Here is a 45,757-nt window from a genome sequence, read left to right as displayed (position 1 = left end):
TCTTGGTACGACGGTCTTCGCGTTCATGTTCGGCAAACAGGCTGATCCGGGGCTTCATCATTGTGGTATTCATTGGTCGCGGGCTGATGCCAGAATTTTACCGAACCTGCGAACGGCAGGATAGGTTTCTAGAGGTACCCTAAATTTGCTCAAAAGAAAGGCCGCTTTTATTCTTGGTAAGAATTTCTAAAATTTGCTCTTTTGAATTACGTATTGCGGACCGCTCTATTATTTCTTGATAGGCCTGGAAGATACCAAGCAGTACAAGAAGAGAAAGCGCGGCGACGGTGAGTGTCCAAAATTTAACCCGGATCGCTGGAACGAGTGCTGGAACAAGCGCGGCGATGGCTAGTGCGAGTGATATGATAGCGATATAGCTGTCCATAATTATGGTAATCACTTTCAATAAAATTTATTAATTATTACTTGAAAATTGCGGCCGGGTCCACCGATGGCGATTATTGGCAGACAAAGGATAGAATTTCCGGCTGGCACCGGCCCGACCTCCTGCGCGTAGCTAGAATAGCATTTTTGCCTAAACGAAAATACACGGATTGTCACTTTCAAAGGCATGGCATGGGCGCGCGCCCTGCTCTCCCCGCCATCGAAAACTTCCGATTTTTCGCATTTGCCATTGACCTTGCACGGCACGGCCGGTATGATACGCCCCGTTGCAACGTTGCAGACTTGTTCTGTAACCCGCAGTGCCCACGTGGCGGAATTGGTAGACGCGCATGGTTCAGGTCCATGTGCCGCAAGGTGTGGGGGTTCGAGTCCCTCCGTGGGCACCACTACCGGATGAGCTGGAAAGAAAAAGCCGCAAACTTTCACGAGTTTGCGGCTTTTTCCGTTTGACACGGCGGCGGCGCGGCGGCACTTTTCAACATTTACTTTCCTAAAAGCAGAAAATGGCCCTTGACGGCGCGCGACCGCCCCCGTAAGATTCGGCCTCTGTTGCAGAACATGCAGCAGTGAGTAGCAAGCAGTTCAGTGCCCACGTGGCGGAATTGGTAGACGCGCATGGTTCAGGTCCATGTGCCGCAAGGTGTGGGGGTTCGAGTCCCTCCGTGGGCACCACTCTACCGAATACGCAAAAAAGCCGCAGACTTTCACGAGTCTGCGGCTTTTTTCATTGCCGTGCGTCTTCTTGTACTACACTGGCTCATCTCCTCCCACGCGCCGCCGCCCATGAAGCAGTCGCCGTCCTCCGCACCGCCGTCGACCGTGCTGATCGCGTCCAGCGCGCACTACGACGTGCAGCCCCTGCAGCAATTGCTGTCGCGTTACAGCTTGCAGATCCGTAGCGTCGACACCGGCGCCGCCGCGCTCGAGGCGGCCGGCGCCGGCGCGGTGGCGCTGATCCTGCTCGACGTCACGCTGGCCGGCAGCGCCAGCTTCGAGCTGTGCGCGCATTTGGCCCACGCCGGTCCGCACGCGCTGCCGGTGCTGCTCGTTTCCGCCCAGCCCAGCGCCGACGAGCAGCAACGCGCGCTGGCGGCCGGCGCCGTCGCCTATTTCGCCATCCCCTTCCAGGCCGAGGAGGTGGCCGAGCGCATCTTGCTGCAACTGGGCGTGCTCAGCGCCGATCCCGGCGGCCAGCAGCTGGCGCGGCCGCAACTGCCCCGGCTCGACGTCAACTACCGCACGCTGATGGCCGGTTCGCCCGACTGCGTGCTGTTGCTCGACCTCGACCAGCGCCACCTGGTCGAAGCCAACCGCAACGCCCGCAAGCTGTTCGGCCGGCCCGAAGCGCAGCTGTTGCAGCACGACCTGGCCGCACTGTGCCCGCCGCAGCAACCCGACGGCCGCGATTCGGCCGAGCTCATCGCCCACTGCATCGCCCAGGTGCTGGCCGGCGCCATCCGCGTGTTCGAGGCCAGTTTCCTGCACGCGGACGGCCAGGTGCTCGACTGCGAAATGCGCCTGGTGCTGCTCGACATGCCGCAGCAGCGCCTGCTGCACGTGCGCCTGACCGACGTCAGCGCGCGGCGCCGCGACGAGGCGCTGCGCAACGGCCAGAACCAGCTGCTGGAAATGATCGCGCGCGGCGACCCGCTGCGCGCCACGCTGGACCGGCTGACGCGGCTGATCGAGGCCCAGTCGGACGGCGTGCACTGTTCCGTGATGCTGGTCGACGCCGACAACCGCATCCGCGTCGGCGCCGCGCCCAGCCTGCCGGCCGCCTATCTGGACGCCATCGACGGCCTGGCCGTCGGCCCCGGCGTCGGCTCCTGCGGCACGTGCATAGACCGCAAGGAACAGGTGATCGTGTCCGACATCGAGCGCGACCCGCTGTGGACGCCCTACCGCCAACTGGCCGCCGGCCATGGCTTGCGGGCCTGCTGGTCGGCGCCCATCCTGCTCGACCAGGATACCGTGCTCGGCGCCTTCGCCATGTATTACCGCGACGTGCGCAGCCCGACCGCCGAGGCCCAGCGCCTGATCTCGGTGGCCGCCCACCTGGCCGGCATCGCCATCGCCCGCACCCGCCGCGAGGAGGAGTTGGGGCGCCACCGCGACCACCTCGAAGAACTGGTCGCGGCCCGCACCGTCGAGCTGACCCTGGCCAAGGAGCAGGCCGAGATGGCCAGCGAGGAACTGGCCACGGCGCTCGACAACCTCAGCCTGACGCAGGAGGAGCTGGTGCGGCGCGACAAGCTGGCCGCGCTCGGCGCCCTGGTGGCCGGCGTGGCCCACGAGCTGAACACGCCGATCGGCAACAGCATGATGGTCGCCAGCACCATGACCGACCACACGGCCGAACTGCGGCGCCAGTTCGCCACCGGCATCCGGCGCTCGGCGCTCGACGCCTACCTGGCCCACGCGGCCGAGGCGGAGGACATCATCACCCGCAATCTGCACCGCGCCGCCGAGCTGGTGTCCAGCTTCAAGCGCATCGCCGTCGACGCCGCCGGCTCGCAGCGCAGCACCTTCGAGCTCGACACCCTGGTCGCCGAACTGATCCTGCCGCTCCACGCCACCGTCAAGCACACCGCGCTGACGGTCGAGCAGGACATCGCGCCCGGCCTGACGATGGACAGCTATCCCGGCCCGCTGGGCCTGGCGCTCACCCATTTGTTCGACAACAGCGTCGTGCACGGCTTCGCCGGCCGCGGCGGCGGCACCATCGTGATCCGCGCCCGCCGCACCGACCAGGGCGAGATCGCGCTGTCGCTGGCCGACGACGGCGCCGGCATCGCCGCCGCCCACCAAAGCCGCGTCTACGATCCCTTCTTCACCACCCGGCTCGGCGCCGGCGGTTCCGGCCTCGGCCTGCACATCACGCACAACATCGTCACCGGCGTGCTGGGCGGGCGCATCACGCTCGCCAACGCGGCCGGCGCCGGCGTCGTCTTCACCTTGCTGCTGCCGGCGGTGGCGCCGCGATGACGTGGGATTTTCATGTGAAAAATATATTTCTCTTGCCACAAATTCAATATGGACGCGCCGTATAATCAAGACGCCAGTCTCACCCCGGGACCAGCCTACGCCTTAGAACGCGCCCCAGCGGCGCCATCAAAATCCGCCGTGGACCTCGCCGCCGCCCACTCGCCCCAATTCGCGCTTGCGCCACTGCGTTGCGAGTTTTGCTGCGCCGCCACCGAAGACGCCTTCCTGCGCCAGCACCTGGCGACCATGCAGGCCCAGCTGCGCATGACCTTTATCTGCTGCGCCGTGTTCTTCGTCGGCTTCGCCGTCTGCGACGCCGCCTGGCTGGGCCTGGTGCCAGCGCTGCTGGTGCTGCTGGCCGCGCGCCTGGCCGTGGCCGCCATCGCCCTCATCGGCATCGCGGTGGTGCGCCGCCATCCACTGTCGATCCGGCTGGCGCGGGCCGTCGCCAGCGTCGGCGAACTGGCCGGCTGCGCCGGTTTCCTGCTGATCGTCCTGCTGCGCCCGCAGCCGATGGCGCTGCACGCCATCACCATGTCCATCGTCCTCATCGTGCTGTATATGTACATCCCGAACCGGCTGATCCACGCCGCCGCCATCGCCGCCGCCACCACCGCCCTGTTCCTGGTGCTGGCGCGAGGCGTCGGCCGGCTGCCGGGCGCCGAGCTGGGCACGATGACGCTGCTGCTGACGCTGGCCAACCTGTTCGGCTATATCGCCGCGCGCCGCCACCAGCTGCTGTGGCGCGAGCAATTCAGCGCGCAAACGGTGCTCAAGAATTTGTCGATCCGCGACCATCTGACCGGCTGCTACAACCGCCGCCACTTGCACGCCCAGCTGCTGGAAACGGAAATCGCGCGCGCCCAGCGCTACAGCCAGAGCCTGACCGTCATCATGTGCGACCTCGACCATTTCAAGGACGTCAACGACCGCTACGGCCACTACGGCGGCGACGCCGTGCTGCAAGTGTTCGCCGGCCTGCTGCAATCGATGACGCGCGACAGCGTCGACAGCGTGGTGCGCTACGGCGGCGAGGAATTCCTGCTGATCTTGCCGGAGACGGATTTGGGCGGCGGCGTGCTGCTGGCCGAGCGCCTGCGGCTGGCCTTCGCCGCCGCGCCCATCGAGCACGAGCGCCAGGCCATCGACGCCACCGCCAGCTTCGGCGTGGTCAGCGTCGACTTCAGCGGCGTGGTCAGCGCCGCCGCCCAGCAGCGCATGATCGCCTGCGCCGACGAGTTGCTGTACGCCGCCAAAAAAGCCGGCCGCAACCGGGTCTGTTCGCGCCAGCTGCGCTGACGCCGGCGCACGGCGCGGCCCGTTACCAGATAGCCGTTGCGGAAACCGGGTTCTTGCGAAATAATGGGGCCACAACAACAGGGCCCAGCCCGACCCCGCAAGGCCAGCAGTCGCAGGACGCTCGAGACTAAGCAGTATCCATCATAACGAGGAGACCCCATGTTTACGAATCCGGAACAATTTGCCAACGCCACCAAAGCCCTGTTTGAATTCCAGCTTGAAACCTTCAACACCCTGACCAGCAAGGCGGTCCAGGGCGTGCAGCAAGTGGTGGAGCTGAATATGGCCACCGCCAAGTCGCGCGTCGAAGAAAGCCTGGCCCATGGCAAGGAATTGAGCCAGACCAAAGATCCGCAAGCGGCGCTGAAACTGGCCGCCGCCAAGACCCAGCCCGGCATGGCCGGCGCCGCCGCCTACAACCAGCAGCTCGGCCTCATCATCGCCGACATCCGCGAAGAATTCACGCGCGCGGCCGACGCCCACATGACGGAAGCGAAAAGCACGCTCAGCGCGCTCATTTACGACGTCACCAAAAACGTGCGGCCCGGTTCCGAAAACGCCGTGCAGATCGTCAAGGCCGCCATCGACAACGCCTTCAACGGCTATGAACAGGTGACCAAGGCCACCAAGCAAGCCGTCGAAGCGGTCGAAACGCAGGTCGCCAAGGCGGCCGCGATGGTCGAGCCGGCCGCCGACAAGGCGGCCAAGCAGTAAGGCCGCCGAGATCCGACGACCTCACCCGGGGTCGGAGCGGAGCACCAGGCTAGCTAATTCGGGGGCAGACCACGGTCCTGCCCCCGGTCCAGACCCCGACGTCACGCCGCTGGCGCCCCACGCGCTCACATCCTCACTCCCCCATCCCGCCACGAATTCGCTGTGCATCCAGCCCTCGACACGATATACTGTACATAAACACAGTTAGCGCGCCGCCTACAATGATGACAGTTCTGGAAAACGAGTTTTATTACCTGGATAACTTCCATCGGGTCCTGACGTGGATCGCCGAGCGCTACAGCGACCTGCTGAGCGCCGACGAATCGGCCTTCCTCGCCGACTTCCCCACCCTGCCGCAAGCGGCGCGCGCGCTGTTCGTGCGCATGGTCATGCGCAAGGGCGAGCTGTTCCGCGCCAGCAAACTGGTTTATGCCGAAATCGGCAATCCCCACGACGCCGCCCTGCCGCTGGCCGCGCGCGGCCTGGTGGAAAACGATCCCGTCCTCACACTGGAGCAGTTGTTCGAGCTGCTGCAAAAGCCGGAAATCGGCCAGCTATTCCATTTGTCGGCCCACCAAAAAAGCCTGCGCAAGACCGAGCAGCTGGCGGCGCTGCGCGCCCGCTACGACGGCGAGCACCGCTATTCCACCTGGCATCCGCAGTCGGGCGACCACGTCTACCGCATCGCCTCGCAAGCGCTGTGCGACCGCCTGCGCCTTATCTTCTTCGGCAACCACCACCAGACCTGGACCGAGTTCGTGCTGTCCGACCTCGGCATCCACCAGTATGAAAAAGTCGAATTCTCGCCGGCCGCGCGCGGTTTCCGCAGCCGGCGCGACATCGACGACTATCTGGCCCTGCACGCATGCCGCGAACGCTACAACAACGGCGAGGCCGTCGCCGACGTGCTGCGCGACCTGCCGCCGGCCGCGCCCGACAACGACTGGCTGCGCAGCCGCCGCGACAAGCTGCTGTTCCAGCTGGCCCAGCATCTGGAAAAGCTGCGCGACTGGCCCGCCGCCCACGACGCCTACGCCGCCTGCGCCTATCCCGGCGCGCGCGCCCGCGCCATCCGCGTGCTGGAAAAAGACGGCCGCCACGCCTACGCCTACGCGCTGCTGTGCGCCGCCCGCGAGGCGCCCGAAAGCGCCGCCGAATCGCAGCAGCTGCTGCGCATGGCGCCGCGCCTGGCGCGCCGGCTGGGCCACGCCAGGCCGGCGCGCGCCGTGCCGGCCACGGTGAGCCGGCTCGACGTCAGCCTGGCGCAGCCGGCGCAGGCGGCCTACGTCGAACTGCTGGTGCGCGACCACCTGACGCGCGCCGACGCGCCGGTCTACTACGTGGAAAACTCGCTCATCAACTCCCTGTTCGGCCTGCTGTGCTGGGACGCGATTTTCAGCGCCATTCCCGGCGCCTTCTTCCACCCCTTCCACCGCGGCCCGGCCGATTTGCACAGCGCCGATTTCCAGCGCCGCCGCGCGCAACAGTTCGCCGCCTGCCTGGCGCAGCTCGATGGCGAGCTGTATCGCGCCACGATACAGGCCAACTACGCCGCCAAGGCCGGCATCCAGTCGCCGTTCGTGTACTGGGAAGCGCTCGACGCGCAACTGATCGCGCTGGCGCTGTCGTGCATCCCGGCCGCGCACCTGAAAAAATCGTTCGAGCGCATCCTGCTCGACATCAAGTCCAACCGCAGCGGCTTCCCCGACCTGATCCAGTTCTGGCCGGCCGAACGGCGCTACCACATGATCGAAGTCAAAGGCCCCGGCGACTGCCTGCAGGACAACCAGCTGCGCTGGATAGACTATTGCGCCGAACATCAGATGCCGATCTCGGTCTGCTACCTGCAATGGGCCGATTGAAGTGAGCGACGGCGCGCGTCCGGCCTCGGCCACGGCGGCCGGCTACACCGTCGCCGTGCGCGCGCTGTGCGAATTCACGGCCAAGGCGGGCGACCTCGACCTGCGCTTCACGCCCTCGCCCACCGCGCAGGAAGGCATCGCCGGCCACGGCGTGGTCGCGGCGCGGCGCGGCGAAGCCTATGAAAGCGAGATCGCGCTGAGCGGCGACTTCGGCCCGCTGCACGTGCGCGGCCGCGCCCACGGCTACGACCCGCGCCGCAACCGCCTCGAAGAAATCAAGACCTATCGCGGCGACCTGGGCAAGATGCCGGCCAACCACCGCGCCCTGCACTGGGCGCAGGTGAAAATCTACGGCTACCTGCTGTGCGCCGCGCGCGGCCTGACGGAAGTGAAGCTGGCCCTGGTCTACTTCGACATCGGCACGCAAAAGGAAACCGTGCTGCAAGACGATTTCGAGGCCGTCGATTTGCAGGACTACTTCAGGCAGCAGTGCGGCCTGTTCCTGCAATGGGCCGAGCAGGAGATGCGGCACCGCAGCCGGCGCGACGCGGCGCTCAAGGCCATGCCCTTCCCCCACGCCGACTTCCGTCCCGGCCAGCGCCAGCTGGCCGAAGCGATGTACAAAGCCAGCGCGCGCGCCTGCTGCCTGCTGGCGCAAGCGCCGACCGGCATCGGCAAGACCGTCGGCAGCCTGTTCCCGCTGCTCAAGGCGAGCGCCGAACATGGGCTCGACAAAGTATTCTTCCTGGCCGCGAAAACTTCGGGCCGGCAAATGGCGCTCGACGCGATCCGCATGATCCGCGACGGCGCGGCGGCGGCCAACACCGATGACGAAATCGGCACAATCGACACCATCGACACCATCGACGCCATCGATGCGGCGGACGACGCATCGACCACTTATCCGCTGCTGCCATTGCGCACACTGGAACTGGCCGCCAAGAGCAGCGCCTGCGAACATCCCGAGCTGGCCTGCCACGGCGAATCATGCCCGCTGGCGCGGGGCTTCTACGACAAGCTGCCCGCCGCGCGCCAAGCCGCTTTGAACGCGCCCATATTGGATAAGGCTTCCCTGCGCACGATCGCGCTCGAACACCAGGTCTGCCCCTACTATCTGAGCAGCGAAATGGCGCGCTGGTGCGACGTCGTCATCGGCGACTACAACTACTACTTCGACGTCAGCGCCATGCTGCACAGCCTCACCGTGATGAACGACTGGAAGGTCAGCGTGCTGGTCGACGAAGCGCACAACATGGTCTCCCGTGCGCGCAAGATGTACTCGGCCGAACTCGATCACGCCAGCCTGCGCCTGCTGCGCAAGGTGGTGCCCGAGGCGCTGAAAAAATCGCTGGACCGCTTGCACCGCCAGTGGAGCGCGCTGGAAAATGAACAGCAGGACGATTACGCCTGCCACGCCACGCTGCCCGAAAAATTCATGATCGCGCTGCAGGGCGCCACCACCGCCATCTCCGACTACCAGGCCGACCATCCCGGCTACGCCGACGCCGACCTGCAAAATTTTTACTTCACCGCCCTGCTGTTCGCGCGGCTGGCCGAGAGCTTCGGCAAGCACTCGCTGTTCGACATCGCCAGCAGCGCGTCGGCGGCGGGGCGCGCCAACTCGCTGCTCTGCATCCGCAACATCGTGCCGGCGCCGTTCTTGCAGCAGCGCTTCGACAGCACCCACAGCAGCGCGCTGTTCTCGGCCACGCTCAGCCCCTGGAACTATTACAGCGACATGCTGGGCATGCCGGCGACGACGGCCTGGGTCGACGTCGAATCGCCGTTCATCGCGCAGCAGTTGTCGGTGCAGATCGCCGGGCATATTTCGACGCGCTACCAGCACCGCCAAAAGTCGCTGCAACCGATCGCCGATCTGATGGGCGCCCAGTACGCCCGCGATCCCGGCAACTACCTGGCTTTTTTCAGCAGCTTCGATTACATGGAAAAAGCGGCGGCGCTGTTCGCCGAGCGCCATCCGCAGGTGCCGCAGTGGCGCCAGTCGCGCCGCATGGACGAAGCGGAACGGGCGCAATTCCTGGCGCGCTTCACGGCGACCGGCAGCGGCATCGGCTTCGCGGTGCTGGGCGGCTCCTTCGGCGAAGGCATCGACCTGCCGGGCGCGCGCCTGATCGGCGCCTTCATCGCCACGCTCGGCCTGCCGCAACTGAACCCGGTCAATGAACAGATCCGGCTGCGCATGGACGCCATCTTCGGCGCCGGCTACGACTACACCTATCTGTATCCCGGCTTGCAGAAGGCGGTGCAGGCGGCCGGACGCGTGATCCGCACCACCTCCGATCGCGGCACCGTGTTCCTGATCGACGACCGCTACGCCCGGCCCGAAGTGCGGCAGCTGCTGCCGTCGTGGTGGCATGTAGAAGACTGCGTGCGCCCCGCGCCGCCGAGTTAGCGTCGATTCGAGGTCGCGTAACTCGGGGTCGGACCACAACGACCACGCCTATTGAATCACACTGCGGATTTTCTGATACCCGCTGCGGCTGATCGGCAGCCTGCTGCCATCGTTGAGAATCGCGACGTGGCTATCCTTGGTGGCCTGCTCGATGCGGCTCACGCACTCGATGTTGACGATGTAGGAGCGGTGTATGCGCAGGAACTGCCGCGCGTCGAGCTGCGCCTCCAGCTCCGACAGCGTCTGATGCTTCAGATACGATTTGCCTTCCGAGCGGATCTGCACATAATCGTCCTGCGCCTCGATGCAGGCGATCTTCTCGCTGGCGATCACGTGGACCCTGGCGCCGTCGCGTATCAGCACGCGGCTCAAGGGCCGCTTGCGCGTCGCCGCCTCGCGCACCAGCGCGCCGACCGCGCCATCATCGGCGGCGCCGCCGCGCGCGTGGGCCAGCGCCTGGTCGAAGCGCTGCTGGCTGAATGGCTTGAGCAGATAATCGAGCGCGTGAAACTCGAAGGCCTTGACCGCGTACTGGTCGAAGGCGGTGGCGAAGATGTAGCGCGCCTTGCCGCCGGCCAGCTCCGCCACTTCAAAACCGTCCAGCTTGGGCATCCGTATATCCAAAAACACCAGGTCCGGTTCCAGCTCCACGATCGCCTTCACGGCCTCGTAACCGTTGGCGCATTCGGCCACGATGTCCACGTCCGGATGTTCGGCCAGATACTCGCGCACCACGCCGCGCGCCAGGGCTTCATCGTCCACGATTATGATGCGCATGCTGCTAGTCTCCTTCCTTCAATACGGCCGGCATCGCGATCGCCACGCTGAAACTGGCCTCCTGGCGCGACCAGTGGATGCTGGCCTCGTGCTTGTAGGCGCCGCTCAGGCGCTGGCGCACATTGTTCAAGCCGATGCCGTGGCCGCGCGCCGCCGACGTCATCCCGGGATCGATGGCGTTGACGACGGCGATGTGCAGCACCGACCCCGCGCGCCGCGCCGACACGCGAATCGCGCCGCCCTCGGGCAGGTTGCAGATGCCGTGCTTGACGGCGTTTTCCACCAGCGGCTGGATGATCATCGGCGGCACCATGCAGGCGGCCGCGCCCTCCTCGATCTCCTCCTCGACGATCAGACGCGCGCCGAAGCGCACCTGTTCGATCGCCAGGAAATGGCGTATCAAGGCCATCTCCTCGCGCAGGCTGACTTTTTTATGCGCTTCCATGCCCAGGCTCTGGCGAAAAAAACTGGCCAGTTCCAGCGTCATGCGGCGCGCGCCCTTCGGGTCTTGCGAGGTCAGCGCGCTGATCGAATTGAGGCTGTTGAACAAAAAGTGCGGATCGATCTGCGTGCGCAGCATGCGCAGCTCGGCCTCCTGCGCCAGCAGCTGCGCTTCCAGCCCGCGCCGTTCGGCCGCCTGCGCGCGCACGAATTCGATCACCAGATAATGCAGCGCCGCCGCGAAGCCGTACAGCAGCACGCCGAGGCCGACGATCAGCGCCGACAGCTGCGGCGTGAGCGCGATGCCGGCCCAGTCGGCGCCCGGCAAGCGGCACAATGCGTTCCACGCGGCGCCCAGCGCCAGCAACAGCACGCCGGCCACCAGCGCCGCCACCGCGAACACCAGCGCGATGGAACGCGCCTTGCCGCCGCCCAGCGGAAAGGCGCGGCACAGATAATAGGCCGAGTAGCCGGCCGCGAACGCGTACACCAGGTTCACGGGCACGGCGAACAGCAGCGCGTTGCGCAGCGGCGCCACGCCGGCCAGCGCGATCACGCCGCCCTGCGCCGCGCCCAGGCACAGCCAGACCAGCAGGTAGATGGCCACGCCGCGCCGGCTGGCGAACAATCCCTGCATCAGTTGCGCACTTCCAGGCCGCCCATGACGACGCTGCCGGTCACGCGCAAGCGCTGGCTGGTGTTCGGCGGATTGGCGGTTTTTTCCTCGAAGCCGCCGAGGATGGGCATGCCGTGCAGGCTCACGCTCCAATCGGGCGGCACGCGGATTTCTATGCCGCCGAACAGCGCGAAGACGTGCAGTTCGGCGTCGCCGTTGATGGTGCAGTCGCGCAGGTCGAGCTGGCAGCCGGCCATGACGACGGTGATTTCGCCGCCACGAAAATCGGGCGCCGCGACGCGCCGCGAGAAGCCGCCCATCACCGCCGTCACGCGGATCACCGAGTCGTCGTCGCTGGCCTGCATGCGCGGCGACTGCGGCGGCATCGACGACGGCTCGAACACGCGCCGCCCGGTGACGGAGCGGAACACCACCGACAGGCCGACCAGGATCAGCGCCAGCGGCCACAGGGTGTTCCAGCCGACGTAGAAGAAGCCCAGTTCGTGCAGCGTCATCAGGCCGCCGACCAGTATCATGCCACCGCCGACGACGGCGCCGGCGACGCTGCGCGTTTGCAGTATCTTGACGATGCCGAAGAAGATGAAGGCGGTCGGCCAGAAGTGGATGGTGTAGCGGATGTCGAGCAGGCCCAGATTATCGAGCAGGCACAGCAGGCCGATGCCGATGACGCAAAAGCCGATGACGATCTGGGTCGGCGCGCTGTATTCGCGGTGGCGGTGTCGCATGATGTCAGTGCTCCCTTTGCGAGATGAATTGTTTTTCCACGGCGGGCCGCAGCACGATGCCGACGCCCCAGGCGATCAGCAGCGCCGGCCAGGTGTCGGCGAAGTTCACGCCCCACAGATGCTCGAAGGAGATGTACCACCAGGCGGCGAAGAAGACCTCCCACAAGCCTTTGAGGAAGCGGCGCGGCGTGGTCGGCGCGATCAGCTTGTTGATGCCGAAGGCCGCCATCAGCCAGGGCCAATAGTGCCAGATGTGGGCGAAGTCGAGGTCGACGTCGAGATCCAGCATGTCGAAGCGGTCGAGCAGGTAGACGACGCCGACGACGATCAGGACGATGCCCCAGACCAGCTGATGGCGCCAGTGTTGTTCCGGATTACGGTTCATGTGTGTCTCCGTTGAGTGGATGAGCACACGATACGCGGGAATGGGCGGCGGCGAAACCGCTTTTCGGCCAATGGCGGGGAAGTGCCGGTGAACGGCGAAAGGAGCGAAAGGGGAGAAAGGGGACGCGAGGGAGAGCAAGCGGCGGCTTGGACTCGCTCCATGCGCGCGCGCCGCCAAAAACAAAAAAAACTCACGCCGTCGCCGGGGTGAGTTTTTTGGGGGGCCTCTCAGGAGCGGCCGCCGTTGCTGATCTTTTGCTCGAACATGACCATGCCCCAGCCCAGCTGGCGCCGGATTTCTTCCGGCGTAGGCGGTGGCTTGACTTCGTGCGAGCGGCGCTCCAGATACGCCCGGACCAGATACTTGGATGGATGATTAGCCTGTGCCATGATGACCTCGCAGCGTAAATAATCAAACGAGCCAGTCGAGACGCCAGACACTGGCTGGAAATTGGTGCCGGTACTTGAGGCTACCGGCTTACCTGCTGATGAGCGCTATCGCCGTTACCGCCGGCGATGTGCATCAATCACACGTAGCCATCTTACGTTCGGCAGCGCCGCGTCACCGTTCGCTGCCGCACATAAGCGGATTTTTGATAGCGAGCCGCAAGCTACAATTTCTGCTGGAGGAAGTCGAGGAAGCAGCTGATGCGCTGCGCCAGCTGCGTGTTGCGGTAATAGACGGCGTGGATCTGCTGCCGGTAGCCGGTGTAATACGGTTCCAGCACCTTGACCAGGCGTCCCGCCTCGAGGTCGGCGCGCGTCATGAAGTCGGCCAGCCGCGCGATGCCCTGGCCGGCGATGGCCAGCTGGCGCAGCGTCTCGCCGCTCGACGCGCTCAGCGTCGGCGTGATCTGCAGCGCGTCGCCGCTGGCCAGGCGCAGCGGCCAGCTGTTGCCCTGCTCGTACTGGGCGAAGCCGAGCAGCGAGTGACCGTCGAGTTGCTCCGGCGTGGCCGGCGCGCCGTGCCGGGCGATGTAATCGGGACTGGCCAGCAGGTAGAGCGGGCTGGAAGTGAGCGGCCGCGCGTGCAGCGTCGAATCGTTCAACGCGCCGATGCGGATGGCGACGTCGGTGCGATGCTCGATCAGGTCCGCGATCTGGTCGTTGCTGGTCAGCTCCAGCCGGATCTCCGGATACATGGCGCGGAATTCGGCCACATGCGGCACCACGCAGTGCAGCATGAAGGGCGACGCCGCGTCGACGCACAAACGGCCGGCCGGCTTCTGGCGCCGGATCCGTATCGTTTCCTCGGCCTCCTCCATCGCCGCCAGAATCGCGCGCGCCTGTTGCAGGAACAGCTGGCCCTCCTCGGTCAGCTCCATGCGCCGCGTGGTGCGCGTGAGCAGCGACGTCGCCAGCTTTTCCTCCAGCCGCGACAGGCCGCGGCTGACGCCCGAGGTGGTCTGGCCCAGGTGCACTGAGGCCGCGCTGAGGGAGCCGCTGTCGACGACGGCGACAAAAATTTTCAGGTCATCGGAATGGATATCCACGCGCCATCCCCGCCGTCACGCCACGTACAGCAGCACCGCGCCGAAATGGCAGATGCTGCCGCCGAGCACGAACAAATGCCAGACTCCGTGGCCGTGCCGCACCTTGTGGTCGGTAGCGTAGAACACGATGCCGCCGGTATAGAGCACGCCGCCGGCGGCCAGCCACAGGAAACCGTCCCAGCTCAGCGCCGCGATCAGCGGCCGCGCGCCGATCACGCCCAGCCATCCCATCAGCACGTAGATCACCAGCGACAGCACGCGCGCGCCCTTGGCGAACCAGACTTCCTGCACGATGCCGACCAGCGCCAGCGACCAGACGATGCCGAACAGCCACCAGCCCCACGGGCCGCGCAGGCTCACCAGCGTGAACGGCGTGTAGCTGCCGGCGATCAGCAGGTAGATGGCGCAGTAGTCGAGCGTGCGCCAGACATCCTTGGCCGGGCCGCGGATGCTGTGGTAGAGCGCCGACGTCAGGTACAGCGCCAGCAGTGTGAACGCGTAAATGCTGAAGCTGACCACCTTCCAGGGATCGCCGCTGTGGGCCGCCATCACGATCAGCAGCGTGCCGCCGACGGCGGCCAGCGCGGCGCCGACGGTGTGGGTGATGCTGTTGAAGCGTTCTCCGTAATACATGCGTTTCCATTTCGGTCAGTGCCCACGGCGCGGCGCGCGGTCGGCTGTGGCATTGTATAGCGCAAAACCGGTTGACCGCCATGCGACACATGTCGCATAATCACCCCATTGGTCACATCACCGTCACTGGAGTTCTCATGTCCGCTACCCAAGCCATCCCCTCACCCGGCGAATTAAGCCTGCTCAAAGCGCTGTGGAAGCAGCAGCCGCTGAGCGCGCGCGAAATCCACGAACAGGCCGCCGACGAAGTGGCGTGGTCGTTTTCCTCGACCCGCAAGACGCTGGAACGCATGCGCGACAAGCAGATGGTGGCGCAAGAAGTGCTGCACGGTGTGCAGGTGTATCGGCCGCAGCTCGACAAGGTCGCCACGCTGGCCGCCTTCGCGCACGACTTCGGCCGCCGCGTGATGGAAATGGACAACCCGCTACCCGTCACCATGTTCACCGGCAGCAAACTGGTCGACCGCCACGAGCTGGAGGAACTCGAACAACTGCTGCAAGACTGGCCCGCCGACGAGGAGTAAGACCATGACCGACATCATCATCCTGAGCGGCCACGCCTGGCCGCTGCGTTTTTTACAGGCCAGTGTCAGCTGCGTGCTGCTCGGCCTCATCGTCTGGGCCGCGCTGCGCTGGGCGGCGCGCCGCTGGCCTATGCTGGCGGCGCAGCGCGCCGTGTGGCCGGCCGCGCAACTGACCGTCGCCGCCGCCTTCGCGCTGACGCTGGCGCCGCAGAGCGCGCGCTTCGGCATGCTGCCGGCGCTGCGCGGCGCCGCCGCGCCGGCGATGGCGATGGCAACGACAACGGCGACGGCGGAACCGATTATCATCGCCGGCGCGGATGTTCGCCTGGGCGCCGCGGCAGCCGACATGGCGAGCACCGGCGCCGCCGCACTTGACATCGCGGCCACGCCGATGCCGACGACGCTGTCGTCATCAGCCGCCACGCCGATGCCCGACGTGGCCCACCCAGCCCCGCAACCAACGCCGCCCGCCGTTGCAGGCGCCGCGTGGATGGAGTCGGTGGCGTTGTGCTGGATGTTGGCCTACGGCGCCGGCTTCGGCTACGCCGTCCTGCGCCTGCTGCGCGCGCGGCGGCTGTGGCGCGCGCTGCTGGTCGGCGCCACCGAACTGTCGCCGGCGGCGCTGCGCGAACACGGCGCGTTCACGCCGCCGCAACTGGCGCAGATCGCGGCGCTCAAGCTGGCCGTCCTCGAAACGGGCGCCGCGATTTCACCGATGCTGATCGGCGCCTGGCGACCGCGTTTGCTGCTGCCGCGCCATCTGCGCGACTTCAGCGCCGCGCAGCAGCACCTCATCATCGAGCACGAACTGACGCATGCGCGCCGCCGCGACCCGCTGCATCTGGCCCTCAGCTGCGCGCTGCGCACCGTCCTCTGGTTCAATCCCGCGCTGCGCTGGCTGGACCGGCAACTGGCGTGGGCGCAGGAACTGAGCTGCGACCAGCTGGTGCTGGCCGGCCGGCCGCAACACCAGCGCCAGCATTACGCCGCCGCGCTGCTGCGCCAACTGACGACGCAATCGGCGGCGCTGCCCAGCGGCGGCGTGGCCTTCGGCACCATCGACGGCGGCAGCGTGGCGGCCCGCGTGCGGCAGATGCGCCACAGAGCGATACCGTCGCTGAACCGCGTGGCGGCCTGCGCGCTGGCCGCCGCCATGGCCGCCCTGCTGGCGGCGGCCGCGCTGTTGCAGCCGGCCTACGCCATCACCGATGCGGCGCCGGCGGCCGCGCCATCGGCCACGGACACGAACGCAAACCTGACCGCCAACGCCGCCGCCGAAATCTGGCGCTACCCGCTCGACCAGGTGCGCGTCACCGGCTTTTACGCGGTCCAGCGCCGCGCCCTGCCGATCCACCACGGCATCGACTTCGCCGCCGCCCAGGGCACGCCGGTGCGCGCGGTCGCCGCCGGCACCGTCATCGCCGCCGGACCGTTCGCCGAGCATCAGGGCCGCTACGGCAACGTCGTCATGGTCGAACATCGCGGCCAGCCACGCTCACTCTACGCGCACCTCGGCAGCGAGGCCGTCAAGGTGGGCGACACCGTCAGCGCCGGACAAGTGATAGGCCACGTCGGCGCCACCGGTATCGCCACCGGTCCCCACCTGCATTTCGAGGCGCGCGAAGGCGATCAGCAGATCGACCCGCAACGAATGCTGGCCGGCCTCGATCAACTGGCCACGCCGCACGCGCTGCGCGTGCGCCGCCAGCAGCTGGGCCACTAGCCGCCGGCCGGCCGCCAGGCCTTCCCCATCGCGCCGGCGCACCCCGCCGGCGCACTCCAACGCGACGATACACCGCGGCCGTGGCCGCGGCCGGGAGCCGTGCCGCCCGCGTTTCGTCGCCGACACCGGCACCATGGACCACCCTCGATGCGCTACCGTTTACTTTTTTGCAGCACGCTGCTGCTGGCCGCCGCATGCGCGCACGCCGAAGACCCGCCCGTGATCGCGCAGGTGCAGGTATCCGGCAGCGGCGCCGACCAGCTGATACGGCAAGGCGACAGCACGCTGGCCGACGCGCTCAAGCGCCTGCCCGGCATCAGCATCGCCGGCGTGCCGGGCCAGGGCGGCGAGATCCGCATGCACGGCCTCGGCAACGGCTACACGCAGATCATGCTCAACGGCGTGCCCGTCCCGGCCGGCTTCGCGCTCGATTCCATCGCGCCGGAGCTGATCGAGCGGGTCGACATCGTGCGCGCCGCGACGGCCGACGCGAGCAATCAGGCGCTGGCCGGCAGCATCAACATCGTGCTCAGAAAAGCGGTGGCGCGCGGACGGCGCGAATGGAGCGCGGGCGGCGCCGGCGGCAGCTGGTCGCCTTTCTCGCCCACGCTGTCGACGCAGCTGTCGGACCGCGTCGACGATTTCAGCTACACACTGGCGGCGACGCTGACGCGCACCCGCAACGTCGCGCCGACCGTGGTCATCGATCGGCAACTCGACCCGCGCGATCAGCTGGAACTGCTGCGCCGCACGCCGCAAACGGAAGCGAGCCGCGACGACGCGCTCGTGATCGCGCCGCGCCTGAGCTGGAAGCTGGCCGACGGCGCCACGCTGACGTCGCAGAACTACGTCAACCTGCGCCACCTGGCCCACCACCACGTGGCCACGGAAACCGATATCGAAGGCGGCCCCAGCGACTTCCCCGACAGCGTCGCCGACTATGCGGCCAACAGCGCGGTGCTGCGCAGCGACGCCGACTGGAACCAGCCGCTGGCAAACGGCGCCACGCTGGACGTCAAGCTGGCCGTCAGCGCCAGCCGGCGCCGCGCCCGGTTCCGCTTCGACGGCGCCGACCTCGCCGGACAGCCGAGCGGCCGCCACGACGTCGCCTCCGGCCCGGCCGAAGACAGCGTCACCGCCAGCGGCAGCTATCGCCTGCCGTTGGGCGAGCGGCAGGCGCTGGCCTTCGGCTGGGACGGCAGCCGCGCGCTGCGCCGCGAGTACCGCCGCGAACAGCAGTACGGGGCGACGGGCGCGCCGCTCGACGCCAGCGACGCCAGCTACCAGGCCACGGTCACGCGCCTGGCCCTGTACGCGCAGGACGAATGGGACATCACGCCGCGCTGGTCGCTGTACGCCGGCCTGCGCCGGGAGACCCTGGCCACCGTCACCGCCACCGTCGCGGCGGCGCCGGCCGACACCCGCTCCGGCGTCTGGAGCCCGTCACTGCAGGCGCTCTACAAATTGAGCGGCCGCGACCAGCTGCGGGTGGCGCTCAGCCGCAGCTACAAGGCGCCGAAGCTGGCCGACCTGGTGCCGCGCCGCTACACCACCGACAACGCCAACAGCGCCACCAATCCCGACACGCAAGGCAATCCCGCGCTGCGGCCGGAACTGGCGTGGGGACTCGACGCCGCCGTCGAACATTATCTGGGCCGCGACGGCGCCACGGGCGGCGCGCTGCTCAGCGCCAGCGCCTATGCGCGGCGCATCGGCGACGTCACGCAGCAGCGGCTGTATCAGAGCGCGGGCGTGTGGATAGAGTCACCGGTCAACGACGGCAAGGCCAGCGTGCGCGGCATCGAACTGGAAGCGAAGCTGCCGCTGCAAGCGGTCGCGGCGCAGGCGCAGGCCGTCGACGTGCGCGCTAACGTCGCCCGCAACTGGTCGTCGGTGGACTGCGTCGCGGGGCCGGACAACCGGCTCGATGGCCAGCTGCCCTTGAGCGCCAACCTCGGCCTCGACTACCGGCTGCGCGCGGCGCCGCTGACCGTCGGCGCCAGCTTCAATTTCCAGGCCGGGGGCGCGGTGCGCGTGTCGTCCAGCCTGAGCACGGACAGCTCGCCCAAGCGCGGACTCGACCTGTACGCGCTCTATCGCGGCGGCGACAACACGCGCCTGCGCGTCAGCGTCGCCAACCTGCTGAGCCAGCCGCACAAGGAGCTCGTCAGCTACAGCGACGACAGCGGCACGCTGCGCAAAACCACGCGCGCGCCGACGTCGGCGACGCTGCGCATCTTGATCGAACATCCGTTTTGAAGGGAGGGGGAACTAGTGGACGTAACGCGCGACGAAGTACACCGCGGCGGTGAGCGCGGTGCAGATGCCGGTCAGCCAGGAGAGATATCGCCAGTTCTGGTCCAGCATCGCCTTGGCCAGATCTTCCTTGCTCACATAATTGGCGCGTATGACGGCGACATCAATTTTTAACATTTCTGCCGCCGTTTCGATGCGGACCAGCCGCGCATCCAAAGACGATAAACTTGGCGCGGCGGCGGCGGTTATCGGCATCATTTTTCGCACTCCCATAAAATTCCATGATTGGCACAATAGCGGCAAATGTCAAGCGCAGCGCGCCTGCGGGCCGGCCCGCATCAAGCCGCGCCCGGGCCGCCGGCGCCGATGTGGTATGTTGCTGCGCATGACGCACACTCCCTCACAATATCAGCGCTGCATGGTGATGGCCGGCGGCGGTTTTCGCTTTGGAATTTATCTCGGCATGTACGAGGCGCTGCGGCAATCCGGGCGCGCGCCCGACCTGCTGCTGGCCAGCTGCGGCGGCGCCATCGCCGCCACCATCATCCGCAACCTGCCCGACGACGACGCCCGCCGCGCCTGGCTGACGTCGCCCGAGATGTACCGTTTCTGGTGCGGCCTCAAGTCGACCCGGCGCGCCAACCTGGCCTTGACGCTGCTGCGCGCGGCGCGTCGCCGGCTGTCGAAGAGCCCGGCGCCGCTGATCCCGGACCTGTTCACCGACTACCTGTTCGAGATCCCGCCGCAACTGCCCTTCCCGCCCGAGCCGGCCACGCCGACGGTCGACGTCGCCATCCTCGGCGGGCGATTGCTTTTCGGCCCCGCCGATGTCGGCCAGCCGCGCGCCGGCCGCAAGCTGTACGCCGAAACCGTGTTCTGCGGCGCCCGCGCGGCCGCGCTGCTCGACGGCATAGCCTCGCCGCTCAGCGATCCGCGCTGGGGCGACCACGCCGTCGCGCCCGAGCTGCGCACCGACACCGGCGTGCCGGCGGCGGCGGCGGCGCGCATCTCGATCGCCGACATGTTGTACTTCCGCTGCCAGCCCTACGGCGGCCACGAATACATAGGCGGCGTCGTCGACCTGTTCCCGGTCGAAATCGCGCGCCGCCTGGCGGCCGAGGTGGTGCTCGAATTCAAGGAAGCGTTCGAACAGACTTTCTCGATTCCCGCCTGGCGCAGCGTGCTGGGACTGGACGGCAACGCCCGCCTGCGCCATGCCAACAGCCACTTGGCCGACATCCGCATCGACTCCTCGGATGTGTCGGCGACGCTGGCGCGCCAGCAGTTGCAGCAGAAACTGGACTGGCGCCGCAACCGCATCGAGCTGACCATGCCGGCCGACCACGCCACCTTCGCGCAGCACATGCAAGACCAGTGGCGATACGGTTACGAGCGCGGCATGGAAGCCTGCGCCCGGCCGCCGCGCCAGCAACCGACGGTGCGCGTCGCGAGCCCCCACAGCGCGCGCTGGTCCGGCGGCTGAGCGCGGAACGCGAAGCTGGGCTACACGGCGCGGCGCGACGACCGGCCGGGCTGACCCCGGCCCGCCGCGTTGCGGCGCCGGCCGGTTACGCCGCGCCGCCCGCTTCGGCCAGCACCATGTGCAGCGACTGCACCGCCGCCGACCCTTCGCCGACGCCGGCCGCCACCCGCTTGACCGAGCCGCTGCGCACGTCGCCGACGGCGAAGATGCGCGGCCGGCTCGTTTCCAGGAAGTGCGGCGCGCGTTCCAGCGGCCATGCGCCGGCCGGCAGCTGGGCGCCGGTCAGCACGAAGTTTTTGTCGTCGAGGGCGACGCAGCCGCGCAGCCACGCCGTGTTCGGCTGGGCGCCGAGGAACAGGAACAGGTGGCGCACCGGCAGCGGCGCCGGCGCACCGCCGCGCTGTTGCCAGTGTATCGATTCGAGCTGGGTCGCGCCGTGCAGGCTGACGATCTGGGTCTGCGTGTGCAGCGTGATGTTGCTGGCCGCCTCGATGCGCTGTATCAGGTAATGCGACATGCTCGCCGCCAGGCCGTCGGCGCGCACCACGATGTGCACATGGCGCACGTGGCCGGCCAGGAACACGGCCGCCTGGCCGGCCGAATTGCCGCCGCCGACGATGACGACGTCTTCGCCGGCGCACAGATTGGCTTCCATGAACGAGGCGCTGTAATAGACGCCGCGGCCCTCGAAGCGCTCCAGCTCGGCCAGGTCCGGCTTGCGGTAGCGCGCGCCGGTGGCGACGACGACGGAGCGCGCGTGGATCAATTCGCCGCTGTCGATGAAGATGTCGAAGGTGTCGCTGACGTCCAGGCACGAGAGCTTGACAACGTCGCACGGCACCGCCACTTCGGCGCCGAACTTGCGCGCCTGCGACAGCCCGCGCCCGGCCAGCGCCTGGCCGGACACGCCGGTGGGAAAGCCGAAATAGTTTTCGATCTTCGAGCTCGATCCGGCCTGGCCGCCCGGCGCCTTTTTATCGAGCACGGCCACGGACAAGCCTTCCGAGGCCGCGTACACGGCCGCCGCCAGCCCGGCCGGCCCGGCGCCGACGACCACCAGGTCGAAGCTGCGGTCGTGCAGATTGTCGGGGCTGAGGCCGATGGCGTCGGCCAGCTCGCGCATGGTCGGCCGCTTGAGCACCGTGCCATCGACCGTCACCACGGCCGGCATCTCGTCGGCCGTCACGCCGAAACGGGCCATGACGTCTTCCGTTTCCGGATGCACTTCGCGGTCGAAATAGGCCACCGGCTGGGCGTTGCGGGCCAGGAAGCCGCGCAGCTTGAGCGTGTCGCCCGACTGCTGCGAGCCGATCAGGATCACGCCGCCGCTCTGGTCGTTGATGAAGGAAACGCGGCGCAGGATGAAGGCGCGCATGATGGTCTCGCTCAGTTCGGCCTCCGTGATGACCAGCGTGCGCAGCGCCTCCTCCGGGATTTCCAGCACGTCGCAATCGGTCTGGGCGGTGGCCGTGGCGACGGCGGCGCGGCCGGCCAGCGTGCCGACCTCGCCGGTGAAGCGGCCGGCGCCGTGCGTGCCCATCACATAGGAACCGAGCGCCGAGCTGCGTTCCAGCCGTATGGTGCCGGCGATGACGACGTACATCGCGATATGGCGCTGACCCTGCGCGAACATCAGCTCGCCGGCCCGAAAGTGGCGGCGCTGCCCGTAACGGCTCATCAGCGCGAATTGCGCCTCGTCCAGCGTCGGAAACAGCTGGTGCATGCGGTTGGCGATGTCGACCCGGGTGGCCGGATTGATGGAGGAATTCTGGTTCATGCACAGTCTCGCTTTCTCGGCAACGGAAGCGCGGCCTGCGGCCCCGCAGGCAAGATCATAGCATCCGGCGCCGGGTCAAGCAGCAGCCATGGCGACGCGGCGGCCTCACGATAATCCGCGCGGCGGCGCGCGGATTTGATAACATCGCTACCCTCAACGCACACAGAGGAGTCCCCATGCAGCACATCCCACCCGCACGCTGGATCAGCGCCGCCGTCACCGCCCTGCTGCTGGCCGCCGTCCGGCTGCCGGCCGGCGCCGCCGACGCCGCCCCGGCCCACCTGGCCAACGTCACCATCCTGGCCACCGGCGGCACCATCGCCGGCACCGGCGCCAGCAGCACCACCACCATCGGCTACACTTCGGCCACGGTGGGCGTGCAGAGCCTGATCCAGGCCGTGCCGGAACTGGCCAAGGTGGCCCACGTCAGCGGCGAGCAGGTGATGCAGATCGCCAGCGAAAGCATGGACAACGCCCACTGGCTGACGCTGGCCAAGCGCGTCAACGCCCTGCTGGCGCAAGACAATGTGGACGGCATCGTCATCACCCACGGCACCGACACGCTGGAAGAAACGGCCTACTTCCTCGACCTCGTCGTCAAGAGCCGCAAGCCGGTGGTGCTGGTGGGCGCGATGCGGCCCTCGACGGCGCTGTCGGCCGACGGCCCGATCAACCTGTACAACGCGGTGCTGCTGGCGGCCAGTCCGGAGGCGGTCGGCAAGGGTGTGCTGGTGGCGATGAACGACCAGATCCACGCCGCCCGCGAGGTCAGCAAGACCAACACGTCGACGCCGGACACCTTCAAGACGACGGAACTGGGCATGCTCGGCTACATCCAGGGCAACCACCCGTTTTTCTACCGCCAGTCGACGCGCAAGAACACGGCCGACACGGTGTTCGACATCAGCCGCCTGGACGCGCTGCCGCAGGTTGACATCGTCTACGGCTACGCCAACATGCAGCCGACGGCGCTCAACGCCCTGGTCGCGGCGGGCGCCAAGGGCATCATCCACGCCGGCGTCGGCGACGGCAGCCTGGCCGCGCCCATGGTGCCGGCGCTGACGGCGGCGCGCCAGCAAGGCGTGGTCATCGTGCGCGCCAGCCGGGTCGGACAAGGCATCGTCGCCCGCAACGGCGAAGCCAACGACGACGCCCTCGACTTCGTGGTGGCCGACACCCTCAACGCGCAAAAAGCCCGCATCCTGCTAATGCTGGCGCTGACCAAAACCGCCGACAGCAAGGAAATCCAGCGCATGTTCTACACCTACTAAATCAGCGCGAGCGCCGGCCCGCCTCACAGCGCATCGACCAGCACCGCCTTGCTGGCGTCGGCCGGCTGCGCGCCCTCCATCACCAGCAGATGGCCGCCGGCGCCCGCCGCATCCAGGCGGGCCGCCTCGCGCACCGGTCCGATCATGGTGCCATTGGCCATCCCCTTCGCATCGGTCTTGAAGCTCGCCAGCGCCGCCGCCTGCCCGCTCATATAAACGGTATAAATCGTTTCCGGCTTGAGCTTGAACAGCGACACCTCCAGCGCATCGACCACGCCCAGATTGCGCGACACGACAAAGCCCTTGCCCGCCCCCGTCACCGGCTTGAGCGCGATATTGACCGCGTCATGATTCGCACGCGGCACCAGGTTGGCGGTGCCGGCCTCGCCCGCCGCCACCACGTGCGACAGGAACAGCAAGGCCTGCGGCGCCTGCCCGCCCGCCATGTGCGCGATCACCTGGTTGCTCGCGGTGTCGATCACGTCGACGCCGTCGCCATTTTCCAGCCCCACATAAACGCGGCTGCTGTCGTCCGACGTCCACATGCCGTGCGGCAGGGCCCCGGTGGCGATCGTCGCCACCAGTGTCGCTTCCTTGCCGGTGCTGTACACCTTCACCACATTTTCGCCGCCGATCGACACATACGCATAGACCGCGCCGCCGACCGTCGCGAACGACAAATGGTTGCTGATAAAGCCGGTGTCGATCACGCCCGTCACCTCCAGCGTGCGGGTATCGATGCGCGTGACCTTGCCGACGTCCTTGTGCGTCATCCACAGCTCCTTGAAGTCCGGCGTGAACTGCAGGAACGGCGAGAACGGGCTGACCACGCTGATCCGCTTGACGATTTCGTGCGTCTTCACGTCGATCACATCGACCGTCGGCGTGAAGCTCGACACCGCGAACGCCAGCTTCCCGTCCGGCATGAACTGCACCATGCCCGGTCCGACGTCGGTCTGGATGCGGCGCGTTTCCTTGAACGTCAGCGGATCGATCACCGAGATGTAATCCTCGCCGCGCACCACCACCCATACCTCCTTGCCGTCGGCGCTGAAGAAGCCTTCGTGGGGCGAGCGGCCGATGTAGGTCTTGCCTTTGACCTTGTTGGTCGCGGTGTCGATGAAGGTGACCGAATTGGAGCCGTTGGCAATCACCAGCAGCGTTTTATGATCGGGCGAAAAGCCCATGCCGTGCACATTGATCTCGCCGCGATACAGCGGCGAGAGCACGTCCGGGCGCGCGTTACCGAGCTTGATCTGGCCCAGCAGCGTGTTGGTGGCCGGGTTAAACACCGACACCGTATTGCTGTTCTGGTCCGCCGTGTAGACGCGGTCCTGCGCCGTCGGCAGCGCCCAGGCGGCGTTGACCACCAGCGCCAGCGCGGCGCCGGCGGCCGCGTGGTTGACCAGGTTGGAAAGTGTTTTCATGGTTGTTCTAGTCCTGTGGTGAAGTTAAGGATGGATGGCGCTTCAGCCACGCCTGCATGACGCGGATTTCGTTCTGCTGCTCGGCCACGATGCCCAGCGCGAGGTTGCGGATTTCCGGGTCGTCGGTGTAGAGCAGCACGGCCTTGGCCATGTCGACCGCGCCCTGATGGTGCGGCATCATCATCGTGATGAAATCGTGTTCGCTCTGGCCGTCCATCGGCGCCCGCCGCATGCCGTCGTCCATCACGGCCATGGCGTCGTCCATCAGCGCGGCGAAGGACTTGGCGGTGCTGGCCACGAACACCGGCTTGGTCGCCGGGTCCGACGGCGCGCCGTCCATGGACATCGCCATGCCATCGTGATGGTGTTGGTGTTCTTGCTGGTGCTCCTGCTGGTGCTCCTGCGCGCCGGCGTGGGCCGCGCCCAGGCAGATCGCCGCGCCAAGACTGGCCTGGCGCACAATGCGCAACAGCGACGATGATCGCGGGTATGATCGGTTCTGCATGACGGACTCCATGTGGGGTAGACGAAGCCAGTATAGAAAGCGCCGCCTGACGCCAGCATGACCGTCGCATTACAGTTCGATTACGGTCCGGCAGATGACGCCTTTGTAATCCACGGGCGCGGTAAAACCCCGCACAATGGGTCCACTCTTGAAAGAACACCATGCCTATATTGATCGTTGAAGATGAACCGAAGGCCGGCGACTACCTGCGCAAGGGTTTGCAGGAATCGGGCTACGTGGCCGACCTGGCCCGCAATGGCCCGGACGGTTTGAACCTGGCGCTGGAACGCGACTATGAACTGATCGTGCTCGATGTGATGCTGCCACAGATGGACGGCTGGACCGTGCTGCAAAAACTGCGCGAGCGCAAAGACACGCCGGTGCTGTTCCTGACGGCGCGCGACGACGTCGTCGACCGCGTCAAGGGACTGGAACTGGGCGCCGACGATTATCTGGTCAAGCCCTTCGCCTTCGCCGAACTGCTGGCCCGCATCAAGACGCTGATGCGGCGCGGCCCGGTGCGCGAGGCCGAAGTGATCCACCTGGCCGACCTCGAAATCGATGTGCTGAAACGGCGCGTCACGCGTGGCGGCGCCCGCATCGATTTGACGGCCAAGGAGTTCGCGCTGCTGCACCTGCTGGCCAAGCGCCAGGGCGAAGTGATGTCGCGCTCGCAGATCGCCTCGCAGGTGTGGGACATGAACTTCGATTCCGACACCAACGTCGTCGACGTCGCGATCCGCCGCCTGCGCGCCAAGATCGACGATCCCTACGCCGTCAAGCTGGTGCACACGGTGCGCGGCATGGGCTACCTGATGGAGCTGCGCGAATGACGGCGCGGCCGGCCGCCAAGAGCCGCCCGCCGCTGTCGATCACGCTGCGCCTGGCGCTGCTGTTTTCGGCGGTGGCGGTGGTCACCTTCGTCGGCGTCGGCGCCTATCTGTATCAAACGCTGGCGCGGCAGATGTCCTACCGCGACGACGCCGAATTGATCGGCAAGATCGCGCTGATCCGCCACATCCTCGGCGAAGCGCCGTCGATCGCGGAGATCGAGCGCGCGCCCCATCCGCTGCTCGACACCGTGTTCGGCCACGACGATTTCGTGCTGCGCCTGACCGGCCCCGATCAGAAGGTGCTGGTGCAAAGCGTGGCCGCCGCCATGCCGGTGCTGCCGCCGGCGGTGGTGCCGGCCGACCGCGAGCCGGTCATCGGCGACGTCCAGGACTGGACCCCGGCCGCCGGCAGCGGGCGCATGGTCAGCGCCATCGGCATGGTCGGCGGCGCCCACGGCCAGCCGCTGCAAATCACCATCGCGCGCCAGCGCTCCGACCGGCTCCTGATATTGAAGCGCTATGCCATCGATCTGCTGATCGCGGTCTGCGCCGGCGCCGCGATGGCGACGGCGTTCGGCTTCCTCATCGTGCGCCAGGGGATGATGCCGCTGCGCTCAGTGATCGGCAAGGCCAACGACATCAGCACGCACCGCCTCAACAGCCGCCTGTCGGTGCAGGACGCGCCGGCCGAATTGCAGGAGCTGGGCAGCGCCTTCAACGCCATGCTGGACCGGCTCGAAGACGGCGTGCAGCGCCTGTCCGGCTTCGCGGCCGACCTGGCGCACGACTTGCGCACGCCGATCAACACGCTGATGGTGGAAACCCAGGTGGCGCTGTCGCGGCCGCGCAGCGTGGAGGAATATCAAACGTTGCTGGCGTCGAATTCGGAAGAGTATGAGCGGCTGGCGCGCATGATAGAGAACACGCTGTTCCTGGCGCGGGTCGACAACGCGCAACTGGGCCTGCAGCGCGAGCAGCTCGACGCGCACGCCGAGCTGCGGCGCATCGGCGATTATTTCGAGGGGCTGGCCGAAGAAGCGGCCATCACCCTGACCGTCGACGGCGACGCCGGCGCCATCGTCAGCGCCGACGCCATCCTGCTGCAACGGGCCGTCGGCAACCTCGTGTCGAACGCGATCCGGCACACGCCGGCCGGCGGCGCCGTGCGGCTGACGGCGCGCCACGGCGACGGCGATGGCGGCATCGACATCGTAGTCTGCAATTCCGGGCCCGGCATCGCGGCCGAACATCTGCCGCATATCTTCGACCGCTATTACCGGGCCGACCCGGCGCGTTCGGCGTCGGCCCATTCGGCCGGGCTGGGACTGTCCATCGTGCGCGCCATCATGGAGCTGCACGGCGGCAGCATCGTCGCCGACAGCGTGCCGGGCGGGCAGACCACCTTCCGCCTGCGCTTCAAGGCCGCCGCCGGCTGACGCTCAGGGATAGCGCGGCCGGCGCATCTGGAACAGCGCGTCGGCGCCGATCTCGAAATAATCGGCCGGGCCGCCGCCGCGCAAAATCGGGTGGGCGGCGGCGGTGTCGTAGACGCCGTCCTTGAGCAGCTGCGGCGCGATATGCACGCCCACCACCTCCCCCAGCACCAGCCACGATCCCACCTCCTCGCCGGCCGTGTTTTGCAGCGCGATGATCTGCGTGCGGCGGCACTCGAACGACACCAGCGCCTCGGCCACGCGCGGCACCGAGACGATGCGCGAGGGCGCCGTCGCCAGGCCGGCCAACTGGAACTCGTCGACTTCCGGCGGCGCGGCGGCGCAGCTAGCGTTCATCGCCTCGGCCAGGGAGCGCGTGACCAGGTTCCACACGAATTCGCCGGTCTGCTCGATGTTGTTGAGCGAGTCCTTGCGGCCGATGCTGGCGAAGCCGATGATGGGCGGGGTGTAATTGAAGCCGTTGAAAAAGCTGTACGGCGCCAGATTGAGCACGCCCTGCGCGCTGCGCGACGAAATCCAGCCTATGGGCCGGGGGCCGACGATGGCGTTGAAGGGGTCGTGCGGCAGGCCGTGGCCTTGCGACGGTTGATAGAAATAGCGTTCGTCGAACATGGCGATTCTCGGTCGGGGCTGGGCCGATCATGTTAGCGCAAATCGCCGCGCATCGCGTCAATTGCGCAGGCGGCGGCGACTGCGCGATGGCGGCGGGCGCCGAAACCAGTCGGCGGCGCGGGCCATCGCAGGCCGCCGCCATCCGCCGCGATGGCGCTCAGCTCAGCGCCGAGTCGTCGCCCCAGCTGCCGTCGTCGACGGGCGCGTCGGCGCTGACGTTGTAGTCGGGCGTGTCGTTGTAATAGTTGTTGGTGACGGTGGTGCTTTCGTACGGCGGCGCGTAGTTGCCGCCATAGCCGCCGCCGGAGCCGAGGAAGCCGCCGCCGTCGCCGCGGTTGAGCAAATGCTCGATGCCCTGGAACAGGAACGCGCCGCCGGCCACGCCGGCGGCGGTGGTCGCCACATTACCGAGCACGCCGCCGAAACCGCCGCCGAAGAAGCCGGGCGACTGCGCCGCGTACATCGGCTGTTGCATCATCGGCTGCTGCATGGCTTGCATCGGCTGCTGCATGGGCTGCTGCTGCATCGGACGCTGCACGGCCGGCGTGCCCCAGTTGTCGGCGTCGAGGAAGCCGCGCGACGGCGCTTGCTGCCGCACCGCTTGCAGCTGATTTTGCAGCGTCGCAATTTGCGCGTTGGCGTTATTGAGCGCCTGCTCCATCAGCAGCGCGCGCTGCACCAGCAAATAGGCGGCATCGGGCTGCTGCGCGACGGCGGCGGCGATCATGGCGCCGGCCTGGGCATCCTTGGCGATGCCCCGCACCTGTATCAGCTGAGTCAGAAAATTTTGCAGGGACTGGGTTTCTTGCGGGCTCATGGTGGACTCCTGTGGACGTGGATGGCGACACTGGCCGGCGATCCGGCACGGAGGTGACAGTATGCGCCAGCTCGCCGCTTGCCGCCTTAATTGGTGCTGAAGCGCGCGCTTCCAAGGGCCGGCAAGAATTAACGGCCGGTAACGGGTCTATATATTTGTGAAACATTGCCATACTTCCCCGAAACAATTTATACAATTCCCCGCTTGCCGCCCGATTTGACGCGGTTTACGCTGGCAGCGAACCCGCCCTTTATGAAGATCGCCACGCCATGCCCACCCTGCTTGCCCAGTTGGTTTTTTGCCCCATGACGGAACCACCCACCGAAAAAGCCCTGCTGGCGTTCCAAAAAGACGCCGGCTGGTCCGTCACCCGGCGCGAGTCCGACACCATCCGCAGTCCCCACAGCCGGGCCCAATGGGTCAGCGTGGAATACCAAAAAGTCAGGATAGGCATCGCCCGTCTGGAGCTGGCGCCGCCCGAGTTCTGCTACGTGTCCGACCTGGTCATCAAGAGCAAATTCCGTCGCCTGGGCGTGGGCCGCTGGCTGCTGCGCCATATCGAGGATCTGTGCATCAAGCTGGCGATCCGCCGCATCCTGCTGCGGCCGGAGCCGAACAGCAGGGCCTTCTACGACAGCCTGTCCTTCGTCGACGATCCCATGGTGCCCAACATCCTGCGCAAGGATCTCAACCCCTTCCAGCGCAAGGTCCAGCTGGCGCACTAATTCGCCACGGCCAGCCGTGTATCGGCGCAGGACGTGGAAAAGGCCGCCCGCGGGCAGCCTTTTGGTTGATACGATTAATATCGTTTATACGATTACGCTTTCCAGCCGCGCTTGATTTCTTCCATCTTGTCGACGAAGGCCCGCGCGCGCGTGGTGACGGCCGCGTAGTCGCCGCTGGCGCCGGGCGCCGTCAGGCTGCTGCCGATGCCGACGGCGGTGGCGCCGGCGGCGAACCAGTCGGCCAGGTTTTCGACGGTCACGCCGCCGGTCGGCATCAGCGCCGCCTGTGGCAGCGGGGCTTTCAGCGCCTTGATGTACGACGGTCCGAACACTTCGGCCGGGAACACCTTGACGATGTCGGCGCCCGCTTCGAGGGCCAGGCCGATTTCGGTCGGCGTCATCGCGCCCGGCATCGACAGCACCTGGTAGCGCTGCGTCAGCTTGATGGTTTCGACATTGACGCTGGGCGAGATGATGAACTGGGCGCCGGCCAGAATCGCCGCGCGCGCCGTTTCAGGATCGAGCACCGTGCCCGCGCCCAGCATCACGTTGGCGCCGTGGCGCTCGCGCAGCGTCTTGATGACGCCGATGGTGTCGGGCGTGGTGAACGCCACTTCCAGCGCGGTGATGCCGCCGGCGATGCAGGCTTCGGCCATTTGCAGCGCCGCGTCAGGGGTGCCGGCGCGGACGATGGCGACCATGCGGCGTTCGAGGATGCCCTGGAAGATGGCGTATTTCAACATGATGTGACCTTTTCTATGAATACAGCGGGGTGCGGATTAATGCGACTCGCGCGGCACGGCCGAACCGCGGCAGCCGACCAGGAAGTCGAGGTCGACGCCTTCGTCGGCCTGCAGCACGTGCTTGATGTACATGGACTGGTAGCCGCCCTTCATTTGCTGCTCGGGCTCTTTCCATTCGGCGCGGCGGCGTTCCAGTTCCTCGTCGCTGACGTCGAGGTGCAAACGGCGGCCGTGCACGTCCAGTTCGATCATGTCGCCATCGCGCACCAGGGCCAGCGGACCGCCCATCGCCGCTTCCGGCGCCACGTGCAGCACGACGGTGCCGTAGGCGGTGCCGCTCATGCGGGCGTCGGAGATGCGGACCATGTCGGTCACGCCTTTTTCCAGCAGCTTCTTCGGCAGGCCCATATTGCCCACTTCGGCCATGCCGGGATAACCTTTCGGGCCGCAGTTCTGCAAGACCATGATGCTGTCGGCGTCGATGTCGAGTTCAGGATCGTCGACGCGCGCCTTGTAGTGCTCGATGTTGTTGAAGACCACGGCCTTGCCGCGGTGCTGCATCAGCTTCGGCGTGGCGGCCGACGGCTTGATGATGGCGCCGCGCGGCGACAGGTTGCCGCGCAGGACGGCGATGCCGCCCTCTTCCTTGAACGGCGCTTCCAAAGGATGGATCACGTCGGTGTTGAAGTTTTCGGCGTCGGCCACGTTGACGGCCATGGTGGCGCCGGTGACGGTCAGCGCCTCGCTGTGCAGCTTGCCCAGCAAGTCCTTGATGATGACCGGCAGGCCGCCCGCGTAGTAGAAATCTTCCATCAGGTATTTACCGGACGGCATCAGGTTCAGCAGGCACGGGATGTCGCGGCCCAAACGGTCCCAGTCGGCCAGCGACATGTCGACGCCGATGCGGCGCGCGATGGCGATCAGGTGGACCACGGCGTTGGTCGAGCCGCCGATGGCGCCGTTGACCATGATGGCGTTCTCGAACGCTTCGCGGGTCAGCACCTTGGACAGTTTCAGGTCTTCATGCACCATGTCGACGATGCGGCGGCCGGTCAGCTGGCCTTGCAGCTTGCGGCGCGCGTCGACGGCGGGAATGGCGGCGTTGCCCGGCAAGGTCACGCCCAGCGATTCGACCATCGCGGCCATGGTCGAAGCCGTGCCCATGGTCATGCAGTGGCCGGTCGACCGCGACATGCACGATTCGGCTTCCTTGAACTGGTGCAGCGTCATGGTGCCGGCACGCACTTCTTCGGAGAATTTCCAGACGTCGGTGCCGGAGCCGATCGGCTTGCCGCGGTAGTTACCGTTGAGCATGGGGCCGCCCGACAGCACGATGGTCGGCAAGTCGACGCTGGCCGCGCCCATCAGCAAGGCCGGGGTGGTCTTGTCGCAGCCGACCAGCAGCACCACGCCGTCGATCGGGTTGGCGCGTATCGATTCCTCGACGTCCATCGAGGCCAGGTTGCGGAACAACATGGCGGTCGGGCGCAGGTTCGATTCGCCCAGCGACATGGCCGGGAATTCGACCGGGAAGCCGCCCGCCTCCAGGATGCCGCGCTTGACGTGCTCGGCGAGTTCGCGGAAGTGGCCGTTGCACGGCGTCAGTTCGGACCAGGTGTTGCAGATGCCGATCACGGGACGGCCGTCGAAGGCGTCGTTCGGATGGCCCTGGTTCTTCATCCAGCTGCGGTGGATGAAGGCGTCTTTGTCGTCGCCGCCGAACCAGGCTTGGGAGCGGAGTGGGCGTTTGGTTTTAGGTGTGGTGCTCATAGTGTCTCGAAATAATTATAGGGCATGGGTGGGAAGCAGGCCGCGCTCGCGGGCGATGGTGATGGCGCCGTAGCCGGCCATGTCGGCTTGCTGCTCGTCGCTGACGACGATGCGCTTGCCGTAAAAGAATCCATTTTCCTGGATCAGTAAATTGAGTGCGTCGCGCAGCAGCGGCTTGCCGGTGATGACGATGGTGGTGTCGGGGCGCATCTTGATGGCGCTGCTGTTTTTCAGGGCCAGCATGTCGCCGCTGAGCACGGCGCCCATGAGGAAGTTGGCGCGGTCGTTGCGCTCGCTGGCCGTGAACAGGCCCAGCGTGCGCACGCTGAAGCAGGCGCGCGCCAGGCCGGTGCGCTGGGCCGACGCGGCGCCGGCCAGCACCATCTGCGGCACCAGCGTTTCGGCGAAGCCCGACTCCAGGGTCTGGCTGATGAGGGTGTGCTGGGTGATGGCCTGCAACAGCTCGCCGGCCACCGTGGTGGCGCAGCCGCAGATGCGGCGCTGGTCGTCCACGCTGACGAGCTTGGTGTGCGAACCCGGCATGATGAGCAGGGCGCGGCCGTCGAGGTCCAGGCGCTTGAGCAGGCCCACCACTTCGGTCTCTTCGCCGCGCATCATGTCCATCGCTTCGACGTTGTGCAGGCCGACCGGCTCCGAGTGGTTGCGCACGCCGGGAACCAGCCACAGCGGCTGCGAAAACACTTCCGGCATCGACAGTTCGACCATGCCGGCTGCCAATTCCTTCAGTCCGGCCGGGGCCGGCACGTGCGGCACTTCCAGCAGGCCCAGCGCGGAGGTGATCATGCCCGACGCCAGCGTCAGCGCCACGTCGCCGGCGGCCACGCCGCCCTTGGCCAGCGCGCCGTTGATGGTGTCGCGCACCGCCTGTTTCAGGGCCTTATTGTTGCCGTTGATGGCCGTGTCGCGCACGCCGACCTCGACTTGGACCTTGGCGACGAGCTTGCCATCGATCCACAGCGAACTGCGCGTGTTGGTGGTGCCGGCATCAATGGTGACAATATTCATGGAGTTTGGGTATCAAAGCATCAGGGAACACTGATGGTAAATCCGTGACCCATATCTTACCAATCAATTATTCGCCATATCCGATATCGATTCTGATATAGTTTGAGGATGGATACCCCGAACCCGAACTGGTTTTTACGTGCCCGCCTGAAAACGCGGCAATTGCTTTTATTGATAGCGCTGGACGAGCAGCGCAACATCCACCGCGCCGCCGAAGAGCTGCACATGACGCAGCCGGCCGCGTCCAAGCAGCTCAAGGATCTGGAAGACATGCTCGACGTCGAGCTGTTCGAGCGGCTGCCGCGCGGCATGCGGCCGACCATTTACGGCGAATCGATGATACGGCACGCGCGCATGGCGCTGACGAGCTTGTCGCTGGCGCACGAGGATATCGTCGCGCTCAAGTCCGGGCTGGCCGGCAAGGTCGAAGTGGGCATGATCATGGCGCCCAGCATGTCGCTGCTGCCGCGCGCGATTTCGCGCGTCAAGGAGCTGGCGCCGCTGCTGCGCATCGGCATGCAGATGGAGACCAGCAATATCTTGCTGGAACGGCTGCGGCGCGGCAGTCTGGACTTCATGGTCGGGCGCATCCTGGAGGAACAGCCGGACGCCGATTTGCAGTACGAGGAATTGGCCGATGAGCCCGTCTGCGCCGTGGCCCGGGTCGGCCATCCGCTGGCGACGGCCGTCGGCCTGAGCTTGCAGCAGATCTCCGGCGACGCCTGGATCCTGCCGCCGCAGGGCAGCGTGCTGCGCCACCGCTGCGAGATGATGTTCCGCAACATCGGCCTGCAACCGCCGTCGAACGTGGTCGACACCACGGCGCTGCTGCTCATCACGGCCCTGCTGCAACAGACCGACAGCCTGCACGTGATGCCGGTGGAGGTGGCGCGCTATTATGTGTCGCTGAATATCTTGACCATCCTGCCCATCCAGCTGCCGTGCCGCATGGATTCCTTCGGCATCATCACGCGCCGCAGCCACCTGCTGTCGCCGGGCGCCCGCGTGATGCTGGACGCGATACGGGTGGCGGCGGCCGAGATTTATTGAGCGCGGCGGCCCGATAAAAGCGCCGCGCAATAAAAAAGGGAGGATGGTCATCCTCCCTGCCCACATCTCGCTTATCTCACTGCCCGCTTACACGCCGAGGCGGTAAATCGTGGTCTGCCGGTAGACCTGCCCCGGCCGCAAAATCACCGCTTCCGCGTCGGGACCGTTGACCTGGTCCGGGAAGGCTTGCGCTTCCAGGCAGAAACCATCATGGATGGCGTAGGGCTCGGGGCGGCGGCCGATCACGCCTTCCAGATAATTCCCGCTATAAAATTGCAGGCCGGGCTCGGTGGTCGACACCGTCAGCGTGCGGCGCGTGGCCGGGTCGAACACGCGCGCCACTTCGCGCGGCTCGGCGCTGCGGCCGCCGCGCAGGCTGTAGCAATGGTCGAAACCGAGCGCATCCTTCATCTGCTTGTTTTTCAGCTGCTCATCGAGCCGCAGGCGCGGGCCGATGGCGGCCGGCTGGCGGAAATCGAAGGGCGTGCCGTCCACCGGCTCCACGCCCAGCGGGATGCCGGTCGAATCGATCGGCAGGTAGTCGTCGGCCGCGATCGACAGCAAATGGTCGCCGATGTCGCTGGCGCCGCCGTTCAAATTGAAATACGGGTGCGACGTCAGATTGACCGGCGTCGGCGCGTCGGTGCTGGCCTCGTAGACGATGGACAGGGCGCCGTCGTCGTTGAGCTCGTAGCGCACCGCCACCTTCAGCGTGCCGGGATAGCCGCCCTCGCCGGCCGGCGACTCCAGCGTCAGCGACAGGCCGGCGTCGTCCTGGCGCGCCGTCCATTCGGCCTGGTGGAAACCGGTGCCGCCGCCGTGCAGGTGATTGCCGCGGTCGTTGGGGTCGAGCTGGTAGTCGACGCCGTCGAGCGTGAACCTGGCGCCGTCTATGCGGTTGGCCCAGCGGCCCACCAGCGCGCCGAAATACGCCGTCGAGTTATCCTGGTAGCCGCTGCGGTCGGGATAGCCGAGCAGCACGTCGGCCATGCGGCCGCCGCTGTCGGGCGTGAGCCACGACACCAGCGTGGCGCCGCGCGCCGACACCAGCACGCGCATGCCCTGCCGGTTGCTCAGCGTGTACAAACCTTCTTCATTCGGGCGCGACATCAGCACCACCCCGCGTCGACGATGAATTCCTGCGCCGTGCACATCTTGCTGTCGTCGGCGGCCAGGAACAGGACCATGTTGGCGACATCCTCCGGCATCAGCTTGCCCGGCAGACACTGGTTCTTCTTGATGTCCGCCTCGCCCGCCGCGTCCAGCCACAGGTCGACCTGGCGCTGCGTCATGACCCAGCCCGGCGTGACCGTGTTGACGCGGATGCCGTGGGCGCCCAGGTCGCGGGCCAGGCCGCGCGTGAGGCCGACCACGGCCGCCTTCGACGCCGCGTAGACCGGATAGCCGCCGTTCTTGACGTGCCAGGAAATCGAGCTGACGTTGATGATGGAGCCGCCGCCCTTCTTCACCATGGCCGGCGCGACGGCCTGGCAGGTGAAGAACATGGGACGCTGGTTGATGGCGATGCGCTCGTCGTAATACTCGACGGTGACGTCGCCGATCTGGTGGCGCTGGTCGTTGGCGGCGTTGTTGACGAGCACGTCGAAGTCGCCCATCTGCGCGGCCAGTTCCCGCATCACCGTTTGCAGCCCGCCGATGTCGCCGATGTCGCAGCGGCGGAACAGCGGCGCCGGCAGCCCCTGCGCCGCCAGCCGCGCGCACAGCGCCACGCTGGCCTCGTCGGCGATGTCGACGAAGGCCACCCGCGCGCCCTGCGCCGCGAACGACGCCACCAGCGCTTCACCGATGCCGCTGCCGCCACCGGTAATGAAGACGCGCTTGTCTCTCAAACTGTTATAAGTTGTCGTCATGGGCGAGGTATGGCTTTATTTGGAGGACTGCACCAGCACGCCGTCCTTGCGGCGCCAGCCGGCGCTGTCGCCGACGTCGCGCAGTTCCGGCGGCAGCAGGGCCTGGGCCAGGTTCTGGTAGGACACCGGACGCAGGAAGCGTTGGATGGCGGCCGTGCCGACCGAGCTGCTGCGACCGTCCGAGGTGGCCGGGAACGGGCCGCCGTGCACCATCGCGGTCGCCACTTCGACGCCGGTGGGATAGCCGTTGGCCAGGATGCGGCCGACCTTGCGTTCCAGCACAGGCAGCAGCGTGGCGGCGGCGTCGATGTCGCCGGCGTCCATTTGCAGCGTGGCCGTCAGCTGGCCTTCCAGGCTTTCGGCGATGGCGCGCATCTGGGCCACGTCGGCGCAGGCGACGAACAGTGAGGCCGGTCCGAAGATTTCATCGGACATGGCGCGGTCGGCCAGGAAGGCGTCGCCGGTGGTCAGCAGCAATGCCGGCTGGCCGCGGCCCTGCGCTTCGGCGGCCGGCGCGCGGGCGACGATGCTCACGTGCGGGCGGCTGGCCAGGTGTTCCAGGCCGCGCTGGTAGTTGCCGGCGATGGCGGGGGTCAGCATCACGCCCGGCTGCGCGCCGCCGACGGCGACGCCGGTGGCGGCGCAGAAGCGGTCGAAGTCGGCGCCGGCCACGCCCAGCACCAGGCCGGGGTTGGTGCAGAACTGGCCCACGCCCATGGTCAGCGAACCGACCAGGCCGGTGGCCAGGGTGTCGGCGCGGGCGGCCAGCGCTGCCGGCAGCACGAAGACGGGGTTGATGCTGCTCATTTCCGCGTAGACGGGTATCGGTTGCGGACGGGCGGCGGCGATCGCCATCAGCGCCATGCCGCCGGCGCGCGAGCCGGTGAAGCCGACCGCCTGGATGGCCGGATGGCGCACCAGCGCGCCGCCCAGTTCATTGCCGACGCCGGTCAGCAGGGCGAACACGCCCGCCGGCAAGCCGCATTGCTGCACGGCGGCCTGGATGGCGCGGCCGACCAGCTCGGACGTGCCCGGATGGGCCGGGTGGGCCTTGACGACGACCGGGCAACCGGCGGCCAGCGCGGCGGCCGTGTCGCCACCGGCGACGGAAAACGCCAGCGGGAAGTTGCTGGCGCCGAAGACGGCGACCGGGCCCAGGCCGATCATGCGCATGCGCAGGTCGGGACGCGGCGGCGTGCGGTCAGGCAGCGCGCTGTCGAGGCGCATGTCGCGCCAGGAACCTTCGCGCAGCAGGTCGGCGAACAGTTTCAGCTGGCCGACGGTACGGCCGCGCTCGCCTTCCAGGCGCACGCGCGGCAGGCCGCTTTCGGCCATGGCGCGCACGATCAAGTCGTCGCCCAGCGCCAGGATCTGGGCCGCGATGGCTTCCAGGAAGGCGGCGCGGTCGGCGCCGTTGGTGGCGCGGAACGGGTCGAAGGCGGCTTGCGCCAGCGCGCAGGCGCGGTCGATCTGGGCCGCGTCGACCGTGTGGAAGGCCGGGTCGATGGCCGTGCCCAGCGTTGGATCGTAGGCGTTGAAGGCGGTCGCGGTGCCGGTGACGGCGTCGCCGCCGATGAGGGCCTGGCCGGTGATAGCGGTAATAGTCATGTCGTTTCCAATTACAAAGTGGTCACTGGCGCGTGGGCGGAGGCGCTCACGGTCAGCTTGTTGCGCAGGGCCGGGCCGAACACCGGCGCCTCGATTTCGAACGTTTCGCCGGGCGCGACGGAAATGCCGTCGGCGAAGCTCAGCGTGGCGGTTCCGAAGAAGTGTACATGGACATCGCCCGCACGCTTGAACAGATCATATTTAAAGTGATGATATTCGAGGTTGGCGATGGTGTGCGACATATTCTGTTCGCCGCTGACGAAGGCTTTTTTCCAACGCAGGCTGCCGTCGGCCGCGTAGATGCGCGAATGGCCGTCGATGTGGGCCGGCAGCTCGCCGACCAGCAGGGCCGGGCCGACGCCGCAGGCGCGCAGCTTCGAGTGCGCCAGATACAGATAGTTCTGGCGCTCGGTGATGTGGTCGGAGAATTCGTTGCCGATGGCGTAGCCGACGCGGTAGGGGTGGCCGTCGGCGCCGATCACGTACAGGCCGGCGATTTCCGGCTCCTCGCCGCCGTCGAGCGCGAACTCGGGCATGGCCAGCGGCTGGCCGCTGGCGGCGACGATGGAGCCGTCGCCCTTGTAGAACCACTCCGGCTGGGCGCCGGTCTGGCCGGCGGCGGGCTTGCCGCCTTCCACGCCCATGCGGAACATTTTCATGCTGTCGCTGAGGGACTCGACTTCGCCGCCGATTTTCTTGTGCATGGCGTCGCGCGCGTCGGCGCTGCCGAGGTGGGTCAGGCCGGTGCCGGTGACGTAGGTGTGGGCCGGGTCGGCGTGGTCGAGCGGCGTCAGCAGGCGGCCGGCGGCCGCCACTTCGGCGTAATCGTAGACGGCGGCGCCGGCCGCCTCCTCGGCCAGCACGGCCAGCGAGACCTCGCGGCTGATCGCGGCCTGGGCCAGGGCGTAGGTGGTGTCGTAACCGTCGAGCACGCGCAAGGTGGTGTTTTCCACCAGGATGCCGACGCGGCGTTGGCCGTCCTGATCTTTAAACTGAACTAATAACATGGTGCCTCCTGCGTTTTATTTTAATGGGAATGCTTGGGAACGGCCGAACCGCGCGAGCCGACCAGGAAGTCGAAATCACAGCCTTCATCGGCTTGCAGCACGCGGTCGATGTACAGCTGCTGGTAGCCGCTCTTGGGCGCCGGCGCCGGCTGGGCCGCGCGCACCGCGAGGCGGGCCGCGATGTCGGCGTCGGACAGTTCCAGGTTCAGGCTGCCGGCGTAGCAATCGAGGGCGATCCAGTCGCCGTCCTGCACGATGCCCAGCGGGCCGCCGGCCATCGCCTCGGGCGCCACGTGCAAGACCACGGTGCCGTAGGCGGTGCCGCTCATGCGCGCGTCCGAGATGCGCACCATGTCCTTGACGCCGGCCGCCAGCAATTTCGGCGGCAGGCCCATGTTACCGACTTCGGCCATGCCTGGATAGCCTTTCGGGCCGCAGTTCTTCATCACCAGCACCGAGTTGGCGTCGACGTCCAGGTCGGGGTCGACGATGCGCTGTTTATAGTGGTCGAAGTCCTCGAACACGACGGCGCGGCCGCGGTGCTTCATCAGTTCCGGCGTGGCGGCCGATGGCTTGAGCACGGCGCCGCGCGGCGCCAGGTTGCCGCGCAGGACGCAGATGCCGCCGTCGGCCAGCAGCGGCTTGTCGAGCTGGCGGATCACTTCATCGTTGTAGACCGGCGCCGCCTGGCAGTTTTCCCACAGCGACTTGCCGTTGACGGTCAGCTGGTCCGGATGCGGCACCAGGCCGCCCTCGCCCATGCGGCGGATCACGCCCGGCAGGCCGCCGGCGTAATAAAACTCTTCCATCAGGAAGCGGCCCGACGGTTGCAGGTCGACGATGGTCGGCGTGCCGCGGCCGATGTCGTTCCAGTCTTCCAGTTCCAGGTCGACGCCGATGCGGCCGGCGATGGCTTTCAGGTGGATCACGGCGTTGGTCGAGCCGCCGATGGCGGCGTTGACGCGGATGGCGTTTTCAAACGCGGCGCGCGTGAGCACCTTCGACAGGCGCAAGTCTTCGTACACCATTTCGACGATGCGGATGCCCGACATGTGGGCCAGGATGTAGCGGCGCGAATCGACGGCCGGGATGGCGGCGTTGTGCGGCAGCGAGGTGCCCAGCGCTTCGGCCATGCAGGCCATGGTCGAGGCCGTCCCCATGGTGTTGCAGGTGCCGGCCGAGCGCGACATGCCGGACTCGGCGGACATGAACTGGTGCATGGTGATTTCGCCGGCCTTGACTTGCTCGTGCAACTTCCACACGGCGGTGCCGGAGCCGATGTCCTTGCCTTCGAACTTGCCGTTCAACATGGGGCCGCCGCTGACGACGATGGTCGGGATGTCGCAGCTGGCCGCGCCCATCAGCAGGGCCGGGGTGGTTTTGTCGCAGCCGACCAGCAACACGACGGCGTCCATGGGATTGCCGCGTATCGATTCCTCGACGTCCATCGAGGCGAGGTTGCGGGTCAGCATGGCGGTCGGGCGCAGATTCGATTCGCCGCTGGAAAACACCGGGAATTCGACCGGGAAGCCGCCCGCCTCCAGGATGCCGCGCTTGACGTGTTCGGCCAGTTTGCGGAAGTGGGCGTTGCACGGGGTCAGCTCGGACCAGGTATTGCAGATGCCGATGATGGGCTTGCCTTCGAATTCGTGGTCGGGTATGCCCTGGTTTTTCATCCAGCTACGGTACATGAAACCGTTTTTATCCTGGGTGCCAAACCATTCGGCCGAGCGCAGTACGACTTTTTTCTTTTCCGACATGATGTCTTCCTCTATATTGTTAGGGCGCGCGGTGGGACGAGTACACCACCAGCTAGCGTAACGGGAATACTAAAGCGTCTATCGATATCTTTCTAATCAATTTTTGCGATTTTGCGATACTCGATTCGGTATGACAGATCGGGTGGGATGTCCACACCGTACTTCGCCGGCTAACAGAATCGGCAAAGCGACGGCGCCCGTTTGATGAGCAAGAAGTGGCCGACATATAGCGTGAAGCTAGCGACGGCGCGGGCTACGGGGACACGCATATCGATTTCGATATCGAATAGCGGTTAAAATTCATTAGAAAGATATCTTTATGCCCTTTAGTATCCGAGCATCGCATGTATAGTGCGAGCGGGCGTTAGATCAAAAATCATTAATAACGGAGACAAGTAATGAAACCAGTCAAACTCATCATCGTCAGCATGCTCATGGCAGGCTTCGCTTCGGCCGCCACGGCAGCCGACAAGGCCATGATCGGCATCTCGATGCCTACCAAGTCCTCCATGCGTTGGATCGCCGATGGCGACAACATGGTCAAGACGTTCAAGGACCGCGGCTACAAGACCGATCTGCAATTCGCCGACGACGATATCCCGAACCAGCTGGCACAGGTTGAGAACATGATCACCAAGGGCGCCAAAGTCCTGGTCATCGCCGCGATCGACGGCACCACCCTGTCCGACGTGCTGCAAAAAGCCGCCGACAAAGGCATCAAGGTCATTTCGTATGACCGCCTGATCCGTGGCTCGAAAAACGTCGACTACTACGCCACCTTCGACAACTTCCAGGTCGGCGTGCTGCAAGCCGGCTACATCGAATCGGCGCTGAAACTGAAGACCACCAAGGGTCCGTACAACATCGAACTGTTCGGCGGTTCCGCCGACGACAACAACGCCACCTTCTTCTACAACGGTGCGATGTCGGTGTTGCAGCCATACATGGACAAGGGCGAGCTGGTCGTGCGTTCCAAGCAATTGGGCATGGCCAAGGTCGCGACCTTGCGTTGGGACGGCGCCGTCGCCCAGTCGCGCATGGACAACCTGCTGAGCGCCTACTATGGCAAAGAGCATGTCAATGCCGTGCTGTCCCCGTACGACGGCCTGAGCATCGGCATCCTGTCGTCGCTCAAAGGCGTCGGCTACGGTACGCCCAAGCTGCCTATGCCTGTCGTGACCGGTCAAGATGCGGAAATCCCGTCGATGAAATCGATCATCGCCGGCGAACAAGCTTCGACCATCTTCAAGGACACGCGCGAGCTGGCCAAGGTCACCGCCAATATGGTCGATGCCATGCTGAGCGGCAAGCCTGTGCCGGTCAACGATACCAAGACCTATAATAACGGCGTCAAGGTCATCCCATCGTTCCTGCTCAAGCCTGTCGTGGTCGACAAGGCCAACTACAAGCAAGTGCTGATTACCGGCAGCAACTACTACACCGAAGCGCAGCTGAAATAAGCGCGCCACGCGGGCCGGCCGTGTCCCCGATGCACTCGGGGCGTGGCGGGCCCGCGCATATATTGAGACAGTTTGTTGCAGGCCTCCGGCGTATGCCAGAGCTCCTGCTGAAGAGGGTAAAACATGAATACTATCCTGGAAATGCGCGGGATAAGGAAGACGTTCCCGGGCGTCGTAGCGCTCGACAACGTCAACCTGCGAGTGCGCAGCGGCGAAATCCATGCGATCGTGGGCGAAAACGGGGCCGGCAAGTCGACCCTGATGAAGGTGCTGAGCGGCGTCTACACGCACGGCGAATACAGCGGCGACATCGAATATCAAGGTGAGGTGCGCCAATTCCGCGACATCACCGATAGCGAACACATAGGCATCATCATCATCCACCAGGAGCTGGCCCTGGTGCCGCTGCTGTCGATCGCCGAAAACATCTTCCTCGGCAATGAACCGTCACGCATGGGCGTGATCGACTGGGAACTGGCGCAGAGCCGCACGCGCGCCCTGTTGAAGAAGGTGGGACTGAATGAAAAACCCGATACCCTGATCACCAACCTGGGTGTCGGCAAGCAGCAATTGATCGAGATCGCGAAAGCGCTGAGCAAAGACGTCAAACTGTTGATCCTCGACGAGCCGACGGCCAGTCTGAACGAGAGCGACAGCGCGGCCCTGCTCGACCTGCTGCTGGAACTGAAACAGCAAGGCATTTCGTCCATCCTCATTTCGCACAAGCTCAACGAGATTTCGCGCGTCGCCGACGCCATCACCGTGCTGCGCGACGGTAACACCGTCGACAGCTTCGACTGCCGGGCCGAGCCCGTCAGCGAAGACCGCATCATCGAAAAAATGGTCGGACGCGAGATGGCCGACCGCTATCCGCCGCGCACGCCGCAGATCGGCGACACCATCTTCGAAGTGCAGGACTGGCGCGTGTTCCACCCCGAGCACGCGGACCGCGCCGTCATCAAGGGCATCAACTTCCACGCCAAAAAAGGCGAGATCATCGGCATCGCCGGTTTGATGGGCGCCGGCCGCACCGAGCTGGCCATGAGCATCTTCGGCCGTTCCTACGGCCAGAAGATCAGCGGCCGGGTCTTGAAGAACGGCCAGGAAATCGACGTCGGCACGATAGGCAAGGCCATCAAACACGGCATCGCCTACGTCACCGAGGACCGCAAGGGCCTGGGCCTGCTGCTGGAAGAAGACATCAAGAAAAACATCAGCCTGGCCAATTTGCCGGCGGTGTCGAACAACTTGGTGATCGACGAGCAGCGCGAATTCGGCGTCGCCGCCGACTTCAAGAAGCAGCTGAAAATCCGCTGCTCGAGCGTGCTCCAGAAAGTGGTCAACCTGTCCGGCGGCAACCAGCAGAAAGTGGTGCTGGCCAAGTGGCTGTTCTCGCGCCCGGATATCCTGATCCTCGATGAACCGAGCCGCGGCATCGACGTCGGCGCCAAGTATGAAATCTACAGCATCATCAGCGACCTCGCTGCCGAAGGTAAGTGCATCGTCATGATCTCGTCGGAAATGCCGGAATTGCTGGGCATGTGCGACCGCATCTATGTGATGAACGAAGGCAGTTTCGTCGCGGAATTTAGTTCGGAAGTCGCCTCGCAGGAAAATATCATGCGGGCAATCGTAAAACATGGAGACAAGAATGGGAAATAAACTCGCCACCGACGCCGCCGCCGAATTGGCCGCCGTCACGGTAGACCAGACACGCGCGGGCGCATCCGCCGCGCCGGCCGACGCCGTCGAAAAGAAAAGCTATGCCGGTTTTCTGAAAAATAATATCCGCGACTACGGCATGCTGCTGTCGCTGATCGTCATCATGGGCTTCTTCCAGTACATGACCGACGGCACCCTGCTCGAACCGCTGAACCTGACCAACCTGGTGCTGCAGAACAGCTACGTCGTCATCATGGCCCTGGGTATGTTGATGGTCATCGTGGCCGGCCACATCGACTTGTCGGTGGGCTCGGTCGCCGGCTTCATCGGCGCCCTGGCCGCCGTGCTGATGGTCAACTACCACTTCGATTTCGTCACCGCCAGCATCATCTGCCTGGTGGCCGGCGCCGTCATCGGCGGTGCCCAGGGTTATTTCGTGGCCTTCTTCAAGATCCCGGCCTTCATCGTGACGCTGGCCGGCATGCTGGTGTTCAAGGGCTTGACGCTGGCGCTCCTGTCGGGCCAATCGGTCGGTCCTTTCCCGAAAAGCTTCCAGCTGCTGAGCTCGGGCTTCCTGCCCGATCCGCTGGTCAACGTCAATCCGGAACTGCGCACCTCCTCGCTGATTATCGGCGTCGCCGCCGCCGTCATCTTGCTGGCCGTGAAATTCCACGCCCGCTCCAAGCAGCTCAAGCACGGCATGGAAGACGAGCCGTTCGGCTTCTTCATCGGCAAGAACGCCGTGTTCGCCGCCGTGATCGTCTACTTCAGCTACCTGCTGTCGTCGTACAAAGGCATCCCCAACGTGCTGGCCGTGATGTCGGTATTGATTATCGCCTACACCTTCATCACCAACCGCACCGTCATCGGTCGTCGCGTCTATGCCATCGGCGGTAATGAAAAAGCGGCGCGTTTGTCCGGCATCAAGACCCAGCGCGTCAGTTTCTATACTTTCGTCAATATGGGCATGCTGGCGGCGCTGGCCGGCCTGGTGTTCGCGGCCCGCTTGAACACGGCCACGCCGAAAGCCGGCCTGGGCTTCGAGCTGGACGTGATCGCGGCCTGCTTCATCGGCGGCGCTTCGGCCTCCGGCGGCGTCGGCAAGGTCACCGGCGCGGTGGTCGGCGCCTTCATCATGGGCGTCATGAACAACGGCATGTCCATCATGGGTATCGGCATCGATTACCAGCAGGTCATCAAAGGCCTGGTGCTGCTGGCCGCCGTGCTGGTCGACGTCCTGAACAAAAACAAGTAATTCCTAGAATTCGCCACGCTGCCGCTGGCAGCGTGGCGCAGCCGTAACTGTGCTTTCGGGCACAGCGCAGCAAAACCCCGTGTGGCCTGCACAACGAGGGAGCCTGAGACTAGACGGGATAACTATCGTCGTGTCCAAGCCACATACTTATAACCACAAGGAGACAACTTAGTGAATCGTACCGTCCTCAAAACCCTGCCGGCCGCCTTGGCCCTGGCACTGACTTTTGGCGTCGCTCACGCCGATCCGTACAATGATACCGACGGCTTCCACGGTTACCTGCGCGCAGGCGCCGGCACCAGCTCGACCCACGGCCCGCAAAGCTGCTACGGCCTGGGCGGTCCTACCTCCAAATACCGCCTCGGCAACG

Annotated in this window: 40 protein-coding genes and 2 tRNA genes; 20 read left to right on the top strand and 22 right to left on the bottom strand. The window is 66.1% G+C overall.

What is annotated here, in order from left to right; genetic code table 11:
- Window positions 1-139: 139 nt before the first annotated feature.
- Window positions 140-385, bottom strand: a complete 246-nt coding sequence (locus Q0S71_RS23440; protein ID WP_296001133.1) for a hypothetical protein — start codon at window positions 383-385, stop codon at window positions 140-142.
- 321 nt (window positions 386-706) lie between these two features.
- Here Q0S71_RS23440 and Q0S71_RS23435 point away from each other — a divergent pair.
- From Q0S71_RS23435 to Q0S71_RS23405, 7 genes are all read left to right on the top strand, one after another.
- Window positions 707-791: transfer RNA gene (locus Q0S71_RS23435), tRNA-Leu, on the top strand.
- A gap of 201 nt (window positions 792-992) precedes the next feature.
- A tRNA-Leu gene (locus Q0S71_RS23430) sits at window positions 993-1,077 on the top strand.
- Between the two features lie 111 nt (window positions 1,078-1,188).
- Window positions 1,189-3,390, top strand: a complete 2,202-nt coding sequence (locus Q0S71_RS23425) for a GAF domain-containing protein (protein WP_296001131.1) — start codon at window positions 1,189-1,191, stop codon at window positions 3,388-3,390.
- A 138-nt stretch (window positions 3,391-3,528) separates the two neighbouring features.
- Window positions 3,529-4,689 carry a diguanylate cyclase gene (locus Q0S71_RS23420; RefSeq protein WP_296001129.1) on the top strand — a complete coding sequence of 387 codons (1,161 nt, stop codon included), beginning with the start codon at window positions 3,529-3,531 and terminating at the stop codon, window positions 4,687-4,689.
- 159 nt (window positions 4,690-4,848) lie between these two features.
- Window positions 4,849-5,403, top strand: a complete 555-nt coding sequence (locus tag Q0S71_RS23415) for a phasin family protein (protein ID WP_296001127.1) — start codon at window positions 4,849-4,851, stop codon at window positions 5,401-5,403.
- A gap of 221 nt (window positions 5,404-5,624) precedes the next feature.
- A complete protein-coding gene (locus Q0S71_RS23410; RefSeq protein WP_296001126.1) occupies window positions 5,625-7,265 on the top strand; it encodes a VRR-NUC domain-containing protein in 1,641 nt (546 codons plus the stop codon).
- Between the two features lies 1 nt (window position 7,266).
- Window positions 7,267-9,678, top strand: coding sequence for an ATP-dependent DNA helicase (locus Q0S71_RS23405; RefSeq protein WP_296001124.1), 2,412 nt, complete (start codon window positions 7,267-7,269; stop codon window positions 9,676-9,678).
- A 48-nt stretch (window positions 9,679-9,726) separates the two neighbouring features.
- Here the strand turns inward: Q0S71_RS23405 and Q0S71_RS23400 are convergent, their stop codons facing one another.
- The 7 genes from Q0S71_RS23400 to Q0S71_RS23370 form a co-directional block, all read right to left on the bottom strand.
- Window positions 9,727-10,455 carry a LytTR family DNA-binding domain-containing protein gene (locus Q0S71_RS23400; protein WP_296001122.1) on the bottom strand — a complete coding sequence of 243 codons (729 nt, stop codon included), beginning with the start codon at window positions 10,453-10,455 and terminating at the stop codon, window positions 9,727-9,729.
- A 4-nt stretch (window positions 10,456-10,459) separates the two neighbouring features.
- The gene (locus Q0S71_RS23395; RefSeq protein ID WP_296001120.1) at window positions 10,460-11,533 is read right to left on the bottom strand and encodes a sensor histidine kinase; all 1,074 of its coding nucleotides are present in this window, start codon (window positions 11,531-11,533) and stop codon (window positions 10,460-10,462) included.
- Complete coding sequence (locus tag Q0S71_RS23390) at window positions 11,533-12,258, bottom strand: DUF5668 domain-containing protein (protein WP_296001118.1); 726 nt, start codon at window positions 12,256-12,258, stop codon at window positions 11,533-11,535. The genes Q0S71_RS23395 and Q0S71_RS23390 overlap by 1 nt, the downstream gene beginning before the upstream one ends.
- 4 nt (window positions 12,259-12,262) lie before the next feature.
- Window positions 12,263-12,643: a DUF5668 domain-containing protein gene (locus tag Q0S71_RS23385; RefSeq protein WP_296001116.1), complete on the bottom strand. Its 381-nt coding sequence runs from the start codon at window positions 12,641-12,643 to the stop codon at window positions 12,263-12,265.
- Between the two features lie 227 nt (window positions 12,644-12,870).
- Window positions 12,871-13,032, bottom strand: coding sequence for a hypothetical protein (locus tag Q0S71_RS23380; RefSeq protein WP_296001114.1), 162 nt, complete (start codon window positions 13,030-13,032; stop codon window positions 12,871-12,873).
- 221 nt (window positions 13,033-13,253) lie between these two features.
- A complete protein-coding gene (locus Q0S71_RS23375; protein WP_296001110.1) occupies window positions 13,254-14,135 on the bottom strand; it encodes a LysR family transcriptional regulator in 882 nt (293 codons plus the stop codon).
- 15 nt (window positions 14,136-14,150) lie between these two features.
- On the bottom strand, window positions 14,151-14,768 hold the full coding sequence (locus Q0S71_RS23370) for a hemolysin III family protein (protein ID WP_296001108.1): 618 nt from the start codon (window positions 14,766-14,768) through the stop codon (window positions 14,151-14,153).
- A 137-nt stretch (window positions 14,769-14,905) separates the two neighbouring features.
- On the opposite strand from Q0S71_RS23370, the gene Q0S71_RS23365 reads away from it, so the two are divergent.
- The 3 genes from Q0S71_RS23365 to Q0S71_RS23355 all read left to right on the top strand — a co-directional run bounded on the left by Q0S71_RS23365 (window position 14,906) and on the right by Q0S71_RS23355 (window position 19,274).
- Entirely contained in the window at window positions 14,906-15,292 is a 387-nt protein-coding gene (locus Q0S71_RS23365; protein ID WP_296001106.1) for a BlaI/MecI/CopY family transcriptional regulator, read from the top strand.
- A 4-nt stretch (window positions 15,293-15,296) separates the two neighbouring features.
- The gene (locus tag Q0S71_RS23360) at window positions 15,297-17,015 is read left to right on the top strand and encodes a peptidoglycan DD-metalloendopeptidase family protein (RefSeq protein WP_296001105.1); all 1,719 of its coding nucleotides are present in this window, start codon (window positions 15,297-15,299) and stop codon (window positions 17,013-17,015) included.
- A 147-nt stretch (window positions 17,016-17,162) separates the two neighbouring features.
- Window positions 17,163-19,274, top strand: coding sequence for a TonB-dependent receptor (locus tag Q0S71_RS23355; RefSeq protein ID WP_296001104.1), 2,112 nt, complete (start codon window positions 17,163-17,165; stop codon window positions 19,272-19,274).
- 12 nt (window positions 19,275-19,286) lie between these two features.
- Here Q0S71_RS23355 and Q0S71_RS23350 read toward each other — a convergent pair whose 3' ends face one another.
- On the bottom strand, window positions 19,287-19,529 hold the full coding sequence (locus tag Q0S71_RS23350; protein WP_296001103.1) for a hypothetical protein: 243 nt from the start codon (window positions 19,527-19,529) through the stop codon (window positions 19,287-19,289).
- Window positions 19,530-19,656: 127 nt separating this feature from the next.
- Here Q0S71_RS23350 and Q0S71_RS23345 point away from each other — a divergent pair, with 127 nt between their 5' ends.
- A complete protein-coding gene (locus Q0S71_RS23345; RefSeq protein ID WP_296001101.1) occupies window positions 19,657-20,754 on the top strand; it encodes a patatin-like phospholipase family protein in 1,098 nt (365 codons plus the stop codon).
- 85 nt (window positions 20,755-20,839) lie between these two features.
- Here the strand turns inward: Q0S71_RS23345 and Q0S71_RS23340 are convergent, their stop codons facing one another.
- Window positions 20,840-22,531, bottom strand: coding sequence for an FAD-dependent oxidoreductase (locus Q0S71_RS23340; protein WP_296001099.1), 1,692 nt, complete (start codon window positions 22,529-22,531; stop codon window positions 20,840-20,842).
- Window positions 22,532-22,707: 176 nt separating this feature from the next.
- Here Q0S71_RS23340 and Q0S71_RS23335 point away from each other — a divergent pair, with 176 nt between their 5' ends.
- Window positions 22,708-23,802 carry a type II asparaginase gene (locus tag Q0S71_RS23335; protein ID WP_296001097.1) on the top strand — a complete coding sequence of 365 codons (1,095 nt, stop codon included), beginning with the start codon at window positions 22,708-22,710 and terminating at the stop codon, window positions 23,800-23,802.
- Between the two features lie 23 nt (window positions 23,803-23,825).
- Here the strand turns inward: Q0S71_RS23335 and Q0S71_RS23330 are convergent, their stop codons facing one another.
- Both Q0S71_RS23330 and Q0S71_RS23325 read right to left on the bottom strand, forming a co-directional pair.
- Window positions 23,826-25,229 (bottom strand): YncE family protein, encoded by a 1,404-nt coding sequence (locus tag Q0S71_RS23330; RefSeq protein WP_296001095.1) that lies wholly within the window; start codon window positions 25,227-25,229, stop codon window positions 23,826-23,828.
- Window positions 25,230-25,236: 7 nt separating this feature from the next.
- The gene (locus Q0S71_RS23325; RefSeq protein ID WP_296001138.1) at window positions 25,237-25,581 is read right to left on the bottom strand and encodes a DUF305 domain-containing protein; all 345 of its coding nucleotides are present in this window, start codon (window positions 25,579-25,581) and stop codon (window positions 25,237-25,239) included.
- 314 nt (window positions 25,582-25,895) lie between these two features.
- Between Q0S71_RS23325 and Q0S71_RS23320 the strand changes: the two genes are divergently transcribed.
- Together Q0S71_RS23320 and Q0S71_RS23315 are read left to right on the top strand one after the other, a co-directional pair.
- A complete protein-coding gene (locus Q0S71_RS23320) occupies window positions 25,896-26,567 on the top strand; it encodes a heavy metal response regulator transcription factor (protein WP_296001093.1) in 672 nt (223 codons plus the stop codon).
- Window positions 26,564-28,003: a heavy metal sensor histidine kinase gene (locus Q0S71_RS23315; RefSeq protein ID WP_296001091.1), complete on the top strand. Its 1,440-nt coding sequence runs from the start codon at window positions 26,564-26,566 to the stop codon at window positions 28,001-28,003. The genes Q0S71_RS23320 and Q0S71_RS23315 overlap by 4 nt, the downstream gene beginning before the upstream one ends.
- A gap of 3 nt (window positions 28,004-28,006) precedes the next feature.
- Here Q0S71_RS23315 and Q0S71_RS23310 read toward each other — a convergent pair whose 3' ends face one another.
- Entirely contained in the window at window positions 28,007-28,633 is a 627-nt protein-coding gene (locus Q0S71_RS23310; RefSeq protein WP_296001089.1) for a flavin reductase family protein, read from the bottom strand.
- 157 nt (window positions 28,634-28,790) lie between these two features.
- On the bottom strand, window positions 28,791-29,450 hold the full coding sequence (locus Q0S71_RS23305) for a DUF2076 family protein (RefSeq protein WP_296001088.1): 660 nt from the start codon (window positions 29,448-29,450) through the stop codon (window positions 28,791-28,793).
- A gap of 305 nt (window positions 29,451-29,755) precedes the next feature.
- Here Q0S71_RS23305 and Q0S71_RS23300 point away from each other — a divergent pair, with 305 nt between their 5' ends.
- Entirely contained in the window at window positions 29,756-30,175 is a 420-nt protein-coding gene (locus Q0S71_RS23300; protein WP_296001086.1) for a GNAT family N-acetyltransferase, read from the top strand.
- Window positions 30,176-30,267: 92 nt separating this feature from the next.
- Here the strand turns inward: Q0S71_RS23300 and Q0S71_RS23295 are convergent, their stop codons facing one another.
- The 3 genes from Q0S71_RS23295 to Q0S71_RS23285 are packed head-to-tail and all read right to left on the bottom strand — an operon-like array spanning window position 30,268 to window position 33,714.
- Window positions 30,268-30,918, bottom strand: a complete 651-nt coding sequence (locus tag Q0S71_RS23295) for a bifunctional 2-keto-4-hydroxyglutarate aldolase/2-keto-3-deoxy-6-phosphogluconate aldolase (RefSeq protein WP_296001084.1) — start codon at window positions 30,916-30,918, stop codon at window positions 30,268-30,270.
- A gap of 36 nt (window positions 30,919-30,954) precedes the next feature.
- Window positions 30,955-32,688 (bottom strand): L-arabinonate dehydratase, encoded by a 1,734-nt coding sequence (gene araD, locus Q0S71_RS23290; protein ID WP_296001083.1) that lies wholly within the window; start codon window positions 32,686-32,688, stop codon window positions 30,955-30,957.
- Between the two features lie 15 nt (window positions 32,689-32,703).
- Entirely contained in the window at window positions 32,704-33,714 is a 1,011-nt protein-coding gene (locus tag Q0S71_RS23285) for a 2-dehydro-3-deoxygalactonokinase (protein WP_296001081.1), read from the bottom strand.
- A 108-nt stretch (window positions 33,715-33,822) separates the two neighbouring features.
- On the opposite strand from Q0S71_RS23285, the gene Q0S71_RS23280 reads away from it, so the two are divergent.
- Window positions 33,823-34,764, top strand: a complete 942-nt coding sequence (locus tag Q0S71_RS23280) for a LysR substrate-binding domain-containing protein (RefSeq protein ID WP_296001079.1) — start codon at window positions 33,823-33,825, stop codon at window positions 34,762-34,764.
- Between the two features lie 87 nt (window positions 34,765-34,851).
- On the opposite strand, the gene Q0S71_RS23275 is transcribed toward Q0S71_RS23280, so the two are convergent.
- The 5 genes from Q0S71_RS23275 to Q0S71_RS23255 are packed head-to-tail and all read right to left on the bottom strand — an operon-like array spanning window position 34,852 to window position 41,010.
- A complete protein-coding gene (locus Q0S71_RS23275) occupies window positions 34,852-35,874 on the bottom strand; it encodes an aldose epimerase family protein (RefSeq protein WP_296001077.1) in 1,023 nt (340 codons plus the stop codon).
- Window positions 35,874-36,635 carry an SDR family NAD(P)-dependent oxidoreductase gene (locus Q0S71_RS23270; RefSeq protein WP_296001075.1) on the bottom strand — a complete coding sequence of 254 codons (762 nt, stop codon included), beginning with the start codon at window positions 36,633-36,635 and terminating at the stop codon, window positions 35,874-35,876. Before Q0S71_RS23270 ends, Q0S71_RS23275 begins: the two co-directional genes overlap by 1 nt.
- 15 nt (window positions 36,636-36,650) lie before the next feature.
- The gene (locus Q0S71_RS23265; RefSeq protein WP_296001073.1) at window positions 36,651-38,243 is read right to left on the bottom strand and encodes an aldehyde dehydrogenase (NADP(+)); all 1,593 of its coding nucleotides are present in this window, start codon (window positions 38,241-38,243) and stop codon (window positions 36,651-36,653) included.
- A gap of 11 nt (window positions 38,244-38,254) precedes the next feature.
- A complete protein-coding gene (araD1, locus tag Q0S71_RS23260) occupies window positions 38,255-39,250 on the bottom strand; it encodes an AraD1 family protein (RefSeq protein WP_296001071.1) in 996 nt (331 codons plus the stop codon).
- Between the two features lie 20 nt (window positions 39,251-39,270).
- The gene (locus Q0S71_RS23255; RefSeq protein ID WP_296001069.1) at window positions 39,271-41,010 is read right to left on the bottom strand and encodes an IlvD/Edd family dehydratase; all 1,740 of its coding nucleotides are present in this window, start codon (window positions 41,008-41,010) and stop codon (window positions 39,271-39,273) included.
- A 428-nt stretch (window positions 41,011-41,438) separates the two neighbouring features.
- Between Q0S71_RS23255 and chvE the strand changes: the two genes are divergently transcribed.
- The 4 genes from chvE to Q0S71_RS23235 form a co-directional block, all read left to right on the top strand.
- Window positions 41,439-42,470: a multiple monosaccharide ABC transporter substrate-binding protein gene (gene chvE, locus Q0S71_RS23250; RefSeq protein ID WP_296001135.1), complete on the top strand. Its 1,032-nt coding sequence runs from the start codon at window positions 41,439-41,441 to the stop codon at window positions 42,468-42,470.
- Window positions 42,471-42,593: 123 nt separating this feature from the next.
- Window positions 42,594-44,132, top strand: coding sequence for a multiple monosaccharide ABC transporter ATP-binding protein (gene mmsA, locus Q0S71_RS23245; protein ID WP_296001067.1), 1,539 nt, complete (start codon window positions 42,594-42,596; stop codon window positions 44,130-44,132).
- Window positions 44,122-45,387, top strand: coding sequence for a multiple monosaccharide ABC transporter permease (mmsB, locus tag Q0S71_RS23240; protein WP_296001065.1), 1,266 nt, complete (start codon window positions 44,122-44,124; stop codon window positions 45,385-45,387). The genes mmsA and mmsB overlap by 11 nt, the downstream gene beginning before the upstream one ends.
- A 171-nt stretch (window positions 45,388-45,558) precedes the next feature.
- Window positions 45,559-45,757: carbohydrate porin (locus Q0S71_RS23235; RefSeq protein WP_296001062.1), on the top strand; the 199-nt coding region annotated here is incomplete at its 3' end.

Origin of the sequence: Rugamonas sp. (assembly GCF_025354735.1) — a bacterium.
In the GTDB taxonomy this organism is placed as follows: domain Bacteria; phylum Pseudomonadota; class Gammaproteobacteria; order Burkholderiales; family Burkholderiaceae_D; genus Rugamonas.
This window is presented reverse-complemented; position numbering and strand designations above follow the sequence as displayed.

Bases quoted from the DNA above. Each gene is read 5' to 3' on its own strand.
- Q0S71_RS23440 (WP_296001133.1), bottom strand. From the start codon at position 385: ATGGACAGCTATATCGCTATCATATCACTCGCACTAGCCATCGCCGCG.
- Q0S71_RS23425 (WP_296001131.1), top strand. From the start codon at position 1,189: ATGAAGCAGTCGCCGTCCTCCGCACCGCCGTCGACCGTGCTGATCGCG.
- Q0S71_RS23415 (WP_296001127.1), top strand. From the start codon at position 4,849: ATGTTTACGAATCCGGAACAATTTGCCAACGCCACCAAAGCCCTGTTT.
- Q0S71_RS23410 (WP_296001126.1), top strand. From the start codon at position 5,625: ATGATGACAGTTCTGGAAAACGAGTTTTATTACCTGGATAACTTCCAT.
- Q0S71_RS23400 (WP_296001122.1), bottom strand. From the start codon at position 10,455: ATGCGCATCATAATCGTGGACGATGAAGCCCTGGCGCGCGGCGTGGTG.
- Q0S71_RS23395 (WP_296001120.1), bottom strand. From the start codon at position 11,533: ATGCAGGGATTGTTCGCCAGCCGGCGCGGCGTGGCCATCTACCTGCTG.
- Q0S71_RS23390 (WP_296001118.1), bottom strand. From the start codon at position 12,258: ATGCGACACCGCCACCGCGAATACAGCGCGCCGACCCAGATCGTCATC.
- Q0S71_RS23385 (WP_296001116.1), bottom strand. From the start codon at position 12,643: ATGAACCGTAATCCGGAACAACACTGGCGCCATCAGCTGGTCTGGGGC.
- Q0S71_RS23380 (WP_296001114.1), bottom strand. From the start codon at position 13,032: ATGGCACAGGCTAATCATCCATCCAAGTATCTGGTCCGGGCGTATCTG.
- Q0S71_RS23370 (WP_296001108.1), bottom strand. From the start codon at position 14,768: ATGTATTACGGAGAACGCTTCAACAGCATCACCCACACCGTCGGCGCC.
- Q0S71_RS23365 (WP_296001106.1), top strand. From the start codon at position 14,906: ATGTCCGCTACCCAAGCCATCCCCTCACCCGGCGAATTAAGCCTGCTC.
- Q0S71_RS23360 (WP_296001105.1), top strand. From the start codon at position 15,297: ATGACCGACATCATCATCCTGAGCGGCCACGCCTGGCCGCTGCGTTTT.
- Q0S71_RS23355 (WP_296001104.1), top strand. From the start codon at position 17,163: ATGCGCTACCGTTTACTTTTTTGCAGCACGCTGCTGCTGGCCGCCGCA.
- Q0S71_RS23350 (WP_296001103.1), bottom strand. From the start codon at position 19,529: ATGATGCCGATAACCGCCGCCGCCGCGCCAAGTTTATCGTCTTTGGAT.
- Q0S71_RS23345 (WP_296001101.1), top strand. From the start codon at position 19,657: ATGACGCACACTCCCTCACAATATCAGCGCTGCATGGTGATGGCCGGC.
- Q0S71_RS23340 (WP_296001099.1), bottom strand. From the start codon at position 22,531: ATGAACCAGAATTCCTCCATCAATCCGGCCACCCGGGTCGACATCGCC.
- Q0S71_RS23335 (WP_296001097.1), top strand. From the start codon at position 22,708: ATGCAGCACATCCCACCCGCACGCTGGATCAGCGCCGCCGTCACCGCC.
- Q0S71_RS23330 (WP_296001095.1), bottom strand. From the start codon at position 25,229: ATGAAAACACTTTCCAACCTGGTCAACCACGCGGCCGCCGGCGCCGCG.
- Q0S71_RS23325 (WP_296001138.1), bottom strand. From the start codon at position 25,581: ATGGCGATGTCCATGGACGGCGCGCCGTCGGACCCGGCGACCAAGCCG.
- Q0S71_RS23320 (WP_296001093.1), top strand. From the start codon at position 25,896: ATGCCTATATTGATCGTTGAAGATGAACCGAAGGCCGGCGACTACCTG.
- Q0S71_RS23315 (WP_296001091.1), top strand. From the start codon at position 26,564: ATGACGGCGCGGCCGGCCGCCAAGAGCCGCCCGCCGCTGTCGATCACG.
- Q0S71_RS23310 (WP_296001089.1), bottom strand. From the start codon at position 28,633: ATGTTCGACGAACGCTATTTCTATCAACCGTCGCAAGGCCACGGCCTG.
- Q0S71_RS23305 (WP_296001088.1), bottom strand. From the start codon at position 29,450: ATGAGCCCGCAAGAAACCCAGTCCCTGCAAAATTTTCTGACTCAGCTG.
- Q0S71_RS23300 (WP_296001086.1), top strand. From the start codon at position 29,756: ATGACGGAACCACCCACCGAAAAAGCCCTGCTGGCGTTCCAAAAAGAC.
- Q0S71_RS23295 (WP_296001084.1), bottom strand. From the start codon at position 30,918: ATGTTGAAATACGCCATCTTCCAGGGCATCCTCGAACGCCGCATGGTC.
- araD (WP_296001083.1), bottom strand. From the start codon at position 32,688: ATGAGCACCACACCTAAAACCAAACGCCCACTCCGCTCCCAAGCCTGG.
- Q0S71_RS23285 (WP_296001081.1), bottom strand. From the start codon at position 33,714: ATGAATATTGTCACCATTGATGCCGGCACCACCAACACGCGCAGTTCG.
- Q0S71_RS23280 (WP_296001079.1), top strand. From the start codon at position 33,823: ATGGATACCCCGAACCCGAACTGGTTTTTACGTGCCCGCCTGAAAACG.
- Q0S71_RS23275 (WP_296001077.1), bottom strand. From the start codon at position 35,874: ATGTCGCGCCCGAATGAAGAAGGTTTGTACACGCTGAGCAACCGGCAG.
- Q0S71_RS23270 (WP_296001075.1), bottom strand. From the start codon at position 36,635: ATGACGACAACTTATAACAGTTTGAGAGACAAGCGCGTCTTCATTACC.
- Q0S71_RS23265 (WP_296001073.1), bottom strand. From the start codon at position 38,243: ATGACTATTACCGCTATCACCGGCCAGGCCCTCATCGGCGGCGACGCC.
- araD1 (WP_296001071.1), bottom strand. From the start codon at position 39,250: ATGTTATTAGTTCAGTTTAAAGATCAGGACGGCCAACGCCGCGTCGGC.
- Q0S71_RS23255 (WP_296001069.1), bottom strand. From the start codon at position 41,010: ATGTCGGAAAAGAAAAAAGTCGTACTGCGCTCGGCCGAATGGTTTGGC.
- chvE (WP_296001135.1), top strand. From the start codon at position 41,439: ATGCTCATGGCAGGCTTCGCTTCGGCCGCCACGGCAGCCGACAAGGCC.
- mmsA (WP_296001067.1), top strand. From the start codon at position 42,594: ATGAATACTATCCTGGAAATGCGCGGGATAAGGAAGACGTTCCCGGGC.
- mmsB (WP_296001065.1), top strand. From the start codon at position 44,122: ATGGGAAATAAACTCGCCACCGACGCCGCCGCCGAATTGGCCGCCGTC.